The organism is Psychrobacter sp. CX90 (genome assembly GCF_057396305.2).
Genome location: NZ_CM182008.1, coordinates 173,014 through 230,684 on the forward strand (window position 1 = coordinate 173,014; position 57,671 = coordinate 230,684).

A 57,671-nucleotide genomic window follows, 5' to 3' on the forward strand; every position below is an offset into this window, starting at 1 on the left:
ATGAGTTTATTGTGTCATTGAAGATTACAACCAACCAGTAACGAGATGTCACCGCATGTTAATAATATGTAAGAAAACCATAACCGTTCAGTATGCAAGAGAATCAACATATGAAAAACCGCATAGCATAATCGTCAAGACAACAAGACAGCAGTCTTATAACATTATCCTTTAAGTCGTAACTCAGCTTAAATACTTTTATTGCGTGGTAGTTCTGCTTCCTGAGAAGCGTGTTGCATATCACGGTCAAGTGAATAAAAGTTAGCATTGTTATGTTGATTGTCTGAGGCTAAAGCAAATTTATCGCGTAACTCATCAATTAAAGCTTCTTCTTCAATCTGCTCTTTAACAAACCACTGTAAGAAGTTAAAAGTGGGCCAATCTTTTTCTGCCATTGCCTTATCCACTAAATCATAAATCTTTTGTGAATTCCTAAGTTCGTGTTGCCATACATCTTCAATACATTGTTGCAAGTTGCTTGGATTATCCTTAGGCGCAGGAATGTCGCCAATTTTTGCTGTACCACCCCGAGTGTTAATATATTCTAAAAACTTAAACATATGTTGACGTTCTTCTTCAGAATGTTTATAGAAAAACTCGGCAATACCTGAGTAGCTATTTGACTCCGCCCAAACACCAAGTGCTAAATAGGCTTGAGCTTGTTTAGCTTCATTATTCATCTGATCGTTAAGAGCTTGTTCCATAGAGTCTGAAAGTCGTTTATCACTCATAATAATCTCCTTATTAAACTTTAAGTTTGTTTTAATGGGTTTGATGAAGATTAAATAAACAATTAAATAATCAGTGCAATCCAACTCATTAAATACGGTTTTTCAATACTATCTTTCTTTACTATCTTTCTTTCACTACTATCTTTCTTTTCCTTATCTTTCTCCAATACTACCTTTTAAAGCCGTAAATATGGGTAATGTGCTGTCACGCTTTTGTGAGACAAGTTAATAGATGTAAAATAATTTATAATTATGCAACTTAATACTGTTAACTAAAGTTTTCTTAACTTGATTTTGATCAATTCAACATCGCTCAACTCAAATTTTTGCCACTAAAAAAGCCATCTTAACGATGGCTTTTCAAAAAATAACGTAAAGAGATTCTACAGATCAGTTTAGGCGTTATATTCTTATGCGTTTATGCGCCAAATCTTTTAGTAAGAAGACGATTAATCTTATTTGGCGTAATTTGCGCTAACCCATTCATAACTTTAGCTGGCATGCCCACGGTATAATGGGTCTTAGAGAGTTTCTTATTAGGAGATTTAGCAAGGTTACACAACGTTTTAGCCACATCTTCTGGCATTAAATTTAAGCCAAGACGGTCAATGCTGGTCACTTCAATACCGTTTGTCATATCCGTTTTAACCCACAATGGCATAATATCAATTACCTTAATACCTTGAGGTTCAAATTCAATATTAAGACCTTCTGTCAAACCCCGCACAAAAAACTTACTGGCAGAGTAAGGGGCAATTTCGGGTTGGCCATATATGGCTGATGCCGAAGAAACATTGATAATTTTGCTAAATTTGCCCCCTTCCATTACTTTAACTACCTTGTAACAGCCGATGAGCACACCTTTACAGTTGATATCTACCAGCTTAAGTTGAGCCTCTAAATCTGTCTCACTTAGGGGGCCATCAACCAGTACACCTGCATTGTTGATAAGTACATCAATACTACCAAATTTGTCTTGCATGGCTTCAATGGCGCTGTCCCAGTCTTCACTAGCGGTAACATCTAGCGTGCCATGCAGAATAGCTTGCGACTTAATGGCTTTCTTGAATGCCTTGTGTTCCAGCGAAGCTTCAATGTGATCAACATCAATATCAAACATACCGATATTATGTCCTTTACTCGCCAAGCTTTGTGCGGTCTTAAGGCCAATGCCTCGAGCAGCGCCAGTGATGAGAATATTTAATTTTTTCATAAAGCTATTACCTTAATAGTGAAAGTGAAAAATTAGTCAAATTAAAAGTTATGACGGACAATATGTGAATGTACAGTATTAAGCCCTAAAACAACATTGAGCCCTAAAACAATGCTTCCATCCGAAGTAGAGCAGACGGATAATGTCCTTTATCTTCTGCTTTATCATTATAGTAGTTTAGTTCAGTTTGCAGGTATAACCAATGTCGCCAAATAGGCTGACGGTAACTTATCGTTGGGCCGTAACTATTCAGCTTTTTATGGTTGCTTCTATGGTCATCCTTAAAATCGCCACTGGCTGAAATACCGTAGGATAACTGCTTATTATTATCAAAATAATGAAACTGCCTAAGGTCATTCTTCCAATATGTGCGCTCATCATTGTCTTGGTTAGCATAGTGAAGGGTAGTACGATTATTGATAAATCGTTCGCTATTTTTTCCATAGCGTAGATCCATCCCAGTTCTGGCGTAGTGCTCACTATCAGAGCCATAACGGTAGAAGCTGTCGTTACTAACCTTTATTTTATCGTTTTCATATAGGTCTTTATCAGTGCTAAATTTAACATAAACATCATCGCCAGAGCGGATACCAACATCCGCATCAAATCCAAGCGCCTCTTCAAGGCGTGACCAGCGTAAAGCGATGGACGAATTATCCTCTCGGACTCTTTTTCTATCGATGGTTTTATTTTGACTGCTCGTATCTCTATAGTAAGCTCTGCCAGATGCATCCTGCTTTAAAGCAGACTCGTCATCAAGATCATCATCTCCAATCATTAAGCTGAGCCTTTCTTCCAGAACAGGCAGCTTTAAGCGCCCACGAATCCTCGGCTCAACAGTAATATCACTACCTTGCACAGGATCATCTACCCAGCGTGTATCCATAACCACCCTTAAGCTAGCGGTGGCTGGGTCTCTTGGATCTGTTTTACCAAACCACCCATTCATTTTATTTGCCCAGTTACCTAAGCGTCTTCTCGTACCTTCATGCTGTTCATCTACCCAGTTCCAGTCTTTACTATCTGGGTGTATCTCTTGTGGATTTGTAAACTCATTGAATGATGTGGAGAGCGATGAGGGTTCAGTATCAGTCGCCATAGTAGTTGCTGTACTCACAGGCGTATTCGTTACTGTAACAGCATGCGCTGTGCTAGTGAGTGCTGCACTAATAGCTAAATTAATAGCTAAACTAACAAATGTGTAATAACTCAAAGTATGCCGTTTAAAGGGTGTCGTCATAGTTGTTTTCAATTAACACTTAAGGAATGGTTAGGATTACAATACAATTTTATAGGGTAGATAATCAAGAGTTATGTCACGAATGACAAAGGATAAGTGGTTTGAAATTTGTGACATGTGTACTTGGAGCCAATCTCGCCATACGACTGTATACGCTGGTCTGGTCAATGCAGTGTCACGAGTTGAATGCTTGCTGTTGTAATAATTGTCATATACACGGTTCATCAAACGAGTTTATCAAAAGTAACGATAAAAACGATGCTCAGGCTGAGCAAGCGCTAACATCTCTGTATCTTCAGGCGTATCACCATAGGCAAAGATAGTGTCATAGTCTTCAAGGTTATAGCGCAGCTCGATACGTCTTTGTTTTTCAAGCGAGCTACAGTCTCCTTCAATAGTATTCCCTGTCATGACGCCATCGATCACTTCAACCTTCGTGCATATCAAATCTAATTTTTGCTTATCGCACCATGGCTTTAAATAAACGTCGAGTGATGCCGAAACGATCACCACCAAATCTCCACGACTTTGGTGCCATTTTATTTTCTCCAACGCATTTGTTCTGATATAGGTTGGAATAACTTGGTTGGCGAATTTTTCACCTTTTTGGCTAAGGTCATCGATACTCATCCCTTTAAAGGCAAATTTAGTCATTTTTGTGCGGATATCTCGCCCATGAAGGCGACCGAGCTTATACTTTATTATAGTGGGTAATAATATTAATTTACCTAGAGTCAATTTACGTTTTGGTGTCGCAAACAACACAAATTGGGTATACATATCTTGGTTGGTTACTGTGCCGTCAAAGTCGAACAAGGCAATATTCATAAAGGGTCAAATTTATGGAGTAAACGATTATTGTACAGTATCAAGTATCATTAAATAAGATGATTAAATGAGTGAGACAATAACTCACTTAAACACAACCTTATTCTAACTCTTAGTAATCACTAATAATACGACCCGTCAAACACCTCATCCAAACTAACAGGCTCCCGTCGTTTAACCGCATTGCCTTTATGACGCTCTATAGATGACGCTTGATAGGCTTGCAGGCGAGACTGCTGGATACGGCCAATGGGGCGATTCTCCTCCAAGCATCGAAACGGCGTAAATGACAAATGCTCCATGGCATCAAAGTTGCCGTCATCAGGCACCTCCTGACGCAGCACGGTTAAACGAGCCACTGTGACAAATGGCGCCTCCGACTCCTTCCACTCTTGAGTTAAATCCTCAATCGGTTGCTTCTTAAGATTGCGGCATAACTGAATTTGTACCTCCAATTCAAGCTCATGCTCGCTAATCTCTGTAATCAACGCTTTACGAATGGCTTCCTCTTCGCTTACCAGATGAATGTCTGGATGATTAATTTTTGCGATGGACTCTGGAGTGAGTGTCACCCTTATTTTGCCCATATAGTCGCCATGACGTACTGCGCCCATAGAGAAATAATCATAGAGCCATGGGTTTTTAGGTTTTACCATGGCCAGCTTGCGAAACGTATTTAACGTCTTAAACGATTCAAATTGCGGAATCTCTTTGCCATACTGAGTTAACCAATCAAAGCCAAACTTGGCCTTGCCAGCTAATCCATTGGCCAAATAGCCATTGAACGCAAATGCTAACTTAGATAAATACGCATAATCTTTTAACTGACTGGTAAAAAACACAGGGGCATTTACCAAAGCAAAATCCATTGTGGTGGCGTTTGGCTCATCAGGAGTTAATTTTAGACCCTCTACATCAAATACTTTAAACGCCAGCCCAATAGCCAAACCCAACCGTCTATCGGGAGCAACGGTTGGCGCAGCGTTAGAAAAACGTATCACTGCGTCATGAGTGCTTGGCTTGGCATACAATCCCTGTGCATACTCGGCAGGCAGGTTATTCAAAATCTCAAACCTTGCCTTTAGCGCACAATAGCCTTTGGTGTGCACCGCACGACCATGATAGTCCAGTTTATTTTTGCCTTTGCTACTTCGTACTTCCTTACGTATATCGGCACTAATCACATCTATTAATGACGATTCTTCTGCGCTTAAAGTGGTGTATTTATCATCAAACTTGACGTATTTCGGCTTTGATTTAAATAGTTTTTTTAACATAGTGGGCTACCTTAGAGAATGAAATTTGGGTTGCCTGCTTATGTTATAAGGATATTGAATTTGAGTTTGCAACGAAATGCAATTAAAGCGTAACCTTCTAAGTTTGAAAAAAGAAGTGAGAGTCATTGATAGTATAGTCAAGCGTACATTGGACTATGCAGAATATGTAGCGTGCGGTGTAGTGAAGCGGAACCCACGGCTTAAGTTTTGACTATTATAAAGAGAGCAACACAATAGTAAGGGGTATCTTATTAAAAGTTTAGGGGTTGCTGTAGCCACTCTCGCCATCCGCTTGTATCTGCTGAGTTTGGGCAAGGCAGTGTCACGAATTGACGGATTGCTGTTGCCTCGACACTCCCTCAATGTCTAGCCACTGCAACTTGCCCAAACCAGCAGGATACCGCTACTGTCAAGGCTAGCGGTCACATCGTATTCTTGCGAGTATTTATTGAGGTATAGGTTTAAGAGTATGGTTGGTTGCTTACTTACTTCTACTTCCATAACTCATTAGCTCCAATCAAACTGAGCTTGGCGTATAGTTCTCGAAGGGCTTTAATGGTCTGAACGTTGTCAAATTGGGATAAGTGTTAGCTTAGATAAACAAAGTGTTCGTTTATTCACCAGAAAATGTTTTTTTAAAAAGCTGTTTATCCTTGCTTCGAGAAGATTGGTGCATAAATTTAGGAATAGATTATAAAGATCATAGCAATCTAATCTCATAAAGACCTGATTTAAAAATTTTAGAATCTCATTCAAGTTTTAGTGGTAATATAACAATACAGTAATAAACACTACTTCGAAATTTGAATAATAACAACCAAACATAATACTACTACTCAATGTATGACCTCTTATGATATCTTAATTTTATAATCTTACAAATACGCCTTACTAACACCCTAAATCGGAGAAAAATGATGATTAAATATGTCCCTGATGTTACCTTTAAAACCCGTGTGCGTGATGAGTCTATCGGTGGTGACAATCCCTTTAAATGGTACGATTTGACCACAGATGAGTTATTTGCCAATAAAAAAGTGGTGGTGTTTTCTCTACCAGGTGCGTTTACGCCAACGTGTTCGACCAGCCATCTGCCTCGCTATGAAGAACTTTACGATGAGTTTAAAGCGCTCGGTATTGACGAAGTGGTTTGTGTTTCTGTCAACGATGCTTTTGTGATGTATCAATGGGGCTTAAAGCAGAACCGTGAAAACGTCTTTTTGCTACCTGACGGCAATGGCGAATTCACTCGTAAAATGGGTATGCTGGTGGATAAAAGCAATCTTGGCTTTGGCATGCGCTCGTGGCGTTATTCGATGTATGTCGATAATAAAGAAATCAAAAAAGCGTTTGTTGAGCCTGATTATGGCGATAATTGCCCCATCGACCCATTTGAAGTGTCTGATGCCGATACCATGCTTAAGTATTTAAAAGAGAATGTTTAAGCTCATTTGCATTAATAGCGTACACTTAGCAAACTAAATAAAAAAGCCATTCAAGCTTAACGTTTGAATGGCTTTTATTTTATCTGATGAGAGTAGCTATTCTCGCTTTACGCTACTATCTGCATGTTTGCGCGAAGCGCTGGCTAAGGTTTGTCACGTCTCTTGCTTCGCGTAGCCATGCCAAACTAAGCCCGCACAATTCGCCCAACCAAGCAGTATATCCACTGCAATCGAGGCTAGCGGTAATACCTCATTCTTGCAGGTAATTATCGTGGTTTAAATTATGTTTATTGAATGAGGTAGAGATGGACGATAGGACGCACCCAGCACACCAATTAGCTGTATAAAGGTTGCTAGTAGGTAGCGTGGGTGCAACGCAGTGAAACCCACGGATTGATTAAAACCGTCGTGGGTTATCACCCACGCTACACGCTATAATAACAATAAAAATTACTTTACTATACTTCAATGACGTATATAGTTAAGGCTAAAACCAAGGATTATAGGTGTTACATTTTATATAGACTCCGTTATTTACCAAACAAGTCAAAAATTTGTTAGACAATGACAGTTATAAAGAGTTGCAAGCAGATTTAATTGAGAATCCAGAACAAGGGAGTCTAATTCAGGGTACAGGTGGTATCTGAAAGACAAGATGGACGTTAAAACAAGGCAAGAGTGGTGGTGTGCGTATCATTTACTACTTTGTAAATAGTCAAGGTATATATTTTTTATGCTACTTGCCTATCCAAAAAATAAGAAAGTCAGTTTAACAAGTCAAGAGATGTCCAGCTTGCATAAGTTAACCCAGAAAATTAAAGAGGTATATGATCATGACAAATGAATTTTACTATGATTTATTGCAATCATTAAGCCAAGCTTTAGAGATTGCTAAAGGTGAGGTTGAACCGAGTCGCAAGTTTAGGCACGATGTCCCTGATATAAAGTTGGTTCGAGCCAAAACAGGCTTGAGTCAACAGCAGTTTTCTGTAAAGCTTAATATTAGCTCACGTACTTTACAAAACTGGGAACAGGGTACGAGAAATCCAACTGGGGCGGCGGTAACATTGATGCGATTGTTAGATAAAAAGCCTGAATTGATTATGGATGCCTAAGTGCTGTCTGTAGGGTAGGTTAGATTTATGATATTTGGTGGGTTACGCTTCGCTAACGCCATCCTTGCTAGCTTTCATTTGATAAGTTTTCAATAAGAGTACTAACTGAATTATTAATAGAATCAATACTTATAAAGTGACTAAATGCGAAGCTCTCTAGTATGCTGAAGAAGAATAAACGATGCTTTTTGTTAGGTTGAATTTGAATATATTCAATTACAAGCTTTGCAAGTTTTGTTTCTACTAGCGTTCCTTCGACGCATTTTATAGCTTTACTAAAGCAAGCGTATAACAAACTATGCATATTTACTTTTTGTACAATATTGCCTTGAATACCTTCCATATTTTGAACAATAGAAAGACTTAAATAGCTTTTGCCTTGCGCATTATTTTTAGGCAATCGCATCTTAAAGCCTACCTGAATAGTGGATTTGATAATCCTAACTAGTACCATTTCAGCAATTTTAGGTTCCCTAAACTCCAAAGGAGAGTGATTTAAGATTTGAGTTAAAGTAGGAAATTCATTGATATCTTTTGCTAATTCTACTAGGTCGTTTAAGTAGTACGTCGTATATAGGTTAGTATATGCGCTTAATGTAATAGCTTCTTTTCTATCTTCGAAGCTCATATATTTGTCACTAACATATTTTTCTATGAAATTTAAAAAACCTACTATTTTGAAATCATTATTTGAGTTTAGTAGGGATCCAATACTGGCATCTAAGCACAACCATGGAATATCATTTGAAACCGAAAGTCTAATACTACTTATTACTGAACTACTTACTAAATCTTTAATTTCAGTAACAATAGTTGGAACATCTATTACCTTTTCAGGTTCGATTCGCACATAATTTAAAAGAGCATTTAATCCATTAATTAGTGTACCATGAGTTTGCTTAACTGTATTTGCGTCAGTTTTAAATAATTGTCCATTATGCTCATTCACTGTTAAAAACTTATCATTAGTAACTCTATCAATCCATATCTGTATACTATTGGCAGTTTCTTTTGACATAAATAGATTTACTTTTGAACCCATAACTGATTTATATAGTTTAGTAACACTCAAATATACCGCACCATATATGTCAATTAAGACAAAGTCTAATTTTTTAAAATTACCTCCTATATTAAGTAATCCTTGGTTAGAATGTTTATTTAATAGAAGGCTATATACGATGTCTATTTCTTCACCTACTGAGCGATTTTTCGTAAGAAGCTTACCTTTCAGGTATATTGTCAAATCTGTATTACTAAGTAAAACTTCGGTTGAGTCGGCAATATCATGTTGTTGTTTGTTTTTTTGCAATACTTTGATTGTATCTTCTACAATTGCATCTTCTCTAATTTCAGGCTCGTAAAAAATGGGTTTAGGGTATGTATGTTGGAGTTCTGAAACTATATTTTTGGCTAGTTGAAAGACAGTTGTGCTTACTGATTGATATTCTATAATTGTTACAGTGTTAAAATTATATTCTGTTTTTTGCCCTATAGAAGATTTCACTAAAATTTGACCTAGCTCTGAATCTATACTAATTAGCTCTTTATGTTTTGCTAATTCGCTATCAACTATTAAAGCTATTTTTGATTGATTTTTTGTCTTATAGACTATGCCACGATGAATGCCTTTAAAATTTTTATTTTCATTACAGCTTATATAAGTATTATTTGAAAATGAATTAAAATAGAATTTGACAATAATTGGTGCGTTATCTATAGGATTCTCAGTGAACAATCCAACTATAATTTGCTCTGCGAAATTAAAGTCGATAAATTGAAGTTGGTTTATAAAAAAATCAAAACCATTATACTTAGGTGTTAAGATAGATTTTGGTATTCGCCTTAGCTCAACTTTAGCTAAACTGAAGTCTAAATCAGCGCCCATGCAACTTACCAAAAATTCATGCCAAATAAATAAGTTCTTTTCATCTGCAATAAATTTAAGGTAGTTCTCTTTTGCATTAGGATAATCGTTTATTTTTAAGTAATATCTAGCTCGAAACAAATATAAGTCATGACTCCATTCATCATCTTTAATCCTATTGAGCTCTTGTCGCATAGTTTTGAGTTTATTTAAACGAAATAGAGATTGAAGATAATAGTAATTTAGGTCTGAATTTACCGCAAGGTTATGACATACTGCTTCTAATATTTTAAAAACAATGACCTCGAAAGACGATTCTAAATTATGTAAATTGTCACACCAATATTTTATTGAAGTTGGGTTTATTTCTTTTAATCTGGAACTGTATTCGTTTAGAAAGTTATTTAGATTTATTCTATAATTATTAATTTCAAATGAATCGCTAAATACTTTAAAAGATAAGATGAATAACTTAAGAAACTCAACGTAAAACTCTTCTGAGTTCGATACTATTTTAGAATTCAAAAGCCATTTCTCGACAGTATCCATATCTATACTTTTGTTATAAATAGCTCTAATGAGCATTTCAACTTCGTCATCATTTAGTGACTCATATCTTTCTAGCTTATTAACTATCCAGTCGGGGGCTTCATAAATAGTTTTATCAGCAATTTGATTTAGGGTCATTCCAAGCTTTTCATCAATCTTGCCAATATCTCTTCTATGTTCTAATGAAATATTATGAATTTTAGGGAGGTAGAGATTAGACGACGTAAGTTTAACCAAAGAAATAAGAATATGTGTCGCTAAAGAGGAGAGGCTATTCTTACCTTTTATTAATATCTCAAACTCATGTGCTATTTTTTCTATAGTTCGACTGGACCTTTGATCAAAATAAGAAAAACTTAGCTCTTCTGAGTAAACTACAATATTGATTTTACATGCTATTATCCAATATAGAATGGTTTCGCTCTTCCGACTAATAGATATCGTTTCAAAAGCTTTTAGGGCAGAAGTGTAGTTGTGAATCCTCCAAAAACCTTGTGCAAGATAAAATAGGGAATAATCGTCTAACAGCGATAGTTTGTTGTCAAAGCGAGTTTGGAGTTCATCTTTATTAGCGAAATGTTGGTCAAAACATGCTAAAGTATATATTTTATAGCTGTCGAATTTTCTGTAGAATTCCAGTGCTGTATCAAAGTTCTCTTTTACTAAAGCCTTAACAAGTAAAGCATTATATAAATCATTAAAATTTGACTCCTTATGATTGTTTAGTTCTGACTTCAGTAAGTGAGTATCCATTGAGGTGTTATCCTTAACACTATTTATAAATTCCTTAAGTATTAAAAAAAGATTGACTACATCTTCGGATAGAGGAAGTTTTCTATAGGTATCAATCTTGTTAAGTACAACCTCAAATTGATTAGTTGCAATTTGATACATCCATTCATATACAATTGTAGTTAAGTTATCAGTATTGACAGAATAATAGTTGTTTATAAGGTCTCGACCAATATTATGACCACTACCAGTATGGTTTTGATTACTTGTCATTCCTTTGTTTATCTCATAAGTTATTTGATATTAGGTATTATTTATTATTACATTTCCAGAGATGTTATGCCCGCTACCTGAATGATTTTGAGTTACTTTATTTATTGAATTATCCTGTTTAGCGTTCTTATTGACTGACTTATCCAGTTGTGTATTAGTAAGAATATGATTAATAGTTGGCTCATTCTCCAACTTTTTAGCCAACTCCTCCTGATTTAGAGTTTCTACGTTATCAATATTATTGATATGGTTTGCTAGTAACTTTACTTGTTCATCGTTAATCAACCAGCCTTGAAGTTTCTCTCTAAGACTTTGAGTAGAAATTTCTACACCACTTTTAATTAGTTCAAACGTAATACCTGATAATACAACTGAAGTTAGATATTCCACTACGATTGTTCCTTTTGTAAATTTAGTTAATACGAAGTCAAAATATGACAGATCGCTTAATTTAGTGTGTCGTTCAGATGATGAAACCCTCAGTCTTAATGCGCCTCATCCCAATTCTCGCCTACGCCCGTTTCAACCAATAATGGTACGGCAAAATCAATATCCCAGCCCATTTGCTTAGCGGTGTCGCTGAGTACATTTTGCATGGCTGTTTTAATCAGATCACCAGTCTCATTGGCTTTATCGCTATCCACTTCAAACACCAATTCATCATGCACTTGCAATAACATTTTAGCGTTATCAGCAGGCAACACCTTATTAACGGCTATCATCGCAAGCTTAATAATATCAGCAGCACTGCCTTGTAGCGGGGCGTTAATAGCGGCACGTTCAGCACCGCGGCGTACCATTTGATTGCTATGATTGATATCAGGTGTGTAGAGCTTACGACCTAGAATAGTCTCGATATAGCCTTTTTCAACCGCACTATTACGAGTATCTTGCATATACTGTCTAACCCCAGGGTAACGCTCAAAGTATTGATTGATATAGTCTTGAGCCTCTGTGCGGCTCATCTGTAATTGCTTCGCCAAACCAAACGCACTCATGCCATATAGCAGTCCAAAGTTGATCGCTTTAGCGTTACGACGCTCAGTCGGGGTAACTTCATCAACTGTTTTGCCCAATACTTCAGCGGCAGTGGCGGTGTGAATGTCCAGCCCCTCTTTAAAGGCACGGGTTAAGTTTTTATCGCCAGAGAAGTGCGCCATCAGACGTAGCTCAATTTGGGAGTAATCCGCTGCCAATAGCACACGACCTTGTGGAGCAATGAAGGCTTGGCGAATCAGGCGACCTGTCTTGGTACGAATCGGAATATTTTGCAGGTTAGGATCAGTAGAGGACAAACGTCCTGTACTGGTTAATGCCTGATGGTAGCTGGTGTGTACTCGGTCGGTGTCTTTGTCAGCTACCGCATCAAGCGCATCGGTATAGGTGTTTTTCAGCTTGGCTAGACTGCGATATTCCAGCGCTATCTCAGCCAATGGGTGGTCAATCTTCGATAGCACGGCTTCGCCCGTTGAGTATTGCCCTGACTTGGTCTTTTTACCGCCAATCACGCCTAATTTATCGAACAACACTTCGCCCAATTGTTTGGGTGAACCGAGGTTAAATTCTTCTCCCGCTTCATTGTAAGCTTGCGTCTCTAGCTCAACAATCTCTTCATCAAAGCGTTCGGATAACTCATTTAAAAATGACCGTTTAATCATGATGCCTGCCGCTTCCATTTGGCACAGTATCTGCGCCACTGGGATTTCCAGCTCATTTAATAGGCGCTGATTAACGGCATCGTCTTTAAGCTTATCAGAGAACAGCTCAAACAGTTGATAGGTAATATCGGCATCTTCACAAGCGTAATCACTGGCGATATCAATCGCTACTTTATCAAAGGTAACTTGTTTTGCGCCTTTACCGGCAACGTCCTCAAAACTGATGGTTTGCGTATGTAGATAGTGGCGGGCCAGATCGTCCATGCCATGTCTAGAAATCGCCGCATTTATGACATAGCTAGCCAGCATAGTATCGACTAACCAATTTTTCGGCGTAGTGTTGATATTGATACCGTACTTACTTAACACATGCGCATCGTATTTCAGATGTTGACCAACTTTACCAATCTTTGGGTTCTCTAAAATAGGTTTGAGTTTGGCAAGCACCGTATCACGATCCAGCTGCTTGGCTATTAACGGATCAACTTCGGCATCAGCTATTAGAGCAGCTTGTTCCGCTTCTTCCTTCTTGTTTTTAGCCTTTTTCATGGGCTCATTATATTCGACATGCTTAAGCGGTAAATAATAAGCCTCATGTGCCTGCAATGAGAATGACAGCCCAACAATCTCAGCTTCTCGCCAATCAATACTGGTGGTTTCAGTATCGACCGCAAAGTAGGGAGCGCTCTCAAGTTTCTCTAACAAAGTCTCAAATGCTGCCTCATCAAGGATGGTGTGCCATGCTTTTTCATGGTTTTTACTGTCTTTAATATGTTCAATGATTGACGCCTGCTTTTGGTTTTGCAACGTTTTCGCCACCTGCGCTTGTGATTCCGCATCAGCTTTACTATCAGAAACACTGTCGCTACTCGAATTAGCAGGATGATTGGGATGATCCAGCGAGGCTAATTCATTTTTGAATTCAAGTTCGCTATATAAGTCGCGCAATTCATCAACAAATGCACTTGGATCGGTATTGATACGCAAATCTTCCCAATCTTGACCAATCTCCAAGTTGGTAATGATGGTTGCCAACTGCTTATCACGCGGAATATTATCGGCAAACTCGACTAATTTTTCGCCCACTTTACCTTTAATATCGCTGGCATTAGCAAGAATATTGTCAACGGTATCGTATGTTTTTAGCCATTTAACGGCTGTTTTTTCGCCGACACTGGGGATGCCTTTGATACCGTCAGAGGCGTCGCCCATCAGCGTTAATAGGTCAATCATTTGATTAGGCTTAATACCGTATTTATCTTCAACGCCTTGCACATCGACGACCTTGCCAGAGAAGCTGTCTTCTAATAAAACACAATCATTAATCAACTGCATCATGTCTTTATCGCCACTGGAAATGACCACATGATGCCCTTCTTGCACCGCACGATAGGTCAATGTACCGATAATGTCATCCGCTTCTGCCCCTTCAATGCGAAGTAGCGGAATACCCAACGCCCGAACCAAACGGTGGATATACGGGATTTGCTCTGCCAATTCCACATCCATTTTAGGACGATTTGCTTTGTAATCCTCTGACATAGCATGTCGAAATGTCGGCGACTTAGTATCAAAACACACTGCCATATGGGTGGGATGATAACGACGCATAAGTTTTAAAAGCGCATTAAGCGTGCCACGAATAGCATTGGTCATAAGACCTTGCGTATTCATCATGGTTTTGGGGAGGGCATGATAGGTACGGAATAGATAATATGACCCATCGACCAAGATGAAAGGTGGCTCGTTTTTATTGATATGACTGGTATCCATTGTTGCTACATTAGGCATATCGTCAAAAGTCGGCAAAACATTTGGATCAATAGCGTCATGTGAGGTATCGTTTGTCGTATCTAGAGTGCGATCTGGCGTTGCAGTTTTTTTAAGGGCATTTTCAGTCATAGGATGTCGCTTTATTTATAAGGGTTTTATGTTTTAATAATAGCTAAGGTAGGTCCTTTAGGTATACAACCTTGTGGTTCATTATAACCAAAATTTAAGGCTTCGATAGAGAGATTATGGAAAGAGCGGGATAAACAAAAAACCCAAACCGCACGACTGCAATTTGGGTTTTGAGTATGTCTAATAAAGCCTACCTTGAATTAAATTAGTATGGGTTTACTCTCTTTATTCTTAGTTAGCTTGTTAATAACCTTTTATTTAACTTCTGACGATAACTGTACATCAATGTTGCCACGAGTCGCTTTAGAGTAGGGGCAAACTTCGTGCGCTTTTTCGACTGCTTTTTGAACCTCATCAGCGCTAAGGTCAGTATTGCTAGCAATAACATGCAATTTAGCCGCTATGCTATATTCGTGTTGCTCACTTTGTAATAAATCAACTTCTACTTCTGTCGTAGAATCAAAGCTAAGATTTTGCATTTTTTTAACCACATCTAAAGCGCTATCAAAGCATGCGCCATAACCCATGGCAAAAAGCTGTTCTGGATTATTGCCGTCAGCGGATGGGCTAGGGGGTTGCATATTAATAACTAAATCGCTGTCGCTTAAAGTCGCTTTGCCCATACGACCGCCACTGACTGAAGCTTTAGTAGAATATAATGTTTTCATAATAGGTCCTTGTGGTTATAAATATTATATTTCTTAAATTAATGAATTAAATACAGTGTAAATGATAAATATTTAAAAGCATGATATCTACACTGTTAAAAACTATAACAAAATACCAGTCTGGTTACATCAAATAAGGGATAAAAATTGTCCAGTCTAAGTTTGTTTTTTGTGAATAAATCTTTAATTTATGGCATTATATAAAAATATGAGTATTCGCTAGCAGAGTATAAATTATATATATTTAAATAATGGATAATGACACTGGTATTTTAATGAGATGATTTAATTAACTCATTAATGATCTGATTTGAAAGGGAAGTACTATGAAGATTAATAAGTTTAACTTGACGACATTTGCTACTGTTGCAAGCTTGATATTAGTAGGATGTGGGGGCGATAGTGATGATACGGGTGCTAAGCAAAAGGATGATAACGTTGGTAACCACTCGATTTCAATAAACATCTTCGATAGTAAGTATAATGTAGCTGACAAAAAAGACGCCATAAAACGTATTAAATGGGTTTTTGAAGATGGTGATCGTCAACTTATTGAAAAAGATATTATTAGTGTCAACACAAGAGGGGGGCTTAATAATAATGATATGGTTGTGCTCGGTAACAATTTTCAAAGCTTAATGAGTAAAGATATAGTTCAAGTTGAAGGTAATCAGGTTAAGTATGAATTAAAAGATTTAAAAACAGATCGTATGGAAAGCATCACTTATACATTTGTTCCCATTGATTTAACGGGCGTAACTGGCAAAGATGGTAACGTCGATAAAGGCACAGGATTGATAACTGACTTAAGTTACTATGATCAAATACCGGATACTGTCAGTTACCCTGAGGGTTCAGTGTGTTATGTTATTAAAACGAGTAGCAGTGATGACTTATACTTTTTTGATTTAGAAACGGATAAGACTAATTATGTTTCTTTAATGGATTGGGAAAAAGCATATTCTACTATAGCGTCAAAAAAACCTCACAGAGTTGAGCAATTAAAGATAGGCCCAACTAACCAATACCCTGCGAGCCGCATTGTTTACGATAATGATCCTAATAATGAGAATTATAATTATAGCGCGGTTAATTATGAAAACGTTATTTATGAATCTGAATATGCTACTAAAGGTAGTTATTCCGAAAATTATGACTTGTCTAAAGGTGCTGTAGACTGTTCAATCATTAATAATGTCGCTGCAGATTTTATTGAGGCTCAAATCTTAAAATATTACCAATAAAGTGTGAACGTTAAATCTTTACCATAATTTCTATAGGTGCGTTTAGAGGTTTCTAAATCGCGCCTTTTTTATAGGTAAAACCTGCACCCTAATGCTAAATCCGCTACAATACGCATTTATTTTTTAGATATAACAAAAAATTTCCAAACATGCACTATTTAAGTAGAAGCCATAAATTATGAGCGTAGATCCGAAAAAGCTAAATGCCGAAGTGGCCAAACGTCGTACTTTTGCCATTATCTCTCACCCCGATGCGGGTAAAACCACCATGACTGAAAAGCTGTTGTTATGGGGCAAAGCCATTCAGGTAGCCGGTGAGGTCAAAAGTCGTAAATCTGATCGACATGCAACATCTGATTGGATGAGTATGGAACAAGAACGTGGTATTTCGATAACCACATCGGTCATGCAGTTTCCGTATAAACAACACATCGTTAATTTGCTCGATACCCCAGGTCACGCCGACTTTAGTGAGGATACCTACCGCACGTTAACGGCAGTTGATAGTGCGCTAATGATGATTGATGGTGCCAAAGGGGTGGAGGCTCGAACGGTCAAATTGATGGAAGTGTGCCGGATGCGTGACACGCCTATCATCTCATTTGTTAATAAGTTAGACCGTCAAGTCCGAGATCCTCTTGAATTATTGAGTGAAATTGAGACCGTACTCAACATAAAATGCGTACCCCTCACTTGGCCTGTGGGTATGGGGCAAGATTTTATTGGGGTATATCATTTAACCGAAAATAAGACCTACTTCTATGAAAAAGGTCATGGTGGCGAGATTACCGAGATTGAGACTCGAGAGGGCTACGACTATCCAGATGTACGTGAGCGGCTAGGCAATCTAGCGTTTGCAGAATTTGAAGAGTCTCTTGAGTTGGTGCAAATGGCACTCGAAGACTTTGAAGTTGATGCTTTTTTAGAAGGTAAGATGACACCTGTATTGTTTGGTACCGCACTGGGTAACTTTGGTGTGAATATGGTGCTGGATACTCTAGTTGACTATGCTCCTCCGCCAAAAGATCATCCTACTCACGAGCGGGTTGTTGAGTCAAAAGAAACCAGTTTTAGTGGTTTTGTGTTTAAAATTCAAGCCAACATGGATCCTCGACATCGTGACCGCATTGCCTTTATGCGTGTTTGCTCAGGCAAGTACTCTAAAGGTATGAAAATGAAGCATGTGCGTCTTGGCAAAGAGGTGCGTATTACGGATGCACTGACTTTCTTAGCAGGTGACCGTGAAGCATTAGAAGAAGCCTATCCCGGAGATATTATAGGACTGCATAACCACGGAACCATAAGTATTGGTGACAGTTTTACCGAAGGAGAAACGCTGAACTTTACCGGTATTCCGCATTTTGCCCCAGAGCTTTTCCGCCGTGTGGTATTAAAAGATCCTCTCAAATCTAAAGCACTACAAAAAGGCTTGCAGCAGCTCAGTGAAGAGGGGGCGACTCAGGTGTTTATGCCACAAATCAATAATGACTTGATTTTAGGTGCAGTGGGTGTGCTGCAGTTTGAGGTAGTGGCGCACAGGCTTAAAGAGGAATACAAAGTACAGTGTACTTTTGAGCCGGTATCCATTGCTACGGTGCGCTGGATTCATTGTGATGACGAGATGGCACTTGCCAAGTTTAAGAAGAAGGCTCATGACCAGTTATCGCTAGATGGCGGCGGATATCTCACGTATCTAGCGCCAAGTCGTGTGAATTTGCAACTGATGCAAGAACGTTATCCAGAAGTGACATTTAGCAACACGCGCGAACACTAATCTTGCCTTAATATTTTATAGTTAGCAGTTAGTTAGTACGTATTCTCATTTAATTAGTGGCTAAAATTAAAAACCGACTAAATTCTAAATCTTTAATAAGTTCAATAATATCTATGATGTTGGGTTTAATATCTGCACAGGCGGTTACTTTTATTTATGGAACTACTTATCTAAATCTAGATGGTGCACATGATATGTCCTAAGCGGTATATGTTAAATGCAAAGTCAAAGTAACAATTTAGCTTGCTAGCTTGGATGACCTTCTAATTAAAAGATAAAAAGCAGTGGGTTATGACGCCTTTAAAAACTGGATTAAATAGATGAGTAACGAGCTGGAATGTTATGAGAAAACGTGGTTTTTTGATTTAGACGACACTGTTTTATTCACTGATTAAGGTCTGGTTAACAAATATCAAACGTATGCTATTGGTCATTATGTTTATGGTATACCAGAGCGGTTTATTAAATACGAAGCACTTAAAACTTAAAGGTGTTTTGCATGACGCGTATTTACAAAACTAGAGGTTTAAAACAGGATGGCTATTCAAAACTATAGGACTAAAATAATAGGCTGCTTACTTGCTTAGCTGACTTCTTAAAGTTCTAGAAATAGGTTAGTATAATATTAACTTAGGCCACGGAGATTTTTATGACAGCATCAAGTAATGAAACATTAAATAATAAAGTTTGGCAACTTAAAGCGCTCAATGAAGAGCTAGGTAAACTAACAGTGACCATTGAGGATACGTTAACTGTTGGACGTGACAAAGACAATAATATGGTATTAGGAAGCAAGCAGGTGTCACGTAACCATGCGGAGCTTAGGGTCATTGATGGAGCCCTTCAAGTAAGCGACCTTGGCTCTTCAAACGGCACATTTGTGAATGATACAAAAATTGAGCCAAATTTAGCACATCCACTTAAGCTGGATGATGTGGTTAGTTTTGCTATCTATAAATTCCAAGTAAGCCAAGGAGTACAACAAAAAGCAAAGGATGCAACCCCTGTAGAGTCTAATTCAAATACGCCAGTTGAGCCTGACAAAACTGTAGAATTAGCGGCGTCTGCAACCACAGATGGTATCCCTAAGAACTCAGAAACTGCTAATTTAGAGGCTGCTAAAGAGCAGGGAGTCGAAGATTCAATTAAACCTCAAGCATCCATTGAGACTAGCGCTCAGATGAATGATTATCCCATTGATCATCCTACTAAGACAGAAGAGGTGGATACGTCAAACAAAGCCACATTAAATGAGCAACTAGAAAAGGAATTAGAAGAACCTATTGCCTATGGCGATCCTGATCAAGATAGCTCCGAACTAAATAAGCCTGCTGTTCAAGAGGAAGCGGTAGACACATTAAGTGACGCACCTGACATTGAGTCGACTAATAATAATGAACACTTCAATGAGCTTGCAAAAGAATCTGATCCGGATATGTTACGTGCCAAACAAGCCGCTACTACAAAACTCTCTGGCACTGTAGATATTGACCCAACACTTTCTGAAAAAGAACCAAGTTCTTTAAATACAGTTGATGAACAACATCAACATGATGTGGCACATGTTAATAGAAGTAACACAAGTGCCAATCAAGCTCCTGAACGTAAAGTCAGTAGTTTGTGGTGGATAATATTGATTTTACTGGGCTTAGCAGCTGCTTTGTGGTTATTCAACAGCGGCCAAATGGGCTAGGATATGTAACAGAAAGAAATAATTTATAAAAAAACAAAATTAGGGGTTGTGTTTTAGACAATATTTGCTAGAATACTCCCCACTTTGAAGGAACAAGCCGACTTAGCTCAGTTGGTAGAGCAACTGACTTGTAATCAGTAGGTCGCCAGTTCGATCCCGGCAGTCGGCACCATTCTTCATAGTGAGTTAGATTGTTTAAGTAATATTGCTGCATAGCAACAATGTAAGACCAATGATATATTAAGTAATATTGTTATTGCGTTTTACAAACTCGGTGGGGTTGGGGAGCGGTCAAACCCAACAGACTGTAAATCTGTCGCGAAAGCTTCGAAGGTTCGAATCCTTCCCCCACCACCATTTTCTAGTAGCATTATTTTCAATAATGTTCAGTCGATATTCAGTCTTTATCAGTATACAGCCTGGATTTGTATAACAGTCCTAAAGACTGCTGATACCGCGGGTGTGGTATAATGGTAACACCTCAGCCTTCCAAGCTGATGACGCGGGTTCGATTCCCGCCACCCGCTCCAAATTTGTTATACTCCTTTAGTAGTTATAAAAATTAATGCTCATATAGCTCAGCGGTAGAGCACTCCCTTGGTAAGGGAGAGGTCTCGAGTTCAATTCTCGATATGAGCTCCAGTATTCATACCTGACCTAATCTTATGTTAAGGTTTGAATCCGAGAAATAAAGATAGATGTTAATTGAGATGTTTACAAGGGCGAGTGATGACCTTGAGCCACTTGGAATTACATATATAAATTAGTTGAATTAGGCAGCACTTAGTGTTGCCTTTTAGTGCTATAAAAAGGTAGCTATGAGTAAATCACTACTCATTATAATTTTAAGTCTCATTTAATTTAATAAACCAATAAGAGGACACACTCATGGCAAAGGCCAAGTTCGAACGAAACAAACCACACGTAAACGTAGGTACAATCGGCCACGTTGACCACGGTAAAACGACCCTAACAGCCGCTATAGCAACCGTAGCAGCAAAAACATCAGGCGGCGAAGCAAAAGACTACGCAGCTATTGACAGTGCCCCAGAAGAAAAAGCACGTGGTATCACAATTAACACCTCACACATCGAATATGACACAGAAGCGCGTCACTACGCCCACGTAGACTGCCCAGGTCACGCAGACTACGTAAAAAACATGATTACCGGTGCAGCACAAATGGACGGCGCAATCTTAGTCGTATCAGCCACAGACGGCCCAATGCCACAAACCCGTGAACATATCTTGTTATCACGTCAGGTAGGCGTACCATACATTTTAGTCTTCATGAACAAATGTGACATGGTAGACGACGAAGAACTATTAGAACTAGTAGAAATGGAAGTACGTGAACTACTATCAGACTATGACTTCCCAGGCGACGATACCCCAATCATCAAAGGCTCAGCCCTAGAAGCCCTAAACGGTAGCGACGGCCCCTATGGCGAACCAGCCGTACTAGAACTACTCAATACCCTTGACACCTACATTCCAGAACCAGAACGTGACGTAGATAAGCCATTCCTAATGCCTATCGAAGACGTATTCTCAATCTCAGGTCGTGGAACCGTAGTAACCGGACGTGTTGAATCAGGTATCGTAAAAGTAGGCGACGAGATTGAAATCGTTGGTATCAAAGACACTCAAAAAACCACCTGTACAGGTGTAGAGATGTTCCGTAAGCTACTAGACGAAGGTCGTGCAGGCGAGAACTGTGGTGTACTACTACGTGGTACCAAGCGAGAAGAAGTACAACGTGGTCAAGTACTAGCAAAACCAGGTTCAATCACACCGCATACCAAGTTTGACGCAGAAGTATACGTATTATCAAAAGAAGAAGGTGGTCGTCATACTCCATTCTTAAATGGATACCGTCCACAGTTTTACTTCCGTACAACTGACGTAACTGGTGCCATTCAGTTAGAAGAAGGTACAGAGATGGTTATGCCAGGCGATAACGTAGAGATGGGTGTAGAGCTTATCCATCCAATCGCTATGGACAAAGGTTTACGCTTCGCTATTCGTGAAGGTGGCCGTACGGTTGGTGCTGGTGTTGTATCTACTGTTAAAGACTAATAGTAGAACCGCTAGTCCTCTAGCACGAGTATGATCAAACCGCTTCCCTTGGAGGCGGTTTTTTTAGTTATTCAAGGATGTTGAGGGTTATCCTAGATAATCTGACTTACCTAGGATAACCCTCAACATCCTACTCTTTTAATTCAATATTCTACTCTTTTAAAAAGTCTCAGAATTAATCGGTATGGACTAAGTGTATAGCCAAGTCTAATCATTTATATAGACCAACGGTTAAAACTTGCAAAGTATAGAAAATCTTGTATAATAGCCATCCTTAACTAAAGGCGATTGGCTCAATTGGTAGAGCATCGGTTTCCAAAACCGAGGGTTGGGGGTTCGAGTCCCTCATCGCCTGCCATTTTTACAAAAGAAATTCTTAACTGTCTACCCTGCTATTTAGTATTAGCACGAATAATATCCTTTCAGTATACAAAATAGGCGGTTTAATATTTATCGTCTGATTCGTAAGGCAATCCAATTATGAGCAATCAAAAAGATAACCTAGATAACAAGTTATCTGAAGCGAAACAAACCGCTCATGATTTGCTGGGGAAAAATAGTTCTAACAGTTCAGTAGTTGAAGTTGCAAAGCCACGTTCTGTAAAAGATACAGTGTTATGGATAGTTGCAATAAGCGCCCTTATAACGGCAGCATTTGTGAACTATAAGTTACCAGGCGTTTGGCAACCTGCTAGCGATATTTGGATCCGTATTGGTATTATTGCTGTATTAGTTGTCATCGCTATTATTTGCATGGTTTTAACTAGTCAAGGTAGTGCTTTTAAAGTGTTACTAAAAGATGCAAGCATTGAATTGCGTCGAGTAACATGGCCAACAAAAAGTGAGACCATTCAATATACATGGCAATCGTTATTGGTTATTGGCATCGTGGCCTTAATAGTGTGGGTTTTAGATAATTTCTTTAATTGGTTGGTTGGATTTTTTATTGGTTAATGTCCGAGTATATTGAGTTTTATTAAGATTTTTTTTGTAATGTTTAGATAAAGATATGATTAGGCTAACCTTATTATTATTTAGATAAGCGTTTGGCCTGTTTTTTTAATTGGTAGAATATAGATTTACGTCATGGAGAACTTTATGCGCTGGTATATCGTGCAAGCATTTTCAGGATATGAAAAGCAAGTCCAACGCTATTTGACGGATCGCATTAACCGTAGTGAGTATGCAGAAAGCTTTGGTGAGGTTTTAGTACCTACTGAAGAAGTTGTTGAGATGAAAGATGGCAAAAAGCGCACAAGTGAGCGTAAGTTCTTTCCCGGTTATGTTTTAGTACAAATGGAAATGAATGATGCTACTTGGCATATCGTAAATGAATGCCCACGTATTACCGGTTTTATTGGTGGCACACCAGAAAATCCAGCACCAATTACTCAAGTTGAAGCAGATAGAATATTAAACCGACTTAAGCAAAATGAAGAAACACCACGTCCTAAAACATTGTTTGAACCAGGTGAAGAAGTTCTGGTTATTGATGGGCCGTTTACAGACTTTAAAGGTCTGGTCGAAAAAGTGGATTATGAAAAATCTAAATTACAATTAACCGTAAATGTATTTAATAGACCAACTCAGGTCGAACTGGAGTTTAGTAAGGTTGAAAAACTAAGCTAAACATGAATTAACCGGGGAGCTGATTTCATAACTTAGGTAGCTTAAGAAGTTATGAATAAGCGCTACTACCCGTATTGGAGATAAATCATGGCTAAGAAGATTGATGGTTACATCAAACTACAAGTGCCTGCTGGCAAAGCAAACCCTTCACCACCAATTGGCCCTGCATTAGGTCAAAAAGGTGTGAATATCATGGCTTTTTGTAAAGAATTTAATGCAGCAACTGCCAGTCAGGAACCAGGTCTTCCTATTCCTACTGAAATTACAGTATACGCTGATAAATCATTTACGTTTATCATGAAGTCGCCACCAGCGGCATTCTTGTTGCGTAAAGCAGCTGGTATTGCTAAAGGTTCTGGTGTACCTAATGTAACTAAGGTGGGTAAAGTTACTCGTGAACAGCTTGAAGAAATCGTAAAAACAAAACAAGCTGACTTGACCGCTGCTGACATGGATGCGGCTGTTCGTACCATCGCTGGTACCGCGCGTTCAATGGGCATCACTGTGGAGGGTGTTTAAATGAGTAAACTTACAAAACGTCAAAAGTTGATTGCTGAACGTGTAGAAAATGAAAAGCTATATACACTTGAAGAAGCAGTAACTATTTTAAATGAATTGCCGCCACTAAAGTTCAAAGAGTCTGTTGATATTGCTATTAATCTTGGTGTAGATCCTCGTAAATCTGATCAAGTTGTGCGTGGTGCTACTAACCTTCCAGCAGGTACGGGTAAAACTAAGCGTGTTGCCGTATTTGCGCAAGGTGCTGCTGCTGAAGCTGCTAAAGAAGCAGGTGCAGACATTGTTGGTATGGAAGATTTAGCAGATGAAATCAAAGCAGGTAACATGGACTTTGATGTCGTAATCGCTGCTCCTGATGCCATGCGTGTTGTTGGTCAACTAGGTACAATCCTAGGACCACGTGGCCTTATGCCTAACCCTAAAGTGGGTACAGTAACACCAAATGTTGCAGAAGCAGTTGCCAATTCTAAAGCCGGTCAGGCTCAATACCGTGTTGATAAAGCAGGTATTATTCATACCACTATTGGTCAAGTTGGTTTCACTGTGGATCAAATTGAGCAAAACGTTAAAGCGCTAATAAGCGATATTAAACGTGCTAAGCCTGCAACTTCTAAAGGTATTTATATTAAAAAGTTAACAATTTCTAGCACCATGGGCCCAGGTATCACATTAGATCCTATCCCATATCGGGTCGCTAAGTAATTAGTTATCTAAAGGGAGTTGCTCATTAACGGCTCCCGTAGTTCACAAAATATAGTTACCAATTAAATTTAGTAAACGAATTTCAAAATTAGGTCAGCTTAGCCAAAGCTATGCTGTCTAAGACCGTAGGTAAGCACTATGACTATTTTTGGTTTGTGCTGTTAATCGATAAAAATTTTCATCTTAAATGATTTAAAGTTTTTATTGGCCTACGCAGACGGTGGCCGTAAAAGTATGAGCATGGAGTAGGTTGTCTTTAGGCAATAAACTTTTTTGTCCATTCTGATAAAGGTGCCGTAATCAGCGTTACTCTCAGATTAAGAGATCTTAGTATCTTTTTGATTTGTAAGTAACAGAAATGTCTATTCATCATTGTTTAACGGCATTGATGATGAGATTAAGGAGTCAACTCATGGCATTAACGCTAGAACAGAAACAAAAAGTTGTGGCTGAAGTGTCTGAAGTTGCTGCAAATGCTTATTCAGCAGTTGCTGCCGAGTACCATGGTCTTGAAGTATCTCAGTTGACTGAGTTACGTGTTAAGGCTCGTGAGAAAGGTGTTGTACTTAAAGTGGTTAAGAACACGCTTGCTAAGCGTGCTTTTGAAGGTACTAGCTTTGAGTGCATGTCAGATAAAATGGTAGGCCCATTGTTATTGGCTTTTTCTACTGAAGATTTAGGTTCTGCTGCTCGAGTTATTTATGAGTTCGCAAAAGAAAATAAAGCTTTAGAAACTAAGCTTGTAGCAGTTGGTGGAGAGTTGTTTGGTCCTGAGGAATTAGAACGCGTTTCTAAACTTCCAACACGCGACGAAGCCCTATCTATTTTGATGGCAACTATGAAAGCACCGGTAACCAAACTTGCGCAAACTTTAAACGAAGTTCCAAGCAAATTTGTTCGTACGGTTGCAGCAGTAAAAGACGCAAAAGAAGCCGCATAAGCTTTTTTGATTTTGGGCATCATAATGTAGCTTAAGTCTACATTTACGAGCCTCACTTTTTAATTTAATTTATCAGAAACTGGAGAAATCCCATGGCACTATCTAAAGATGACGTGTTGAACGCAATCGCTGAAATGTCTGTAATGGACATTGTTGAACTTATCAGTGATATGGAAGAAAAATTCGGCGTTACAGCTGCTGCTGCTGTTGCTGCTGCACCTGCCGCTGGCGCTGCTGCACCTGCTGCTGAAGAAAAAGACGAGTTTGATGTTGTTCTTGCTAGCTTCGGCGAAAAGAAAGTTGCTGTAATTAAAGCAGTTCGTGAAGCAACTGGCCTTGGTCTTAAAGAAGCTAAAGAATTAGTTGAAGGTGCTCCTGCATCGATTAAAGAAGGCGCGCCTAAAGCTGAAGCTGAAGAGCTTAAGAAAAAGCTTGAAGAAGCTGGTGCAACTGTAGAACTTAAGTAATAGATTTAACTCTAGCTACTTAATTAATCTATAGCACAGTCTCGTGATTAGTAGGCCAGCAGTGTTTAACCGCACTGTTGGCTTTTTCTTGCAATTTAAAGTTAATTATACTATAATTCCGCACTTGACCTTTTGTATTAGCCTAAATGGTTGGCTGGCGTCACGTTAATACTCATCAACATTCGGCTTAACGAACGTTTAGCGATAATACAGACCAAGGGACAGACAATTTGCATGTTTAAAACACTGTTAGCTTCTATCCTATATATTGAAACCTAGGCATATTCGTGCTTGGGGTTTTTTTGTATCTGTTATTCGGCAATTTTAATCAAATTAATTTATTAATCTTTCAACTCAACCATTTAGCTTTTAGTGTTTGTAATGGGCTTAGAAGCGACTGTATTGGAAATAGTTGAGTGTAGGGTTACAAAAAAAACAGCGTGTTAGCAAAGGTCAATCTCACTGTTCAATCTGATGATTCTAGACATTTTGTCTGTGATTAGTGATCGCTCAATCTCAAATTGAATCACTTTTATTTTACTGTCTACTGTAAGGACTCTCGATGGCATATTCCTATACTGAAAAAAAACGTATTCGCAAAAGTTTTGCCGAGTTGCCAAATGTCATGGACATTCCATATCTTTTAGCAATTCAAGTGGATTCCTATGAACAATTTCTACAGGAAAATAAAAAGCCTAAAGCTCGTGAGAACACTGGCCTACAAGCTGCGTTTTCTTCTATTTTTCCGATTGAAAGTAATTCCAATAATGCTGAGCTTCAGTTTGTTGAATACTATTTAGGTACTCCTGAATTTAGCGAGCGTGAATGTATTCTTCGTGGCTCTACCTATGCGGCGCCTTTACGTGTCAAAATTCGTTTAGTCATTAAAGATAAAGATAGTAAGGATAAAAACAGCAAAGCTGCTATTAAAGATATCCGTGAGCAAAATGTATACATGGGCGAAATGCCATTGATGACCAATAATGGTACCTTTATTATTAATGGTACTGAGCGTGTTATTGTGTCTCAGTTGCACCGTTCACCAGGTGTTTTCTTTGATCATGATAAAGGCAAATCGCATTCGAGTGGTAAAGTACTATATAACGCGCGTATCATTCCATATCGCGGTTCTTGGTTAGATTTTGAATTTGATGCTAAAGATTTAGTATTTGCCCGTATTGACCGTCGTCGTAAACTATTGGGTACTATTATTTTACGTGCTTTAGGCATGGAAACTGATGAAATCCTAGATACTTTCTTTGAAAAAGTGACGGTTTATAAAGGTGAAGAGCAGTTTGAGATTGATCTAGTGGCAGATCGTCTACGTGGCGAAATGGCTCAGTTTGACATCGTTTCTCCTGAAGGTAACGTGTTAGTTGAGCAAGGTAAGCGCATTAATGCCCGCCGTATTCGTCAGATTGAAGAAGCGGGAATGACCAAGCTTGCCGTGCCTGATGAGTATTTATATGAACGTATTCTGGCTGAAGACATTGTGGTTGGCGATGAAGTTGTTGCTAAAGCGAATACGTTAATTGACCATGAATTGTTGGTTAAATTAAGTGGCTATGAAGCCAGTAATTCTGTGAAAGAGTTTAAGATTCTATTTACTAATGACATTGACCAAGGTACCTATATTGCAGATACCTTACGAGCTGATAGTACCGGTAGCCGTGAACAAGCTCTAATCGAAATTTATAAAGTGATGCGCCCAGGCGAGCCACCGACTATTGAAACTGCCGAAAAGTTGTTCGACAGTATGTTCTTTAATGCAGATCGTTATGACTTGTCTAACGTTGGTCGTATGAAGTTCAATCGTCGCCTAGGCCGCCCTTTTGAAAATACAGATGATCCAGATATCAAACGTGAACAAAGCGTCTTATCAAAGCAAGATATTATTGATGTTTTAAAAGAGCTTATCGAGATCCGTAATGGCCGCGGCGAAGTGGATGATATTGATCATTTAGGTAACCGTCGTATTCGTTCAGTTGGCGAGATGGCTGAAAACCAATTTCGTGTTGGTCTTGTACGTGTAGAGCGTGCAGTTAAAGAACGTTTAAGCTCAGCCGAATCTGATAACTTATCACCACAAGATTTGATTAACTCTAAGCCAGTTGCTGCCGCAGTGAAAGAGTTCTTTGGTTCAAGCCAGTTGTCTCAGTTTATGGATCAGAACAACCCATTGTCTGAAATTACCCATAAGCGTCGTATTTCTGCGCTTGGTCCAGGTGGTTTGACGCGCGAACGTGCAGGTTTTGAAGTTCGTGACGTTCACAATACCCACTATGGCCGTGTATGTCCTATTGAAACGCCTGAAGGTCCAAACATTGGTTTGATTAACTCTTTGGCAACCTTTGCTAAAACTAACGAATTTGGTTTTTTAGAGACACCATATCGTAAAGTAGTTAATGGTAAAGTGACTGATGATATTGAATACTTATCTGCTATTGAAGAAGTAGGTACGGTTATCGCGCAGGCTGACTCAGCATTGAATGAAAATGGTGAATTGTCTGAAGAAATGGTAATGGTACGTAGTGGTGGCGAATCGGTACGTATGCCAAGCGATAAAGTAACACATATGGACGTATCGCCAAGTCAGGTTGTGTCTATTGCTGCAAGTTTAATCCCATTCCTAGAACATGATGATGCTAACCGTGCTTTGATGGGTTCTAACATGCAACGTCAGGCCGTTCCGACACTTCGTGCGGATAAACCATTAGTGGGTACGGGTATGGAGCGTCACGTTGCTCGTGATTCTGGTGTTTGTGTTATCGCCAAACGTGGTGGTGTTATTGAAGATGTTGATGCCTCACGTATTGTCGTTCGTGTGAATGAAGATGAGATGCAAGCTGGAGAGGCGGGTATTGATATCTATAATTTAATTAAATACACACGTTCAAACCAGAACACCTGCATTAACCAGCGCATTATTGTTAATCAAGGCGATGAAATTGCCACAGGAGACATACTAGCGGATGGTCCTTCGACTGATTTAGGTGAATTGGCACTTGGACAGAACATGCGTGTGGCATTTATGCCATGGAACGGATATAACTTTGAGGATTCAATTTTACTATCTGAACGTGTGGTTAAAGAAGACCGTTTTACTACCATTCATATTCAAGAATTAACGTGTGTTGCACGTGATACTAAGCTTGGTACTGAAGAGATTACAGCAGATATTCCAAATGTTGGTGAGGCCGCCTTATCTAGTCTAGATGAAGCAGGTATTGTCTACATTGGTGCGGAGGTAGATGCAGGTGATATCTTGGTGGGTAAAGTAACGCCAAAAGGTGAAACGCAACTGACACCTGAAGAAAAACTCCTGAGAGCCATCTTTGGCGAAAAAGCAGCCGATGTAAAAGATACCTCTTTGCGCGTTCCTTCATCAACTAAAGGTACGGTTATTGACGTGCAAGTTTATACCCGTGATGGGGTGGAAAAAGACGTTCGTGCTCGTGCCATTGAGAAGTCTCAGCTTGATAACTATCGTAAAGATTTAAAAGAAGAGCTACGTATCTTTGAAGAAGCGGCTCGTAGTCGTATCAGTACATTGCTTGATGGACAAACTATAAGTGGTGGTGCAGGGCTAAAATCTGGCACCACTATGGCTGCATCTGAGTTAAATGAAATGTCTCTTGAAACATTGCTAGATATTCAGCCAGTCGAAGAAGAAATTGCGGAGCGTTTAACTCAAATTGCTGAATTCTTAACGGATAAGCAAAAAGACATCGACTCTAAATTTGCTGAACAAAAACGCAAATTGACGTCAGGCGATGATTTAGCACACGGCGTTCAAAAAATTGTTAAGGTCTATTTAGCAGTTAAGCGTCACATCCAGCCTGGTGATAAGATGGCAGGTCGTCATGGTAACAAAGGTGTCGTCTCTCGTATTATGCCAGTTGAAGATATGCCCTATGATGAAAATGGTAACCCCGTTGATATTGTTCTAAATCCATTAGGGGTTCCGTCTCGTATGAACATTGGTCAGGTTCTGGAGACACATTTAGGTATGGCTGCTAAAGGGCTTGGTGATAAAATTAACAGTATGATTAAAGCTCAAGCTGCTGTTTCTGAACTACGTGAATTCTTGGATAAGATTTATAACCAAGTTGGCGGTGAACAAGTTGACTTAGACAGTTTGTCTGATGAAGACATCATGGCATTAGCAGAAAATTTACGTGCTGGTGTACCAATGGGCACAGCAGTATTTGATGGTGCTCATGAGTCGCAAATTGATCAACTATTAGAGCTTGCTGGATTTAACAAATCTGGACAGCAGATTTTATATGATGGTCGTACAGGTGTGCAGTTTGATAGACCTGTTACGGTAGGTTACATGTACATGTTAAAACTAAACCATTTAGTGGATGACAAAATGCATGCGCGTTCAACAGGGTCATATTCTTTAGTAACGCAACAGCCATTAGGTGGTAAAGCACAATTTGGTGGTCAGCGCTTCGGTGAGATGGAAGTCTGGGCATTGGAAGCATACGGTGCAACCTACACCCTGCAAGAAATGTTAACCGTGAAGTCTGACGATGTTGAAGGTCGTACTCGTATGTATAAAAACATCGTTGATGGTGAACAATACATGGATCCAGGTATGCCGGAGTCATTCAATGTATTGACTAAAGAAATTAAGTCACTGGGTATTAATATTGAGTTAAAAGACAACAGCTAATCTAGCTAAAGTAGAGGTGAGAGGATAGTTGTCTCATCTCTACGCTTGATTCGTTTATTAAGAGTTTAAGATCTAAACTCTAATAAGCCTTTAACTCAACACATTCATTGCCTTCAAACGGTGTTAGTGCCAAAAAACATTAAAATTCAGATAGTGTTGATTGTGACTTAAGCCGTGAACAAATATAACGGAGAAGCAACTTGAAAGATTTACTCGATATTATGAAAAGCCCTGCCGACAACGGCAAACGTGAATTTGACAGCATTCAAATTTCATTAGCGTCTCCAGAGACCATCAAATCATGGTCACATGGCGAAGTAAAAAAACCGGAAACCATAAACTATCGTACATTTAAGCCTGAGCGTGACGGTCTTTTTTGTGCCAAAATATTCGGCCCAGTAAAAGATTTCGAGTGCTTGTGTGGTAAATATAAGCGTCGTAAATTCCAAGGCGTCATCTGTGAGAAATGTGGCGTAGAAGTGACCACGGCTAAAGTCCGTCGTGACCGTATGGGTCATATTGATCTAGCTAGTCCAGTGGCTCATATTTGGTTCTTAAAGTCATTACCAAGCCGTATTGGTTTGTTATTAGACATGACCTTACGCGATATTGAACGTGTATTGTATTTTGAAAGCTATGTAGTAACTGATCCTGGTATGACCTCACTTGAGAAATATCAATTGCTTGATGATGAGGATTACTATAAAGCGCTAGAAGAGTTTGGTGATGAATTCATCGCTAAAATGGGTGCTGAAGCTGTACAAGACTTATTAAAAGATATTGATATTGATCTTGAGATAGATGAGCTACGTGAAACCATTCCACAAACTGGCTCTGAAACTAAGCTTAAGAAGATGTCTAAGCGTCTTAAACTATTAGAAGCATTCCGTGACTCTAATAACAAGCCTGAGTGGATGGTAATGTCAATTCTACCTGTTCTACCACCAGATTTACGTCCGCTTGTACCACTTGAAGGGGGTCGTTTTGCGACGTCTGACTTAAATGATTTATATCGTCGTGTTATCAACCGTAATAATCGTTTAAAACGCCTATTGGAGCTTAATGCACCAGATATTATCGTACGTAACGAAAAGCGTATGCTTCAAGAGTCGGTTGATGCACTGCTTGATAACGGCCGTCGTGGTCGTGCCATTACAGGCAGTAATAAGCGTCCATTAAAATCTCTTGCTGACATGATTAAAGGTAAGCAAGGTCGTTTCCGTCAGAACTTATTGGGTAAGCGTGTTGATTACTCAGGCCGTTCAGTCATTGTTGTTGGTCCAACTCTTCGTTTGCATCAGTGTGGTCTGCCTAAGAAAATGGCACTTGAACTATTCAAACCATTTACTTATTCAAAACTGTTATCACACGGTATGGCGACAACCATTAAACAAGCCAAGAAGATGGTTGAGCGTGAAGAGCCACAAGTTTGGGATATGCTGGCGATGGTTATCCGCGAGCATCCTGTTATGCTTAACCGAGCACCAACGCTGCATAGGCTTGGTTTGCAAGCATTTGAGCCAGTACTTATTGAAGGTAAAGCGATTCAGCTGCATCCTCTAGTATGTACCGCATTCAACGCTGACTTCGACGGTGACCAAATGGCAGTACATGTGCCGTTGACACTAGAAGCGCAGTTAGAAGCCCGTGTACTTATGATGTCGACGAACAACATCTTATCACCTGCTAACGGTGATCCGATTATTGTTCCGTCGCAAGACGTTGTGTTGGGGCTTTACTACATTAGCCGTTCATCAGTGAATGCAAAAGGCGAAGGCATGATTTTCGCTACGGTCAATGAAGCCCTGCGAGCGATTGGTTCAAATGACCTGCATGTTAACGCTAAGATTAAAGTACGTGTGACTGAAACAGTCATCGATCCAGAAGGCGAAGCAACTGAGAAAACGTCATTGAAAGACACGGTTGCTGGTCGTTTGCTAATTTGGAACATCATGCCAAAAGGTATGAAGTTTGAAGAGTGTAACGTTGAGATGACCAAAAAGAACATCTCAAAACTAATGAATTCTTGCTACCGTACACGTGGGGTAAAAGACAGCGTTATCTTTGCTGACCAATTAATGTACCTAGGTTTTGCCCAAGCAACTCTATCGGGTGTGTCTATCGGTATCGAAGATATGGTTATCCCACCGATGAAGAAAGAACTACTTGAAGCAGCCGATGCTGAAGTACGTGAAATTGAGCAACAGTTTGAACAAGGCTTCGTAACGGCAGGTGAGCGCTATAACAAAGTCGTTGATATCTGGTCGCGCACCAATGATAAAGTTGCTAAAGCGATGATGGATAATTTATCTACTGATATCGTTGTTAATGCTCAAGGTGAAGAAGAAGAACAGAAATCGTTTAACTCTATCTTTATCATGTCAGATTCTGGTGCGCGTGGTAGTGCGGCACAGATTCGACAGCTTGCTGGTATGCGAGGACTGATGGCTAAGCCAGATGGCTCGATCATCGAAACACCAATTAAAGCAAACTTCCGTGAAGGCTTAACCGTACTACAGTACTTCATCTCCACTCACGGTGCACGTAAAGGTTTGGCGGATACTGCCCTTAAAACGGCTAACTCGGGTTATTTAACACGTCGTCTAGTTGACGTTGCGCAAGATTTAGTAATCACTGAAGATGATTGTGGTACTGAGAAAGGCGTCCGCATGATACCGCATATCCAAGGTGGCGAGATCATTGAAAAACTAGGTGATCGAGTGCTTGGTCGTGTGGTAGCACGTGATGTGGTAAATAGTGAAAATGAAGTCCTGTTACCTGCTGGTAAGCTAATCGATGAGCATGGCGTCACGGTTATTGACAGTAATGGTATTGATGAAGTATGGGTACGTTCAGTCATTACTTGTGATGTGCCGCATGGTGTGTGTTCACAATGTTATGGACGTGACCTTGCACGGGGTCATAAAGTAAATATTGGCGAATCTGTTGGTGTCATGGCGGCTCAATCAATCGGTGAGCCTGGTACCCAGTTAACCATGCGTACCTTCCACGTAGGTGGTGCAGCAAGTTCAACTTCTGTAGATAACAGTATTGCCGTACGTAACGCAGGTACGGTTCGTTTCCATAACATGAAGACTGTAGAACACGTGGATGGCCATTTAGTTATCGTCTCTCGTTCAGCTGAGATCGGTGTTGCTGATGATGTAGGCCGTGAGCGTGAGCGTTATAAAGTACCTTACGGTTCTAGCGTACTTTTAAAAGATGGCGATACGGTTGAAGCAGGTCAATCTATTGCTAAATGGGATCCACATACTCACCCAATTATCACAGAATTTGCTGGTAAAGCACGTTTCAGTGATATCACTGATGGCGTGACTGCAACCGTTAAAATTGATGATGCTACTGGCATGAGTTCATTTGAGATTTTAGGCGCAAAAGATAGACAAACTAGCGCTAAAGATTTACGTCCAGCGATTATTCTAGATACGACTGAAGGTAAAGAGGTGGTTTATTTCTTACCTGCAGAAACTATCATTCGTGTTTCAGATGGCGAAGATGTAACGGCAGGTTCGATCCTTGGCCGTGTGCCACAAGCCACTTCGGGTACTAAAGACATTACTGGTGGTCTGCCACGGGTTGCTGACTTATTTGAAGCACGTCGTCCTAAAGATCATGCCATCATGGCAGAGATGTCAGGGGTGGTTAGCTTTGGTACAGCGACCAAGGGTAAAAACCGCTTTATCATTACCAATGATGAGGGCGAGATTCACGAAGAGTTGATTCCAAAATGGCGTCAAATTAACGTATTTGAAAACGAAACCGTTGCCCGTGGCGAAGTGATTGCGGATGGTCCATTAAATCCGCATGACATTTTGCGTTTGCAAGGTGAAACTGCTCTCGCAAACTATATCGTTAACGAAGTGCAAGATGTTTACCGCTTGCAGGGCGTTAAAATCAATGATAAGCACATTGAAGTCATTATCCGTCAGATGCTGCGTAAAGTTGAAGTAACTGATGCAGGTGATTCAAACTACTTCAAAGGTGATCAAGTTGAATACGCTGATGTTAAAGCACTTAATGAGCAGCTTATTGCAGATGATAAGTTCCCAGTTAAGTTTGAGCGTCAATTGTTGGGTATTACAAAAGCAAGCTTGGCTACAGAGAGCTTTATCTCAGCCGCTTCTTTCCAAGAAACAACACGTGTGCTAACAGCGGCTGCAGTTACTGGTAAAGTAGATGAACTACGTGGCCTCAAAGAGAACGTCGTGGTAGGCCGTTTAATTCCTGCCGGTACTGGTCTTGCATATCATAATGCGCGTAAACTTGAGAAAGAAGGTAAACCTGTTTACGACGTTGATAGTGCTTTAGATGCTGCTTTTGATGTTGATGCAAGTTCATCTGCTCAAGACTTTAGAAGCTTTGATGAAGCCTTTGCTCAAGAGTTGAGTCAAGACAAACCAGGTCAGTAATATGTTCTGATTATCTAGGTAATATTTTTGTTAAACATAAAAAGCCAGCTTTAAGCTGGCTTTTTTGATGGAATTTTTCAGCAAGTTTATAATAGTATTTCTTTTTTTATGGTACATTGAACAACACAAATGTTAATAACAAAATACGAGATTCGACATCGTCTAAAATGATTACAATACCGTCAAAAGCAGATATAGTCAAAGAAGTCTAAAATGGTTACAAGGCAACCGAGTGCAAGTACTACTGGAGTAGACTTAACGAGGTTAACGCCGTAACCATTTAGTAGTTCGCTGACTATAGCACAGTTGAATAAAAAGCCAGACGACAATCGATTAAAATTACTTTGACTATATAAGATAACGCTATATATGGTAATACTGGATAAGGTAACTCAGTGTATATATGAGCTATCTTATTAGAGTAAGTAAGCAAGTACAACTAGGCAAGTCAAGACTATATCGATATCATAATAGAATAGAAGCTCATCACTATATTAGCAGTAAAGAGGGGTTTATGGCAGACAAAGGGCGCGTAGCTCGCTATCAAGCAGATCGCACTAATCAAAAGTTTTATTTTTGTCGAATTGCCTGTAAACAGGCGGGTGAAACCACCGATAAACAGTATTATCAGGCCTATTGTGAGACTGCTATCTACCATTTGCAAGGCGCTTATTTAGCATTTTTGCAAGAGTTAGCACATTTTTATGCCCTTGATACTACCCAGCCAACGGCTGAATATATTGAGCAGGCTTTATCTAAAAAGACGTTAGTATCTCCAGAGATACAACGTTTAAAGCAGTCAGTTGAGTCAGGCGTGTTGGCTAATATTTTAAAGGCATATCAGCGTTGCCAGTATGCCCCGTCTCCAGACACTGTTTCTATCGAACCCTCAAGTCAGGATTTGATTGTCAATGTTGTGACGTTATCAAATCAATGGCTACCTGATGACTATACTATTAGAGAGTGGCGACGCGAGTTTATGTCACTCATTGATGAAATGCGGGGCGGTATGGTTGAGTACTAAACTAGGGTATGTCTTCATTTACATTATTAAGCTAAAAATAGAACAGATTGTCGTCAAACACGAATGATTTCGAAGAGTATATAGATATATTAGCTGGAAATCAGACACATTTTGATGGGAATATAGATCTTTTTAGACTATAACATCTAAGTGACTGTAAGTGAGAACGCGCCCCAACTCAATCGCAAGGTTGAAATTTTATGAATATGGCTTATTAAATACAGCGTCACAAAATAATGAGATCAAGGGCTATTTTGAATAATCAGTTATTAAAACACCCCATCTTTACCCTACCTACTGAGCCAACAAATTTAATTTTTACTGGCGTAGCAGGAACAGGTAAAACCCATCGGCTTCTTGCTATTCAACAACTTTATGATGAAGTCATTGATTCATCATGGGCTGAGTGGCGGGTACAGCAAATCCAGCATCTTAGTTGGTGCGATGTAGTATGTGCTGTTTTACTATTGGAAGATAGGATGATGACGGTGCCTGAAATGGTGCGTCATCCGCTTATTAAAGATAAAATGGTGGCTACCAATCGTCATGAGAATATTAATCAAACGCTCTGGGTGCAACTGAATATACATGCGCACCCTGAATCAAAAACGGTCAATTACACACAACGTTCTGCAAATTATTATTTTGACAAAACATCTTCTAGCCACTGGTATATCCTCGACGAAGTTAAAAAGAATTTACAACAGCGGCTTGCTGACCATATTGCTTTGTATCGTGATAACAGCTCCTATCAAATGCAACAGTCACACAAAGTCATTCGTAGCTGCATGGTTAGCTTTCATCAGTCATATGGATATGATGAGTTTGTAGAAGGGATTAGACCGCGCATTAACTCGCAAACTGGGCAGATGCAGTACGACATACAAAATGGGGCATTTGTCGCACTTTGTGATAAAGCTGTTGCTGACCCAGAACACCGTTATGCAATGTTAATTGATGAAATAAATCGAGCAAATACGGCGCAAGTCTTTGGTGAACTGATGAGTGTTATTGAACCTTCAAAGCGATCAGGCAGTATCACACCAATGAGTGTGCGATTGGCTTACTCTGGTCGTCAATTTAGTGTGCCTAATAATGTTGATATCTATGCCACTATGAACACTCAGGATCACTCGTTAGCTGCGCTTGATACGGCATTTAGGCGTCGCTTTGAGTTTGTTACCTGCCAGCCCGATAGCTCATTAGTGGGTGTAGTAAGCGATATTCAGGGCGTAGAAATTGATGTGGCTAAATTGCTGGACGTATTTAATCAACGTATAGCGGTTATAGTAGGCGACGACGCTCAGTTAGGACACTCTTACTTTATGGGTATAACGGATATTGCTGAGTTAGCAAGACGATTGTACAGGCAAGTCATTCCGCAAATAATGCATCACATTAAGCAAATCGCCGCGCCATTTCAAACTGAATCATTGCTAAAGCAAGTATTGTATGGAGAAGTAGACGATAATCATATCATCGAAGGGTGTGTATTGAAACGATATACAAAACCGACCTTTAGTGACGATGGCTTTAATAAGCAACATGCGCCTCAAAATAATGGTCAAGTGACGTTTACACCTGCATTCATAAAGGCTGCCAATAGTGAAGTAGATAGCGACTTTGATGATCTGGAAATAAACGGTTCAGCTAATGTATTTTTAAGTGCTCAACCTTATCATCAAATGTATAAGTTGTCATGAACATCCTGATTATTCAATAATAGCGACCATTCAAGTAGGTTTATATACGTTTAAACTTAAGTAACAGGCTATGTAAATAAATTATGTAAATAGGTATTATGGCTTGAAAAACACCCATTTAGCACAGGTCATTACCTGTTTTGAACATCAACGCTTAAGTAGAGATGTATTTTTACATCAGCAGGATTTTGAGTACCTGATTGAACATGAATTACCTTGTTTCAACGTAGGTGTTAAACAAGGTAAAACTTATTTACAGGTAAGGCATTACTTAGCCAAAATCTTATTACCAAGTGGTGCTACTATTGAAATACTGCCTAAAGTTAAAGCCATTTGTGCGAATGCGATATTCGCAACTCAAAGCGTTTTAATTAACACACAAGCGTCAAAGCAATCCAATATCCACTCTATACGGGTAAATAGTGAGCAAAAAGAAATACAGTTTGCTAGGGAGTGGGTAGGGAATATGCTTGCTGATATTGCCCAGTATAATTTGCAAAAAATCATACCTGCGATAGATTTATCTGCGGCTATTAATAAGTCTCATAATTTTGATAGTTCATTTACTCACTTATTGCATCTACCGCTAGACAACATATCTACTACCCATAATACGGGTATTAATAACAGTGACCCATGGTATGAGTGGCTGCTTAATACTGCCTGTGAAAAAATTGCTGCTGCAGAAAATATACTACCTAATAAGTATCATACACGCTCGCAAAATCATCCTCAAGCCAGAGGTAAGTTAAACCTAAGTGAGCAGTTCAAATCTAATTGGCATCGCCCTCATTATCTTTATAGCGAGCAAGCATTTTTCGAGGATGATGATCGGCTTAAACGTTTTTTAGCAACGGGTTGGCAGCAACTGCAGTGCTTAAACGATACTAAGGTAACACAGAGCAAAAACAATGTGTTTAGTGGTATTAAAACGTTGCCAATAAATCGCTGGCAAATGAGTTATCAGGCTTTACAAAGAAGTAAAAAAATCTGGCGAGACCAGTTTAACCCTGTACAGTTAAACGTGCTCACTGAAGCTTTGGCATGGTGTTGGTGGATACTAAGTAATTTATCAGCGCCTCTATCGAATTGGCGAATGTCTAATCCATCCGAAAATATCTCACAAACTCTTCCTTATCCAGCACTCATGATTAATATGAATCATGCGTTTGAAGCTTGGGTGCTCAGTAGGCTAGAAGGTTGGGTTACCAAAAATATGGCTGGATGTCAGTTAATTGTTCAACCAAGTTTTAATTGGTTGCTGCATGCGACGCGAAAAACATCAGATAGTGTAGAAGCAAACCACAATACAGTGATTCAAAAACTGAACCCTGATGCCTATATAAAATCAGCCACTGGGCAGGTCACGCATGTAATAGATATTAAGTATAAAAGTATTAATAAAGTTCAAGACATCAACGGTTCTGACTGGCATCAGCTTTTTGTATATCAAAACCATTTAAACGCTGAAAATGCGTGGTTGGTTTTTCCGATGACTTTGGGTTTTAATAAAAGAATAGAGGTATCAGGAGGAGCTCCTGATAAGAAAATGTCTGCTATACCATTTAATTTGAGCCGAAGAGACATTGAAGATACTGAGTGATAATACACTGTTGAGTGTGTGTTTGATTTTATATTTAAAAAAGGTGTTGACAGAAATACGACTTGGGCTTATTATATGCACCTCGTTAGCAGTGACGCAATCCACAAGTTAGTGGGCAGTTTCATTGATACGAAAAAAGAAAAGATATCGGAGTGTGGCGCAGTTTGGTAGCGCATCTGGTTTGGGACCAGAGGGTCGTAGGTTCGAATCCTATCACTCCGACCACTTTTTTTATAGAGCCTTACAGGCTTTTTTTTATGCATTAAATAAGACATTTTACCCGAACTATGGTTTATTATACTTTTCTTAAGTTATAGTATACTATCAAGGTTAATGTCAGCTCTATGAGCGCCTGTAGCTCAGTTGGATAGAGCATCTGCCTTCTAAGCAGGTGGTCGCAGGTTCGAATCCTGCCAGGCGCACCACGTTAGCCTGTTAAATTAAAAGCGGTAATAGCGATACTACGCACTCTCGATACACCTATTGTATTGAATATGGCGGCTGTAGCTCAGTTGGTAGAGCCCCGGGTTGTGATCTCGGTTGTCGTGGGTTCAAGTCCCATCAGTCGCCCCACATTTTAAAGTATTAAATTCTAGCGACTTCACATGTAGTGATTCAATTTCTAGTCTCTTAACGCTTAGATAGTAAATTAAATTATTTCCACGTAAATTTCTAAAAAGAATTTTAGCCCTGATCCTCTGTTCAGGGCTTTTGTGTGTTTATGTGTTAGTAATGCAAAAGTTATAGGGTGGAGTTTTTTTATAAATGTTATTATAGAGGTAATATCGTAGATAAATTTGAGTGGACATCATGGGAAAGCCAACAATTACGATTGTCAAAAATAAATTGCCAATAACTAAAATGGCTAAAGCCGATATGAGCCTTCCTGAAACTGAAGACAAAGAGGAGGATAACACGACAACTGAGATTAAGTTTGATCTACCTCCTACAACCAAAGAAGAGCTGCTGGCATTATATCATTGTGAGCCATTACCGGTTAATAATCTCGTCAATAGTGCTGAAATTGCAAAGGTAAATAAACAGAGAGTTGCCCTATATAATAGGCAGCAAGCCCGTGCCAAGTTTTTTTATACTGCTAAGCCTTCGATTAGACCCACTTACTTGATGCAAGAGTTAAAGGCTCAACTTATTGAGTATAAGAGTTTTCAAATTGTCCGTTCATTAGATCAGCGTGGTATTTTAGATTTAGCAAAAACTGAAACTATGTGGCAACAGCTACACGTTGTCGACGACTTAATTGTCGATATTGTACGGCGTATGCCAGCACAACAGCCGATAGGTTGGCAATTTACTTCTGGTAATAAAAATCATCTGAAGTTTCCCACGGTAGGGCGGTTACGTGATACAAGTAGCGTAGCTGATCAAAGTAGTTTGAATAGTTATATATTGGGACACTTTGGGGTCATGAGCTATACTTATGACCGTGCATATTTTATTGGACATGTATTGGGTTATTTGTTTAGCTGTTATTATTTGGCACATTTATCCATCTCTTACAGTGTTACACCCCTACCCAAAAGTGCAGTAGCTGATTATGATTATGCGACACTTGATACGGCAAAAATGGTACGTTTGTTACAAGGGCTCGATGTGCATTGTAAACGGCGTATTTACCAACTTGCTATATTCAGTGCCAGACTTAGTATGTATAGATTGGACAAGCAGGTTGAGAAAATGCTAATCGCTGAAGTAAATGAGTTTGATAAAAAACAACAGATATCTCATTTAGATGCGTTACTAACTGGCGGTTTGATGCCAGATATGCCGACCCATTCTAATTATGATTAAGAAAGCCCTAATTAATAGAGATATGATGAATAGGTTAAATCTAACTTAGATTATTTTCAGGTCAGTCATTAGAATTGATCTGTTCATTTATTTTTTAATGTTATTGTCTTCTAATTTTGTCACCTTTTTAGGTTGTTTTTCTAAGGTGGCTATTTTAAGGTTGCTATGCCCGCATATAACTATAAAGCTTTAGACACTCTAGGTAAGGTTAAAAAAGGCGTATTACAAGGCGATTCGGCACGTCAAGTTAGACAGGATCTTCGTGCAAAAGGTTTACTGCCTGTCGAAGTAGATGTGGTTGAGCAGAATAATACTCGTGAAAAAAAGCGGTCGCCCAAAAAAATATCTGCATATGATCTAGCGTTAATCACCCGTCAGCTTTCAGTGTTATTGGCTGCATCAATTCCACTTGAGGAGGCCTTGGCATCCGTTGCTAAGCAAACCGAAAAACACCATGTAAAATCCATTATGTTATCAGTGCGCTCATTAGTGCTTGAGGGATATGGATTTGCAAGAGCTTTGGAGAAAGCGACTAATTTCCCAACCCTATATACGGCGACTGTCGCTGCAGGCGAGAAATCAGGGCACCTCGACTTAATCTTGAAGCAACTGGCCGACTACACAGAGAATCGCTTTGCTCTGCAAAAGAAAATACAGGGTGCTATGATTTATCCAGTTGTCCTAATGGTCATGGCCTTCGTGGTCATTATGGGGCTTATGAGTTTCGTTGTGCCTAAAATTGTAAAAGTTTTTGAGCAATCTGAACAAGCGCTACCGCTGGTTACACAAGTGGTTATGGGACTTTCTGGTATCATAACGCAGTGGTGGTGGTTAATAATAGCGATTGTAATTTTGGCTATTATCATGGGTTTGCGCTTTGTGAAGACTGAGCTAGGTCGTCATAGTTTTGATAGCTTAATGTTAAAACTGCCTATTTTTTCTCGATTAACGAAAAGCTTAAATGCTGCCCGCTTTGCTAGCACTTTATCTATTCTAGTTCGTTCCGGTGTGCCATTGGTGGAAGCATTACAAATTAGCGCTGCGGTAATCACTAATAGCCATATCAAAAAAGCGGTTGGATCAGCAGCTGAAAAGGTCACTGAAGGCGCCAGTTTGTCGAGTCAACTGGAGCAGTCGCCATATTTCCCTGCGATGATGGTGCAAATGATTAAAAGTGGTGAAAATTCTGGCGAGTTAGAAGATATGCTCGGGCGTGCGGCTGACATGCAAGAAGCAGAAGCTACTAACTTTATCAGTACGATGCTGGCTTTATTGGAACCGTTAATGCTGGTTTTTATGGGAGTGGTTGTGATGATTATTGTCATGGCAGTGATGCTGCCAATTGTCAATATGAACGATCTGGCTAAGTAGGTCGGTTACCATCAGTTACCCTAGGGGAGCTACTGTCGATAGACACCATGTTAGGCTATCGAATAAGATTGATTTATGATAGTATTTTTTCACAAATTTCGCGTTGGTTAATTTCAGATAAGAAGAATAAACTATGAATAAAAATTTTATAAAAAATGCGACTACCCATCAACAAAAAGGCTTTACGCTTATTGAAATTATGGTTGTCATTGTTATTTTAGCCATTTTAGCGGGTCTGGTAGTACCTCGTGTAGTCGGGCAAAGTGATAAAGCAAGAGTGGATACCACTAAAACCATCTTAGCGACGGTATCGAACTCCCTGGATTCCTATCGAGTTGATAATTCACGCTATCCAACAACGGCTCAAGGTCTAGATGCCTTAGTGACACCGCCAGCGGATGCTAAAAACTACCCTGAAGGAGGGTATATCAAAGGTGGATACCCTCAAGATAGTTGGGATAATGATTTGCAATATGTCGCACCCGGAACTGAGGGCAGACCGTACGACTTATTTTCATTAGGTGCCGATGGTAAGCAGGGTGGTGAAGATTTGGATGCCGATATTTATGCAACTCCGTAAGCAGACTTATATAAGTAGCTGAATAAAATAGATAAACTAGTAAGTATTTATAACAAAAGATACCTATCAGGTAGTTGTAAGGTCAGCTAAACTACTTAGCTTGATTATTCAGTACGGCTATTAAGTGCCGCTATCTATAATGATATAGATAGCGGTGCTTTTTAAATTTCAGCCAGTTAAATTTCAGCCAGTGCTCCTGTTCTACCTCACTATCCTAATGTTGATGGTTATGATGGTTTTAACGGCTACAATGGCTTTTATTCGGTTATTAAATTTAGTGTGGTGTGATAAGTGAAAGATATATTTAGTACTAAAAACGTCAATCAGTATGATGTCTCTAACCAAAAAAATATTGGCAATTTAATTATGAAGTCTATGATGGCTTTGTTAATGGTGCTTATGCTGAGTATGACCAGCTTTATACAAGCTAATGCGGCTGGCTTAGCTGATTTATTTGACAATAGTCAGGTAGATACTGGTAAAAAGGAGTTTTTAAAAGTAGATCAAGCTTTTAGTATTGCCCCCACCCAGCAGGGCAGTACGTTAACTGTATCGATTGATATAACGCCAGAACATTATGTATATAAAGATAAATTTAAGTTACGCCTACCCGATGGGGTAACGGCCAGTGCATTTACGTTCTCTAAACCTACACATTCTATCGATGATCCCTATTTTGGTAAGGTTGCCGTATTTGATCAAAATCAAGTTACAGCTACGGCAACTTTAACCAACACAACTGCAAATCCAATTCAGCAAGACATTACTCTAACATGGCAAGGATGTGCTAAGGCGGGGCTTTGTTACCCACCACAAACACAGAAGGTTTCAATAAATTTGCCAGCAGCAACCTCTACTAAGGTGGATAAAAAAACTGCGTCAAACCCAAAACAACAGGTAAATACTGAAGCCAAAAAACCAGTCAAACAAATAACTTCTGAAATAGAATCACAAACTGAAACTCGGACAGCAAATCAAACTGATAAAAACCAGCTCAGTAGCAATAAAAACAACAACATTAATATCAAATCAAGCCGTGCCCCTACCGAGCAAGGTATGTTGGGTTCAGATAATCAAGTAAATGAGCTATCAGAAGAGACTACAGCTGGTGTGGAGAGTGTACCCTCATCGGTAAACAACGCATTTAATGACGATATAAATGCCACTGATGAGACATTGTTAAATACTGAGCAAAGCGCTGTAAACCTAAACTTACCGCTTAGCTCTTTAGACCAAAGTTCTACACCCCAAGGTAATGTAGGTCAAAGTGCTATCAGTAATGGGTCTAGCCAAAACGATGGTGGATTAAACTTAGGTGGTGTGGTAGATCAAGATCCGTTTGGGTTGGCTAAACACCCTTGGTTGGCACTAGGGTTACTATTTATAGCGGGGCTTGGCTTAGCATTCACACCCTGTGTGCTACCTATGCTGCCTATTGTGAGTAATATTATCGCCCGTCAGCATACCCCAACAGCAAAAAAAGGCTTAGTGTTGAGTGGCAGTTATGCACTTGGCGTTGCTATCGCCTACGGTATACTGGGTGCGCTTATTGCCATATTTGGACAGTCTTTAGGTATTATAGGTTGGTTGCAAAACCCAGTAATCTTAGTTGCTTTTGCCGTAGTATTTATGTTGCTAGCGTTATACATGTTGGACATCTTTCGCTTACCCGTTTCCAACAGCCTTAAACAAAAAATGCAGTCGGCCAGTCGGGCAGGGGATCGTCATCTAGGCAGTACATTTGGTAGCTTCATTGCTGGATTTTTATCGGCTTTAGTGGTTTCTCCTTGTGTTTCTGCACCGTTGTTTGGGGCTTTGTTAGCTGTCTCTACTATTGGCAATCCTTTACTCGGTTTTGCGGCGTTATTTATGCTAGGTTTTGGCCTTTCAGCACCACTGATGCTTTTAGGGGTTAGTCAAGGCAATTTAATGCCGAAAGCAGGCGAATGGATGAATTGGATTAAACAAGGCTTTGCGTTGCTTCTTTTTGCAGTTTCGTTGTTGCTCATTGAACGTGTGCTCATTAGTCCGATTATGCTAATGCTATGGGCGCTATGGTTTATGGTAGTGGCTAGCTGGGCTTGGCGATGGTCTGGAAGGGGTATCATACTTTCTAAGGCGATAGCCATGATTTTTGCGTTTTGGTCTGCCATATCTTTGGTGGGTGCAGCGATGGGTAGCCATGATGTGTGGCAGCCGCTAAGTATGTTTAAAACGAAGCCTGTGCTGGTTGAAAGCGCTCCCATTGAAAATAATGTGCCTGAAAATAACTTTGCTGAAACCAATCAGCTTGAAAATAAAAATGCTACCGTCAGTCTTGGCTCTACGATGATGCCTGCGACTCAACCCATTAATAATACTGATATGTACATGACCAGTTTAGATGAGTTAATACCTGTTATTCAACAAAAAGATAAGGTATTGGTTGATGTGACTGCTGAGTGGTGTGTTGAATGTCGTATCATGGACAAAACGCTTTTCACTAATCGGCCTGCGTCACTTCAAAACTGGCAAGTGGTTAAGCTTGATGTCACTGACACCACTGCAAATTCAGAGCGCATTTTGTCTGAACTACGTTTGTTTGGTCCGCCTGCGCTACTTTATTTTGTTAACGGTAGGTTACAAGCGCAACAAGTAGGTACCATCGGTCGCACTGAGTTTGAGCAAACCTTAGCAAGTTTGTAGTTATTCAAAAACTATTCTCAAAATTTTTTGGGTTTAAATGGGTTTAAAAAGGTTTTAGTGTTCAATCCGCCTTATTAGTAATCTAGGTGTTAGGCTGGGCACTAGACAGTTTTAGATTGATATTTGCCAAGCTCAATGACAGTAGATGCAGGAAGAGTCAGAAATAGGAAGAGTCAACAATAGGGTAAGGTTTGCGTCTAGCTCATTAGAAGGCTAAGGGGCAAGCGCTTAAAATTTCTGGTTGGCATCTCTATTTAATCTTGTTGAAATTCTAAAAATTTAAGTTCCGAAAACGTAAGCCCCATAAAATAATAGAGTAAACCAGTCTGAGTACAAAAATATGAGTACAAAAATATGAGTGCAATAGAAAATCAGTATAGTAAGCGCGAAAAGACGGGATTATTCTTTGGAAAAGGTAAAAAACTTTTGCCAGCTATGATGTTTATGGGTTTCATTATCTGCGGCTGTGATGAAAACAAATCTGATGTGGTTGTCTCAGCACAAATAGATGCCGCAGACAATGATTCTATAGTCAACGGCTCTGCTATCAAAAAAACCGTTATCAAAGAAGAAATAGATACTAGCCAAGACGAGGGTGTCGCGGTTGCTTGTAATAACGTTGCTATCGTTAATGCCTTTGCAGAAGAACGGTCTAACCTTCAAGTTAAGGGATGTGGTACGGTCATTGCTGTGCTAGAGGATGATAACAAGGGCAGTCGTCATCAACGCTTTATTGTAAGCCTAGATGATATTGAGCCAAACCTGACCATACTTATTGCTCATAATATTGACTTAGCGCCAAGAGTTGCTAACCTACAAAAAGGCAATAGTGTCATATTTTATGGGGAGTATGAGTTTAACCCTAAAGGGGGTGTTATACATTGGACACACCACGACCCCGCGGCTAGACACCAAAATGGTTGGATCGAAAAGGATGGGCAGCGCTATCAGTAATAGGTTTTTTATAGCATTAATTATAGGCATCTTTAATTCGTCATTATATTTCAAACTTTGCTGTGCTACCATGGCCTTCCCATCTTAACAATTGTTAGTTAGGATTGTATAGTCCGTTAGCATACTACAAATTATTTGGTCGTTATCACGCTTTACTTTAATAGTATACTTATCTAATTCAACCTTATAGCAGGAATAGGTATGATAGCCTTGCAACATTCACAACATTTTTTAAACGTAACGTCTTTTAAAGTAGTACCTTTTAAGATATTACCTTCAAAGTTATTACCATTAACGTCAATAACCGTGGCAGTTTTTACTGCTCCCGCTTTAGGCGTGTCCGCTGCCCATGCAAGTGTTTCAGAAAGCAATACTCAGCCATCAAGTAGTTTGTTTTTAGAGTGTGGTGCTTTACAAAAGGATTCGGCTCGATTAGCGTGTTACGATGCGGTAGCGACTGGGCAAGACAAGACTTTAGGGAATGCAAAAAAGCCGCTTGATATAGCGAAAACGTTGCAAGCTACCTTTATAGACTGGAAACCCCAAGCAGTGTTAGCTGATGAGACACTTGAATCTAATTCGAAAGTTGTCGATGGGCTGAAAGATGACTCAAAAATCACGATTAAAACGCTGAGTCCAGAAGCTAAAGTACTTGCTAAAGTAGGGGTAACGCAAGATGCTATAAGTAAATACACACCATTGAGTTTGGCTTATGATCTAGATAAAAACAGTGAGCATGGGCTATGGACAGCACGAAATCATAATCCAATGTATTTATTGCCCCTATATGCACATTTTGATCCCAATCGAGCACCAGTAACCCCTACTTTAGATGCCGATCCTACCACACCATCGATAGATCCATATGTATATTCTAGAAACGAATACCGTCCGCTTGAACTTAAAGCACAAATATCTTTAAAAAGTAAGATAATGGAAGATGTATTCGACACCAATGCTGATTTATGGTTTGGCTATACACAGCAGATGCACTGGCAAGTTTATAACGAAGACAATTCTCGTCCCTTTAGAGCAACAGACTATATGCCAGAGGTGTTTTTAACTCAACCTGTTAAAGCGGATTTACCTTTTAATGGCAAGCTAAGAATGCTTGGTGTGGGTGCTATTCATCACTCTAATGGCCAATCTGATCCCCTTTCACGCTCATGGAATCGTATCTATTTAATGGGCGGTGCGGAATGGGACAAACTAACGGTTGTTCCTAAGATTTGGGCACATATAAAAAACGAATCTGATGCCAATCCTAGTGATAATCCTGATATTACCGATTACTATGGTCATGGTGAGCTGCAACTATCATATGACTTGGGTAAAAGAGAGGTTATAAATGCGATAGGGCGTTATAATTTTGATACCCAAAAAGGAGGGGTTGAGGTAAATTACTCCCATCCTCTTACCGATAGTGTCAATGGGTTTATGCAGATTTTCCATGGCTATGGCGAGTCTATCGTTGATTATAATGATGAGACCACGTCAGTAGGTGTGGGTGTGACGTTAAGTGATTGGAAGGGGCTTTAATTAATCTGCACAGTACAGTGCCAGCTTACTATCAGCTCGGTATGTGGCGGGTGCAGTATTTACAAAAGCTATGTTGCCTCTGTCAAACTAATGATGCGGTTATTTCGGCAGTACACACTAACCCAAACATAGGCTTATCAAAAAAACTATCTAAGTTAAGGTGTCTACACTCCGCATCACTTTTATGTGAGGATTGTCATAATGACACTGAATGGTTATCCTCTGTTTTTTTATTAGACATCTCTAATGTCCACGATCATCCCATTCCAATTACCGAACCTAAGCTATCTATCGAAACTATTAGTCAAACTATTACCCTTCACTCGTCTACTCTCTATCAAGGTTATGTGCAAGCGGCCATAATCGCGTTTAAATACAATGAAAACCTCACTGCGCTGCCTGTTCTTGTTCATGCCATACGGCAGCTGCATAGGCCACAGGGACACCACGCCAAAAATAGCGTTATTTTACCTATGCCAACGACAAATCTGCGCCTCAGACACCGCGGATTCGACCCAGTTTCCATATTGGCACATTATTTGTCAAAGCATTGGTGCATACCTCTCTGGAACGGCGTTAGTAGAGTGGATAATGCCGTTAGTCAGCAAGGGCTTAGTCGCAATGAGAGGCGTCATAACATTCAAGATGCGTTTCAGATAGAGCAATCTCCACTTGTTAGACATGTCATTATATTTGACGACGTCCTCACTACTGGCTCAACCTTAAAAGCGCTTGCCGCTTGCCTTAAGTCTTTTGATGGCCAGTTGCAACTTTCTGCTTATACTATAGCCCTAGCAAATAGGCAAAGCTTAACAATATAACAGACATCAAGATTTATTGATGATAGGCCTAGTTTATGATTGATAGATTGATAGAAGGTTCAATAGAAGTTCAATGAAAGGTTTAATGGTATTTTACGATCGTAAAATATATCTTAATTGTCCAGACTAGACATAGACATGCGGTTTTTTAAAGTTTTAAGTATCTCTCAAGATTGTTAATAGGCTTACGTCTAGAATAAGGTATGAACTAAATGACGTTAGTGGAATAATTTTTGCAGTTTATTACCTTGTTATGACTTATCTTGCTGACTATAGTCTGTCTTAGAACCTGTATACCCTATGGAAGTGACGACTTGTGCTATGTGCGATCGGTCGTCTTGTAGCAAAATCATTTGAGTTAAGCTCTATAGTAAAGAATTTATTATATGTTTTTTATAGTATGTCTATGAGTAAAATGAGTAGTGAACCCCCTATCTTTTTTGCAAAATAATATAGCTGGATTAAAGCAGTCAGTCACAGTGCTGATGGCATTTTAACTGACTTAAGCGCTATTTTATTGTATGAGGGGTGACCGATTAATCCTCATGATTTGTAGACGTTGCGGTTTAACAAGATATATTAATGGCTCAGTTATATAAATAGCATATAATAAGTGCATATCATTAATAGGCTGATGTTAGATGAAACACTTGAATTGTACTAAGGTATCACGGGGATTTACCTTAGTTGAGCTGATGATAACCATTGCAATACTGGCGATTATTGCGACTATCGCTGCACCAAATTTAAGCCGACAGCTGGCGAGCCAGCGCATATCCGATACTGCCAGCATTGTTAATGAATCACTCAAATTTGCAATTTCTGAAAGTAGCATCCGTCGTCAATCTATTAGGTATTCTATTGACACACAAACAGCCACAATCCAACTAACAAATACTGATTTAAATGCAAATGTCATTAAAAAGTTTACTTATAATACAAACAGTGAAGTGAACGCAAAATCTAACTCAGCCACCACAATCAATGAAACTGCAGACTTATCAGACGTAAGTGAGTTTGTGATTGAACCGAATAAACGCATTGTAAATGCTGGCCAAACAGACAGTATCAACTTAATATTTTCAGTATGTGATAAAAAGTTTTCTGACTTGCAGGGTAAAGTTGTTAACGCTAATGCTAAAGCTCGTATAACTTTACATAGAAATGGGAATTGTTCGTGATTATTTTAGCTTCAAGACAAAAGGGTGTGGGGCTGGTTGAAGTGCTGGTCTCGCTACTGCTATTGGCTATCGCTGTGCTGGGTTATACGGGACTGCAAACCCAGGCGATAAAAGCCACAGATGAGTCTTTTGAGCGATCTCAGTCGCTGGTAATGATGCGCAATTTAGCGGAGAAAATTAGAGCAAATCCTTCTGCAATCAGTGTATATGAACAAAGGTTAAACAATGAAGTTAGCACACCTACTAAACAGTGTGGGCTGGATGGCAGTGCGATAACATCTGCTGACTTATGCTCACCAAACGAGCTTGCAGCGGCAGAAGTTTTTAAGTTTAAACAAGAGCTGGCGACTTATAACTTTGATATTCAAATACACCCTTGTCCAAATACGGGCGGCTTAGGTACTGATGCTAGCAATAATATAATGTTTTCGTATTGCATGATATCAGCATGGGGTAATACGACGGCGACTATAGGTAGCAGCGCTGAGGTTGACACGGAGCATGCAACTATTGACTGTTTATCTGACCGTCAGGTAGATGGAGAGACAGTGATTCAAGCCGGCGGCAATTACCATCCTAAAGCGACTTGTATGATGATGGAGCTATAAGTGATGACGCCATCAAATAAACAGCTTTCAAATAGACTCGCTTCTAATAGATTATTGACCAATACAAGGTCAATGCCGGTTTTCAAGGATAAGTCTCAGTCTGGATTTACTTTAATTGAGCTGATGATTTCTTTGGTTATTGGCTTGCTTATCTCTGCTGCTGCCTTACAAATATTTTTAACCAGTTCACAAAATGCACGTCTTCAGCAAGCGAGTTCGCAAATTCAGGACAACGCCATTTTTGGGTTATCCGACTTACAGTTACATCTACGTCGAGTCAATTATGGAGCACGTAGCGGCGAAAACAATAGCAAATACTTTATGAATCATTTAACCCCACAAGGCGGTGTGGTGTTAACAGCGCCAGACGGCAAAGGCACCACTAGTAAGTGGGGTAGTGGCAACCTTTATGGATTGGTTTGGGGCGGTGCTGCTATTTCCGCTGACTTATTATCACGCAGTGAGTTTAGTGGTAGCAGTAGTAGCCTAGCGCAACCGACCAAAAGCGATCAGTTAACTGTTCAGTACCAAGCTGGGCGAGAAGGCTTATTTGATTGTCAGGGGAGAGTTATTCCTAAAGGCTATTATGTCATTGAGCGCTATTTTGTGCGAAATGATACCTCAGTTACCCCAAATCGTAATGGGTTAGCGTGTGCCTCAGCCATTTATAAATATGACGAAGCAGCGGCGGGAAGTGAGGATGGGCTAGATATTAGTAGGTTTACTCGGCCTAATGAAACCCAAGTAATTGCAAATAACTTAAAGGGCAATGGTACTATCGTTATGCCTAATACAGATTATTTCCGGGTACTATTGGGTGTTTCTAATACCTCTGGATTTGCCACTGATACTGAAAACTTGCGTGTTGCGTATATTCCAATTCCAGAACCAAGCGCCGTTAGCACTGTATTAAATGACATGAGAATCGTGGGTGTGCAGCTTGGTCTATTGACTCATTCAGATGAGCCGACTGCAAACCCCAAAGCAAATAGTGAGCTGCGCTTTAATATTTTGGACAAAGATGACGTGTCTTTGAACACGGCAGCTCAAGCTGGTCCAACTTATTTGCGTAGTGTGAATGAAACGTCGGTGTTATTTCGTAATGCTCGTGGAGGGGTATAATTGTGTTGATTCAAAATACACCTCAGCAAAGAAGGTATAATCCGCCGGTTAATCAGCAGGGTATTGCTATTATAGTTGTACTACTGGTGTTATTGCTGATTACATTAATCGGGACATTAGCGGTCAGGCAAAGCACTACGGATTTGAGACTGTCCACATCAGCGCAAGTTGAAAAGCTGTTATTTCAATCAAATGATGCGGCATTTATGAAGGTTGAAAAAGAAGACCGAATATTAGGGGCTAGACGAGGCAGTGCGGAAACCTTAAAGGGTTATATGTCTAGCTCACAGCGTGATGGGCACGAAGTGAGCTTTTGCGTGAGACCTAGAAGTGATCGGTTGTTTAGCGTATTGGAGATTAGCGAGCGTAATAGAAACGGTGAGCGTCTAAACGGCGTGGGTAATGGTTATTGTGACCCCAGCGACAGTGAGGATTATGTTAGTGAGGGTCGAGTGATTACTCAGATGACTTTTTTACGCCCGCTTGGAAGTGATAAAGAGGCGGTTTTTTTTAACGAGGTGGAAGGTACTTATTCAAACGATTTTCAAAAGCCCGAAGATGATGGATCTGGGGGTATTTTATGTAGTTCGTTTGAAGGGTATGCAACTTCTGTATTACCGGCAATGACAAACGTTGATTTGGGCGATGCCCGTAGTTCAGGTACTGATACAGTGGCAGGTTGTTTAAAGCAGCCACGGCAGCGCCTTACCTCAAGCACAATAACATTAGATGCCTGTCTAACAGCTTTGGGGGTACCTTTTAGTACTCATAAACAAGTGTTTCGCAATCAGCCGGTGGGTGTGAATTGTATAGCTGATGAGTGAAGAAGCATTAAACCATGGATGTTGACGATAGATAGTAAGAACCTATATTCATAAGCTGAAGTTAGGCTAAAGTTAGGAGGTTTTTAGAATAAAATGAGACGATACAATACAAAACAAGGCAAAACTGAGTTGAATAGTTATTCTATTTATTTCAAATGTTGCCTCATGTTTCGTTAATTATTTGTGTTTAGCATAAGTTTAAAGAAATAAAAAATTCAGCAGCTTTTATATTTTCCGTTTTTGTGAAGTATAGCCCTGATTTATAGGTTTATTATTTATTGATAATAAGCTTTAATAAAGGAATCATACCCAATCAAGCCCAAGTGATACTGAACAGTAAAGGTAATAATATGCGCCGGTTAACAAATCAAATAATGACACCTATATTCCATTTGAGCGGAGAGGGTATTGCTCTGTTAGGCTGTGTCAGTGTGTTAGGTTTGTCTATGCCGGCTACTGCGACAGATTTGGAAATTTATCAAGGGGCAACCTATGGGGATGCTTCGGTAATGATGATGTTAGATAACTCAGGGAGCATGGGGCCACCTAGTATCGAAGAAGATTATCCCGATAAGGTTAAGGTCAAGAGAGTTCAAAAGAGTTTTTTTGAAGGCTTAGGAGAGCGTCATGTGTGCCAATCTTCTGAAAATCCCAGTATCCAACATGATGTCAAAGAGGAGACGATAACAAAGAATTTATACGATGATGATGGCAACATTATGGACTCCGAAGCTATCCAGTATACAATGTATTATTGTGATATTGATGGTACTAAGTACTATGATCGTATGTCACGATTAAAAACGGCATTAATCTCTTTATTTACCAACCCCAAAAGTGACGAAGCGTTTGGAGAGAATGCGGATTTAACAAAATATAAAATCGGCCTTGGTACATTTTATTTTAAAAGCTCTAAAGAAGGGGGCGGCAAAATCGATGTTCCAATCTTGGATTTAACACTTGATAACAGACAGAAACTACTCGATAAAGTTATTGCTATAGAACCTAGCGCTAATACGCCTACTGCGCATGCATACGCTGAGGCAGGCGCCTATATGTTGGGAACCACAACTGCATATGTTGATAGGAGAGGTAATGGTTGGGGCGGATTGTTATTACAGCAGTCAGATCCAGCAACTTATACCGGTAGCATCTATAACTCTCCTTTAACCACTTCAAATGCCAATCAATGCAGCGGTTATGGCGTTTACTTCTTAACCGATGGCGAACCTAATAATGCCTATGACCCAAGCGTTGTTCGTGGCTTAATGAGAAAGAGCTTAGGTAATGATGCCTCCGCCATTACAGATACCTGTAAATCTGGTGGGTCTTGGCTCAGCTCAAATAATACGATTGGTATGACGACTGGGAAAAATGGCCCACCAGCTTGGGAATGTATTGGCGAGTATTCACGTGCTTTGAATAGCCCAAACAATATCAAAGGAACGCCTATTAAAACTGCAGCAGTTGGGTTTGGTAGTGTGTATCAAGAACTTGCAAATTTGGATAAACGCACGACTACGATTAAAACAGCAACAGGGAAGAATAAAACGGTTGATACTTATGACTGTGATAGCAATCAGATCACAAGCCAAGACGCTAAGAACCTATGTAAGCTTGGCGAGAAAAATCAAGGTTTTGGTGAAGGCGGATTCTATTATGCGCAGAGTTCAAAAGATATTGCTCAAAGTATCATTCAGTTTATTGGCGAAGTAGGTAGTGATAAAATTGAACCCGTATCGACGGGCAATATGTCTGTGCCTTTAGATAGCTTGAGCACTTTTAAATCACGTAAACTTGCTTATGTGCCTATTCTAGAGCCAAAGCTTAATGAATCTGGGCTTTGGTTGGGTAACTTAAAAAAATATAACATCGTGAATGCAACTTTAGAAGGGGCTAATAACAGCCTAGTTTTTAAAGATAATAAAGGACAGTTTTCTACAGGCACATGGGATATTTGGAATACTATTGAAGATACTTCAAGAAGCAATACGGACGCTGAAGGTAATAATCTTGATAACATTCCGAATGACGCGTTAAGACCTGACCAAGGCTTGCCTCAAGTTGGTGGTGCATTCCAACAGGTTTTTGAGAATAATACAAGCACGAGTGCTACTGGCTCGCGCAATTTATTTGTCAATAGTTCTGGCAGTTTGGTCAGACTAAAGGTGGATGCAAATAAGTCTGTTCGCTTTACGCCTGAGTTATCAGCTCGATATGATAATGAAGATAAGCTTAATTTATTGCAGTTTTTGGGATACACAGAGCCTACTGCAAACGATATAAATAATGGCACTACTCTCGAGTCATCGCATAATAAATGGTCTAAAAACATAGGCGGCGTCTTACATTCTGTCCCTCAGCTTGTAACCACTGAAATCAAGTTGGATGGCGAAGGTAAGTTTATTGATGGTACCCGTAAAGATTATTTAATTTATGGCTCGATGGATGGCGCATTGCATATGTTAGATGATACCTCGGGTAAAGAGGTATTCAACTTTGTACCCAAACAAATTTTGGATCTACAGTCCAAAGCGCTAACCACATCAGGCACGACAGCAAGTGGGCGTATACCTTACGGTGTAGATGGGCCATGGTTGACCTATACTTCGTACACCACCACCACAAACACTAAAAACGGCATCACGTCAAACCTCTATAAGTCTGATCAAATATTTGCAATGGGCGGTTTGCGTATGGGTGGCTCAATGTACTATGGGCTTGATATTACAGATGTTAATTCGCCCAAAATGCTATATAGCGTCGGCTCAACCTATGCCAATAAGCTTGAGAATCTCACTGCTACGGCTCAGGGCGTGAAAAATGACGTTATTAATACGGATGCTGCAACTCAAACGCCAGAGCAAACCGCATTTTCTCGTATGGGACAAACGTGGGCAAAACCTGCCATTGGCTATGTCAAAAGTGGTGGAAAACGGGTTATGGTTAATTTTTTGCCAGGGGGTTATGATGCGTGTTACGAAGACCCTGCCTTTAAATTGAATATGATAGGTCATAAAAACAGTAATTGCGATAGTAAAGCGCAAGCACAAGGTAATGCCATGTATATGGTGCAGCTAGGGGTGGAGCAATCTCGGGCTAACAAAAAAACCTATTTCGCCAGCGGTTCAGATAGCGGGAAATTATTATGGTGGGCAAGTAACCGCGGTGCTAGCACGAATGGTAATATCAGTACGCTTCAATACACCAAGGCAGATGATTTAAAACACAGTATTGTCACTCAAGTGCGTGTTATTGATCGTAACTATGATGGCTTAACAGACCACATTTACTTTGCAGACTTAGGCGGTCAAGTTTGGCGAGTAGACATTAATAACAATAAAGACACCAATAATTTTCAGGTTGATCGGGTTCAAAAAATACTAGATGTCAGCGATCAGGTCAGTAATAACGATGCACTGCCTCGTTTTTATGAGCGTCCTTTAGTGACTTTTTATAATGGAGAATACGCGTTTCAAGACAGTAATAATGTTAAGGGCAGTTATAAAGGCGTCATGGCGCTCGTGACTGTTGGCACAGGCGATCGCAGTAATCCAGTGTCATCGGTCCGGAGTACTCCAGATGCCCTGTACAGTATAATCGATAAAGATGTGACCCGTACCGATTTGTTTGACTATAGCCACTCTAGAGCCAACAATATCGCCCTACGTACGCCTACGATACAAGTAGGCAAAAATACAGGGGATTCTAATAAACTGGCTAAATTGTCTTTTAGTGACAGTGATATTGGGCCTGATGGTATAAAGATCAAAATGAAAAGCAATAAGGCGCAGGGGTGGTATCTCCCTTTTACCCATTGGATGGGAGAGGAGGTTGCTGGTAATAAATACAAGATTAAAATGATGAATGAACCAGATGCGCTGGCGAGTGTACTGATTACCTCTTCTTACAACCCTGATGTGGGTAATACGGCTGCTGAGTGTAGTGCGGGCGTAATTGGTAGTACACAAAGAGAGCGAACTTGCCTACCTTATGGCGCTTGTGATGATAATACAGCAACCCCTAGGGCCTATTCTCTGGGCGGGATAGGCATTGCAGATAACTTTATTACTCAGTTTAATGATACGCCGCTGTTTACAAGTATGAAAGCATATTGTGTAGGGGCAGAGTGTCAGCCAACGCTCACTTGTCCAAACGGCAATTGTAAAGACGTTTTAGTAGATTCTGAGT

39 protein-coding genes and 8 tRNA genes (1 of these 47 running past the window's edge) are annotated in these 57,671 nt (G+C 39.7%); 37 read left to right on the forward strand and 10 right to left on the reverse strand.

Features of this window, described 5'->3' with window-relative positions; genetic code table 11:
* Positions 1-188 precede the first annotated feature (188 nt).
* From AC2SLN_RS00720 to AC2SLN_RS00745, 6 genes are all read right to left on the reverse strand, one after another.
* Entirely contained in the window at positions 189-731 is a 543-nt protein-coding gene (locus AC2SLN_RS00720) for a ferritin (RefSeq protein ID WP_486550243.1), read from the reverse strand.
* Between the two features lie 418 nt (positions 732-1,149).
* Positions 1,150-1,944 carry an SDR family NAD(P)-dependent oxidoreductase gene (locus tag AC2SLN_RS00725; protein ID WP_486550241.1) on the reverse strand — a complete coding sequence of 265 codons (795 nt, stop codon included), beginning with the start codon at positions 1,942-1,944 and terminating at the stop codon, positions 1,150-1,152.
* Positions 1,945-2,047: 103 nt separating this feature from the next.
* On the reverse strand, positions 2,048-3,184 hold the full coding sequence (locus AC2SLN_RS00730; RefSeq protein WP_486550240.1) for a hypothetical protein: 1,137 nt from the start codon (positions 3,182-3,184) through the stop codon (positions 2,048-2,050).
* A 237-nt stretch (positions 3,185-3,421) separates the two neighbouring features.
* A complete protein-coding gene (locus AC2SLN_RS00735) occupies positions 3,422-4,012 on the reverse strand; it encodes an HAD family hydrolase (RefSeq protein WP_486550238.1) in 591 nt (196 codons plus the stop codon).
* Between the two features lie 122 nt (positions 4,013-4,134).
* Entirely contained in the window at positions 4,135-5,289 is a 1,155-nt protein-coding gene (locus tag AC2SLN_RS00740; RefSeq protein ID WP_486550236.1) for a catalase family protein, read from the reverse strand.
* Positions 5,290-5,655: 366 nt separating this feature from the next.
* Positions 5,656-5,790 (reverse strand): hypothetical protein, encoded by a 135-nt coding sequence (locus AC2SLN_RS00745; RefSeq protein ID WP_486550234.1) that lies wholly within the window; start codon positions 5,788-5,790, stop codon positions 5,656-5,658.
* 413 nt (positions 5,791-6,203) lie between these two features.
* On the opposite strand from AC2SLN_RS00745, the gene AC2SLN_RS00750 reads away from it, so the two are divergent.
* Together AC2SLN_RS00750 and nadS are read left to right on the forward strand one after the other, a co-directional pair.
* Entirely contained in the window at positions 6,204-6,734 is a 531-nt protein-coding gene (locus AC2SLN_RS00750) for a peroxiredoxin (protein ID WP_486531666.1), read from the forward strand.
* 833 nt (positions 6,735-7,567) lie between these two features.
* Complete coding sequence (gene nadS / locus AC2SLN_RS00755) at positions 7,568-7,849, forward strand: NadS family protein (RefSeq protein WP_486550232.1); 282 nt, start codon at positions 7,568-7,570, stop codon at positions 7,847-7,849.
* 67 nt (positions 7,850-7,916) lie between these two features.
* On the opposite strand, the gene AC2SLN_RS00760 is transcribed toward nadS, so the two are convergent.
* The 4 genes from AC2SLN_RS00760 to AC2SLN_RS00775 form a co-directional block, all read right to left on the reverse strand.
* Positions 7,917-11,270 carry a PIN domain-containing protein gene (locus tag AC2SLN_RS00760; protein WP_486550230.1) on the reverse strand — a complete coding sequence of 1,118 codons (3,354 nt, stop codon included), beginning with the start codon at positions 11,268-11,270 and terminating at the stop codon, positions 7,917-7,919.
* Between the two features lie 30 nt (positions 11,271-11,300).
* The gene (locus AC2SLN_RS00765) at positions 11,301-11,660 is read right to left on the reverse strand and encodes a Het-E N-terminal domain-containing protein (protein WP_486550228.1); all 360 of its coding nucleotides are present in this window, start codon (positions 11,658-11,660) and stop codon (positions 11,301-11,303) included.
* Between the two features lie 95 nt (positions 11,661-11,755).
* Positions 11,756-14,719: a DNA polymerase I gene (gene polA, locus AC2SLN_RS00770; RefSeq protein ID WP_486550314.1), complete on the reverse strand. Its 2,964-nt coding sequence runs from the start codon at positions 14,717-14,719 to the stop codon at positions 11,756-11,758.
* A gap of 365 nt (positions 14,720-15,084) precedes the next feature.
* Positions 15,085-15,498, reverse strand: a complete 414-nt coding sequence (locus AC2SLN_RS00775; protein WP_486550226.1) for an Ohr family peroxiredoxin — start codon at positions 15,496-15,498, stop codon at positions 15,085-15,087.
* 326 nt (positions 15,499-15,824) lie between these two features.
* On the opposite strand from AC2SLN_RS00775, the gene AC2SLN_RS00780 reads away from it, so the two are divergent.
* The 35 genes from AC2SLN_RS00780 to AC2SLN_RS00950 all read left to right on the forward strand — a co-directional run.
* The gene (locus AC2SLN_RS00780; protein WP_486550224.1) at positions 15,825-16,742 is read left to right on the forward strand and encodes a hypothetical protein; all 918 of its coding nucleotides are present in this window, start codon (positions 15,825-15,827) and stop codon (positions 16,740-16,742) included.
* Positions 16,743-16,920: 178 nt separating this feature from the next.
* The gene (locus tag AC2SLN_RS00785) at positions 16,921-18,516 is read left to right on the forward strand and encodes a peptide chain release factor 3 (RefSeq protein ID WP_486550223.1); all 1,596 of its coding nucleotides are present in this window, start codon (positions 16,921-16,923) and stop codon (positions 18,514-18,516) included.
* 649 nt (positions 18,517-19,165) lie between these two features.
* Positions 19,166-20,209 carry an FHA domain-containing protein gene (locus tag AC2SLN_RS00790; RefSeq protein ID WP_486550221.1) on the forward strand — a complete coding sequence of 348 codons (1,044 nt, stop codon included), beginning with the start codon at positions 19,166-19,168 and terminating at the stop codon, positions 20,207-20,209.
* 96 nt (positions 20,210-20,305) lie between these two features.
* Positions 20,306-20,381 (forward strand) — tRNA-Thr (locus tag AC2SLN_RS00795).
* A 101-nt stretch (positions 20,382-20,482) separates the two neighbouring features.
* A tRNA-Tyr gene (locus AC2SLN_RS00800) sits at positions 20,483-20,566 on the forward strand.
* A 99-nt stretch (positions 20,567-20,665) separates the two neighbouring features.
* A tRNA-Gly gene (locus tag AC2SLN_RS00805) sits at positions 20,666-20,739 on the forward strand.
* 37 nt (positions 20,740-20,776) lie between these two features.
* Positions 20,777-20,851: transfer RNA gene (locus AC2SLN_RS00810), tRNA-Thr, on the forward strand.
* A gap of 246 nt (positions 20,852-21,097) precedes the next feature.
* Positions 21,098-22,288 carry an elongation factor Tu gene (gene tuf / locus AC2SLN_RS00815; RefSeq protein ID WP_486531674.1) on the forward strand — a complete coding sequence of 397 codons (1,191 nt, stop codon included), beginning with the start codon at positions 21,098-21,100 and terminating at the stop codon, positions 22,286-22,288.
* 282 nt (positions 22,289-22,570) lie between these two features.
* Positions 22,571-22,646: transfer RNA gene (locus tag AC2SLN_RS00820), tRNA-Trp, on the forward strand.
* 122 nt (positions 22,647-22,768) lie between these two features.
* Positions 22,769-23,242, forward strand: a complete 474-nt coding sequence (gene secE, locus AC2SLN_RS00825) for a preprotein translocase subunit SecE (protein ID WP_486550615.1) — start codon at positions 22,769-22,771, stop codon at positions 23,240-23,242.
* 144 nt (positions 23,243-23,386) lie between these two features.
* Positions 23,387-23,917 (forward strand): transcription termination/antitermination protein NusG, encoded by a 531-nt coding sequence (gene nusG / locus AC2SLN_RS00830; protein WP_486550613.1) that lies wholly within the window; start codon positions 23,387-23,389, stop codon positions 23,915-23,917.
* An 87-nt stretch (positions 23,918-24,004) separates the two neighbouring features.
* Positions 24,005-24,436 (forward strand): 50S ribosomal protein L11, encoded by a 432-nt coding sequence (gene rplK / locus AC2SLN_RS00835; protein ID WP_486550611.1) that lies wholly within the window; start codon positions 24,005-24,007, stop codon positions 24,434-24,436.
* On the forward strand, positions 24,437-25,138 hold the full coding sequence (gene rplA / locus AC2SLN_RS00840) for a 50S ribosomal protein L1 (RefSeq protein ID WP_486531806.1): 702 nt from the start codon (positions 24,437-24,439) through the stop codon (positions 25,136-25,138). It abuts the gene before it with no gap.
* 412 nt (positions 25,139-25,550) lie between these two features.
* Positions 25,551-26,078 (forward strand): 50S ribosomal protein L10, encoded by a 528-nt coding sequence (gene rplJ / locus AC2SLN_RS00845; RefSeq protein WP_486531805.1) that lies wholly within the window; start codon positions 25,551-25,553, stop codon positions 26,076-26,078.
* 92 nt (positions 26,079-26,170) lie between these two features.
* Positions 26,171-26,545 (forward strand): 50S ribosomal protein L7/L12, encoded by a 375-nt coding sequence (rplL, locus tag AC2SLN_RS00850; protein ID WP_486550609.1) that lies wholly within the window; start codon positions 26,171-26,173, stop codon positions 26,543-26,545.
* A 562-nt stretch (positions 26,546-27,107) separates the two neighbouring features.
* Positions 27,108-31,226, forward strand: a complete 4,119-nt coding sequence (rpoB, locus tag AC2SLN_RS00855) for a DNA-directed RNA polymerase subunit beta (RefSeq protein WP_486550607.1) — start codon at positions 27,108-27,110, stop codon at positions 31,224-31,226.
* 200 nt (positions 31,227-31,426) lie between these two features.
* On the forward strand, positions 31,427-35,656 hold the full coding sequence (gene rpoC, locus AC2SLN_RS00860; RefSeq protein ID WP_486550606.1) for a DNA-directed RNA polymerase subunit beta': 4,230 nt from the start codon (positions 31,427-31,429) through the stop codon (positions 35,654-35,656).
* A 514-nt stretch (positions 35,657-36,170) separates the two neighbouring features.
* On the forward strand, positions 36,171-36,680 hold the full coding sequence (locus AC2SLN_RS00865; RefSeq protein ID WP_486531801.1) for a DUF6586 family protein: 510 nt from the start codon (positions 36,171-36,173) through the stop codon (positions 36,678-36,680).
* Between the two features lie 254 nt (positions 36,681-36,934).
* On the forward strand, positions 36,935-38,383 hold the full coding sequence (locus tag AC2SLN_RS00870) for an McrB family protein (RefSeq protein ID WP_486550604.1): 1,449 nt from the start codon (positions 36,935-36,937) through the stop codon (positions 38,381-38,383).
* Positions 38,384-38,486: 103 nt separating this feature from the next.
* On the forward strand, positions 38,487-39,986 hold the full coding sequence (locus tag AC2SLN_RS00875) for a 5-methylcytosine restriction system specificity protein McrC (RefSeq protein WP_486550602.1): 1,500 nt from the start codon (positions 38,487-38,489) through the stop codon (positions 39,984-39,986).
* A 148-nt stretch (positions 39,987-40,134) separates the two neighbouring features.
* Positions 40,135-40,211 (forward strand) — tRNA-Pro (locus tag AC2SLN_RS00880).
* A 123-nt stretch (positions 40,212-40,334) separates the two neighbouring features.
* A tRNA-Arg gene (locus AC2SLN_RS00885) sits at positions 40,335-40,411 on the forward strand.
* Between the two features lie 72 nt (positions 40,412-40,483).
* Positions 40,484-40,559, forward strand: a tRNA-His gene (locus AC2SLN_RS00890).
* Positions 40,560-40,796: 237 nt separating this feature from the next.
* On the forward strand, positions 40,797-41,795 hold the full coding sequence (locus tag AC2SLN_RS00895) for a hypothetical protein (protein ID WP_486550600.1): 999 nt from the start codon (positions 40,797-40,799) through the stop codon (positions 41,793-41,795).
* A 165-nt stretch (positions 41,796-41,960) separates the two neighbouring features.
* Positions 41,961-43,166 carry a type II secretion system inner membrane protein GspF gene (gene gspF, locus AC2SLN_RS00900; RefSeq protein ID WP_486550598.1) on the forward strand — a complete coding sequence of 402 codons (1,206 nt, stop codon included), beginning with the start codon at positions 41,961-41,963 and terminating at the stop codon, positions 43,164-43,166.
* 133 nt (positions 43,167-43,299) lie between these two features.
* Entirely contained in the window at positions 43,300-43,746 is a 447-nt protein-coding gene (gspG, locus tag AC2SLN_RS00905) for a type II secretion system major pseudopilin GspG (RefSeq protein WP_486550596.1), read from the forward strand.
* Positions 43,747-44,037: 291 nt separating this feature from the next.
* On the forward strand, positions 44,038-46,431 hold the full coding sequence (locus AC2SLN_RS00910) for a protein-disulfide reductase DsbD family protein (RefSeq protein ID WP_486550594.1): 2,394 nt from the start codon (positions 44,038-44,040) through the stop codon (positions 46,429-46,431).
* 354 nt (positions 46,432-46,785) lie between these two features.
* On the forward strand, positions 46,786-47,385 hold the full coding sequence (locus AC2SLN_RS00915; RefSeq protein ID WP_486550593.1) for a DUF3465 domain-containing protein: 600 nt from the start codon (positions 46,786-46,788) through the stop codon (positions 47,383-47,385).
* A gap of 201 nt (positions 47,386-47,586) precedes the next feature.
* Entirely contained in the window at positions 47,587-48,924 is a 1,338-nt protein-coding gene (locus AC2SLN_RS00920; RefSeq protein WP_486550591.1) for a phospholipase A, read from the forward strand.
* Complete coding sequence (locus AC2SLN_RS00925) at positions 48,909-49,745, forward strand: ComF family protein (protein WP_486550589.1); 837 nt, start codon at positions 48,909-48,911, stop codon at positions 49,743-49,745. The genes AC2SLN_RS00920 and AC2SLN_RS00925 overlap by 16 nt, the downstream gene beginning before the upstream one ends.
* A gap of 641 nt (positions 49,746-50,386) precedes the next feature.
* Positions 50,387-50,926 carry a prepilin-type N-terminal cleavage/methylation domain-containing protein gene (locus AC2SLN_RS00930; protein ID WP_486550587.1) on the forward strand — a complete coding sequence of 180 codons (540 nt, stop codon included), beginning with the start codon at positions 50,387-50,389 and terminating at the stop codon, positions 50,924-50,926.
* Positions 50,923-51,534 (forward strand): type IV pilus modification protein PilV, encoded by a 612-nt coding sequence (gene pilV / locus AC2SLN_RS00935; RefSeq protein ID WP_486550585.1) that lies wholly within the window; start codon positions 50,923-50,925, stop codon positions 51,532-51,534. Before AC2SLN_RS00930 ends, pilV begins: the two co-directional genes overlap by 4 nt.
* A 3-nt stretch (positions 51,535-51,537) precedes the next feature.
* Positions 51,538-52,656 carry a prepilin-type N-terminal cleavage/methylation domain-containing protein gene (locus tag AC2SLN_RS00940; RefSeq protein ID WP_486550584.1) on the forward strand — a complete coding sequence of 373 codons (1,119 nt, stop codon included), beginning with the start codon at positions 51,538-51,540 and terminating at the stop codon, positions 52,654-52,656.
* A gap of 2 nt (positions 52,657-52,658) precedes the next feature.
* Positions 52,659-53,480: a PilX N-terminal domain-containing pilus assembly protein gene (locus AC2SLN_RS00945; protein ID WP_486550583.1), complete on the forward strand. Its 822-nt coding sequence runs from the start codon at positions 52,659-52,661 to the stop codon at positions 53,478-53,480.
* 350 nt (positions 53,481-53,830) lie between these two features.
* Positions 53,831-57,671 carry the 5' portion of a pilus assembly protein gene (locus AC2SLN_RS00950; RefSeq protein WP_486550582.1) on the forward strand. 113 nt of this gene lie beyond the right edge of the window, so only the first 3,841 of its 3,954 coding nucleotides appear in the window; the start codon lies at positions 53,831-53,833; the stop codon falls past the right edge of the window.

Coding starts and splice junctions, on each gene's coding strand:
- gspG (WP_486550596.1), top strand. CDS start 43,300: ATGAATAAAAATTTTATAAAAAATGCGACTACCCATCAACAAAAAGGC.
- AC2SLN_RS00760 (WP_486550230.1), bottom strand. CDS start 11,270: ATGACAAGTAATCAAAACCATACTGGTAGTGGTCATAATATTGGTCGA.
- gspF (WP_486550598.1), top strand. CDS start 41,961: ATGCCCGCATATAACTATAAAGCTTTAGACACTCTAGGTAAGGTTAAA.
- AC2SLN_RS00730 (WP_486550240.1), bottom strand. CDS start 3,184: ATGACGACACCCTTTAAACGGCATACTTTGAGTTATTACACATTTGTT.
- secE (WP_486550615.1), top strand. CDS start 22,769: ATGAGCAATCAAAAAGATAACCTAGATAACAAGTTATCTGAAGCGAAA.
- rplK (WP_486550611.1), top strand. CDS start 24,005: ATGGCTAAGAAGATTGATGGTTACATCAAACTACAAGTGCCTGCTGGC.
- AC2SLN_RS00895 (WP_486550600.1), top strand. CDS start 40,797: ATGGGAAAGCCAACAATTACGATTGTCAAAAATAAATTGCCAATAACT.
- AC2SLN_RS00780 (WP_486550224.1), top strand. CDS start 15,825: ATGAAGATTAATAAGTTTAACTTGACGACATTTGCTACTGTTGCAAGC.
- AC2SLN_RS00750 (WP_486531666.1), top strand. CDS start 6,204: ATGATGATTAAATATGTCCCTGATGTTACCTTTAAAACCCGTGTGCGT.
- polA (WP_486550314.1), bottom strand. CDS start 14,719: ATGCCTAATGTAGCAACAATGGATACCAGTCATATCAATAAAAACGAG.
- AC2SLN_RS00745 (WP_486550234.1), bottom strand. CDS start 5,790: ATGGAAGTAGAAGTAAGTAAGCAACCAACCATACTCTTAAACCTATAC.
- AC2SLN_RS00720 (WP_486550243.1), bottom strand. CDS start 731: ATGAGTGATAAACGACTTTCAGACTCTATGGAACAAGCTCTTAACGAT.
- AC2SLN_RS00740 (WP_486550236.1), bottom strand. CDS start 5,289: ATGTTAAAAAAACTATTTAAATCAAAGCCGAAATACGTCAAGTTTGAT.
- AC2SLN_RS00930 (WP_486550587.1), top strand. CDS start 50,387: ATGAAACACTTGAATTGTACTAAGGTATCACGGGGATTTACCTTAGTT.
- AC2SLN_RS00915 (WP_486550593.1), top strand. CDS start 46,786: ATGAGTGCAATAGAAAATCAGTATAGTAAGCGCGAAAAGACGGGATTA.
- AC2SLN_RS00790 (WP_486550221.1), top strand. CDS start 19,166: ATGACAGCATCAAGTAATGAAACATTAAATAATAAAGTTTGGCAACTT.
- AC2SLN_RS00725 (WP_486550241.1), bottom strand. CDS start 1,944: ATGAAAAAATTAAATATTCTCATCACTGGCGCTGCTCGAGGCATTGGC.
- AC2SLN_RS00775 (WP_486550226.1), bottom strand. CDS start 15,498: ATGAAAACATTATATTCTACTAAAGCTTCAGTCAGTGGCGGTCGTATG.
- AC2SLN_RS00785 (WP_486550223.1), top strand. CDS start 16,921: ATGAGCGTAGATCCGAAAAAGCTAAATGCCGAAGTGGCCAAACGTCGT.
- AC2SLN_RS00920 (WP_486550591.1), top strand. CDS start 47,587: ATGATAGCCTTGCAACATTCACAACATTTTTTAAACGTAACGTCTTTT.
- AC2SLN_RS00735 (WP_486550238.1), bottom strand. CDS start 4,012: ATGAATATTGCCTTGTTCGACTTTGACGGCACAGTAACCAACCAAGAT.
- rplA (WP_486531806.1), top strand. CDS start 24,437: ATGAGTAAACTTACAAAACGTCAAAAGTTGATTGCTGAACGTGTAGAA.
- tuf (WP_486531674.1), top strand. CDS start 21,098: ATGGCAAAGGCCAAGTTCGAACGAAACAAACCACACGTAAACGTAGGT.
- rpoB (WP_486550607.1), top strand. CDS start 27,108: ATGGCATATTCCTATACTGAAAAAAAACGTATTCGCAAAAGTTTTGCC.
- rplJ (WP_486531805.1), top strand. CDS start 25,551: ATGGCATTAACGCTAGAACAGAAACAAAAAGTTGTGGCTGAAGTGTCT.
- nusG (WP_486550613.1), top strand. CDS start 23,387: ATGCGCTGGTATATCGTGCAAGCATTTTCAGGATATGAAAAGCAAGTC.
- AC2SLN_RS00940 (WP_486550584.1), top strand. CDS start 51,538: ATGACGCCATCAAATAAACAGCTTTCAAATAGACTCGCTTCTAATAGA.
- AC2SLN_RS00865 (WP_486531801.1), top strand. CDS start 36,171: ATGGCAGACAAAGGGCGCGTAGCTCGCTATCAAGCAGATCGCACTAAT.
- rplL (WP_486550609.1), top strand. CDS start 26,171: ATGGCACTATCTAAAGATGACGTGTTGAACGCAATCGCTGAAATGTCT.
- nadS (WP_486550232.1), top strand. CDS start 7,568: ATGACAAATGAATTTTACTATGATTTATTGCAATCATTAAGCCAAGCT.